Below are 55,258 nucleotides of genomic sequence, written 5' to 3'. Positions count from 1 at the left end.
AGAAGGAGAGGTACGGGCGGCTCTGGGAGCTGGTCGAGGCCCTCGACGCCCTCCCGCGCGGAGTCGCCATGCATCCGTGCGGAGTGCTCCTCTCCGACGCCTCCCTGCTCTCCCGCACGCCGGTCATGCCGACCAGCGGGGAGGGGTTTCCCATGGCCCAGTTCGACAAGGACGACGTCGAGGACCTCGGACTGCTCAAGCTGGACGTGCTGGGCGTGCGGATGCAGTCGGCGATGGCGCACGCGGTCGCCGAGGTGGCGCGGGCGACGGGCGAGCGGATCGACCTGGACACGCTGGAGGGCGGCGACCCGGCGACGTATCGGCTCATCCGGTCCACCGAGACGCTCGGGTGCTTCCAGATCGAGTCTCCGGGACAGCGGGACCTGGTGGGGCGGTTGCAGCCGGCCACCTTCCACGATCTCGTCGTCGACATCTCCCTCTTCCGGCCCGGTCCGGTCGCCGCCGACATGGTGCGGCCGTTCATCGAGGCGCGGCACGGGCGGGCGCCGATCCGGTATCCGCACCCGGACCTGGAGGAGTCGCTGCGGGACACCTACGGGGTCGTCGTCTTCCACGAACAGATCATCGACATCGTCGCCGTCATGACCGGCTGCGGGCGCGGTGAGGCGGACCGGATCCGGCGCGGGCTGTCGGACCCGGAGTCGCAGGGGCGGATCAAGGTGTGGTTCGCGCAGCACGCGGCGGCCGGCGGATATGACGCGGAAACGATTCAGCGGACCTGGGGGATCGTCGAGGCGTTCGGCTCGTACGGCTTCTGCAAGGCGCACGCGGTCGCCTTCGCCGTGCCGACCTACCAGTCCGCGTGGCTGAAGGCGCACCACCCGGCCGCCTTCTACGCGGGGCTGCTCACGCACGACCCCGGGATGTATCCGAAGCGGCTGCTGCTGGCGGACGCGCGGCGGCGGGGGGTGCCGGTGCTGCCGTTGGACGTGAACAGGTCGGCGGTCGCCCACCGTATCGAACTGGTGTCTGATTCAAGGGGATCCGCAGGGGAATCCGCAGAGGATCCGGCAGAGGACCCGGCAGGTGGTTCGAAGACCTGGGGACTGCGGCTCGCCCTGTCCGACGTGTACGGCATCACCGAGGCCGAGGCGGCACGGATCGCGGACGGGCAGCCGTACGCCTCGCTGCTCGACTTCTGGGAACGGGCCCGGCCGAGCCGTCCGCTCGCCGCACGGCTCGCGCAGGTCGGCGCGCTGGACGCGTTCGGCGCCAACCGGCGTGACCTGCAACTGCACCTGACCGAACTGCACCGGGGCGCCCGGGGTGCGGGCGGTGGCCAACTCCCCCTGGCGGGTGGCCGGAAGACCGACCCGGCCGGACTGCCGGACCTGTCCTCCGCCGAGAAGCTCAGCGCCGAACTGGGCGTGCTGTCCATGGACGCCTCACGCCATCTGATGGACGACCACCGCGGCTTCCTCGACGAACTGGGCGTGGTGTCGGCGCGCCGACTGCGCGAGACGCGGCACGGCGAGACGGTCCTCGTGGCGGGCGCCAAGGCGGCCACCCAGACCCCGCCGATCCGGTCCGGCAAACGGGTCGTCTTCACCACCCTGGACGACGGCACCGGCCTGGTCGACCTCGCCTTCTTCGAAGACTCCCACGACGCCTGCGCGCACACCGTCTTCCACTCCTGGCTGCTGCTGGTGCGCGGGGTGGTCCAGCGGCGCGGCCCGCGCAGCCTCAGCGTGGTGGGCGCCGCCGCCTGGAACCTGGCCGAACTGCTGGAGGTGCGCCGGGAGGAGGGGCTGGAAGGGGTCGCGGCCCGGCTGGCCGACCCCGGCGGAGCCCCCGACGCGGGCGCCGACGGCGACGGCCCGGCGCGCAGCCGGCTCGCCGGTTCGGACGGGCTGCCCGCACCGGCGGGCTCGGCCGCCCAGGACGCGAGGGAACGGCGTCGCATCCACCTGCCCACGGGGTACGAGATGCACCCCTGGGCCGATCTGCGCCCCGCGGGAGAAGGGCCCGCGGTGGGAAGGAAGTTGTGGCACCAGAGTCCGGGGAGTGCGGGATGACCATCCTCTGCGTACGTTTCCAGCTGCCTCCGACGCGCGAGGCCGCCCTGCCGGGGCTGCTCGGGCTGCTGGAGGAGTTCACACCGGTCGTCGAGGCGTTGCCGCCGGACGGGGCGCTGGCCGATCTGCGCGGCGCCGAACGGTACTTCGGGCGCAGCGCGGTCGAGCTGGCGTCGGTGATCAGAGTGCGCGCGCTCGCGCTGCACGGGGTCGACTGCGTGATCGGCGCCGGCCCCGGCCCGCTGTCGGCCCGCACGGCACTGCGGAACGCCCGGCCCGGCGTGACGTGCGCGGTCCCTGAGGGCGGGGTGCGGGAGTTCCTCGCCGACAAGCCCGTCGTCGCGCTGCCCGGTGTCGGTACGGCGACCGCCCGCACCCTGTGCGAGTACGGCCTCGACACCCTCGGCCGGGTCGCCGCCGCACCCCTGTCCACGCTGCAGCGCCTGGTCGGCGCGAAGGCGGGCCGGGAACTGCACGAGAAGGCGAACGGCGTCGACCGCGGCCGGGTCGTCCCGAACGCCGTATCCCTCCCCCACTCCCGGCTTCGCTCGAGCGGGGGGACCCCCATGCTGGCCACCGAGCGACCCTTCGAGCGGGACGAGCTGGACCCCGACCGGCACCGCCGGGCGCTCCTCTCGGCCGCCGGGGAACTGGGCGCCCGGCTGCGTGCCATGGAGAAGGTCTGCCGCACCCTGACCCTCACCGTGCGCTACGCCGACCTCCCCCGCTCTCGAGCGGGATCGGGCGGGGGGACCCCCGCCTCCACCACCCGCAGCCGCACCCTCGGGGAGCCGACCGCGCACTCGGCGGCCCTGACGAGAACGGCGTACGGGCTGTACGAGGCCCTCGGTCTGCAACGCGCCCGGGTCCGTGCGATCGCCCTGCGCGCCGAGGGGCTCCTTCCCGCCGAACAGGCCTCCCGCCAGCTCACCTTCGACCCCGTCGACGAGAAGCTCCGCCGGATCGAGGAGGTGGCCGACCGGGTGCGGGCGAAGTTCGGGCCGGGCGCGGTGAAACCCGGGACGCTGGCGGCGTGAGGGGCGGCGGCCGGACCGGGATCAGTTGGCCCACGGGGGAGTGATCCGGGTTCCGTCGGCCAGCTCCGCCTCCAGGCCGATGGAGGTGGTGACCCAGGACAGCGCGGTGTGATCGGTCGGGTTCTCGACGGCCAGGGTCGCCCCCGGGTTGACGATCACCGTGTCGCCGGCCCTGATCCGCTCGGCGCGGCCGTCGAGCGTGAGGATCAGCTCGCCGACGAGCAGATGGAAGATCTCCTCCCGGTTGACGGTGTGCGCGGGAGCCTTCGTCCCGGCGGGGATCTCGCCCCGCCAGGCGCACAGCTCCTTGCTGCCGGTGCGGGGAGTGGCGTACGAGACGAAGCGGGCGCCGTGGATCTCGTGGGTGACGGCGTCGGACGAACGGATGACGGGCACGGTGGCCTCCTGACGGCTTCTGCCGGACGGTGTGGAGAAATGAACCAAAGAATGGTCAACCTGCTTGACCATCTAGCTCTATGGTCAAGCTGCTTGACCAATCTGTCAAGAATGTTTCAATGCAGGCGTGCAGAACTCCGAGGCCCTCGCCCTGACCGCCGTCCTGCTCGCCGCCGCGGGCGAGCTCACCCAGCGCATCAACGACGGCGTCGTCGCCCGTGGATTCGAGGCGCGGCCCGCCTACGGCTTCGCCTTCACCCGGCTCGCCCCGGACGGCGCCACGGTCACCGAGCTGGGTGTCCACCTCGGAGTCACCAAGCAGGCCGCCAGTCAGCTCGTCGAGGAACTCGTGCGGAAGGGGTTCGTCGAGCGCCGGCCGCACCCCGAGGACGCGCGGGCCCGGCTGATCGTGCTCACCGAGCGCGGCTGGGAGTGCACCCGGGCGGCGGAGGAAGCGGCCGCCGAGGCGGTGCGGGCGTGGACCGACGTGCTCGGTGAGGGTGAAGTGGGGGCTTTGCGCGCCCAGTTGGCGCGCATTGCCCCCAATGGCCCCATCCGGCCCGCCTGGTGACGTCATATCAGTGGTCCCGGCCGTCCGTGACTACCACTGAAAGTTTTTACTGACGCGTAACTTCACAGTTCAGCTACTCGCCCGTAACTTGACAAGTGAACAGCATCCTCGTGATCCGGGTCACAGGGCGTAAGGCCATCGCACCTCCCCTTGAGCCGCAAGGAGATCACCCGATGCTGCCCTGGAAGCGCGTGCTCGGACCACTCGCCGCACTGCTGCTGGCCGCCACGGCCGCCACCGTCCCCGCCACCGCCGCCCACGCCGACTCCGCCGCCACCGCGACCGCCGCGACCGCCGCCGCCTCGGCGAGCGGCTGGAACGACTACGGCTGCAAGCCCTCCGCCGCCCACCCCCGCCCCGTCGTCCTCGTACACGGCACGTTCGGGAACTCGATCGACAACTGGCTGGCCCTCGCCCCCTACCTCACGGTCCGCGGATACTGCGTCTTCTCCGTCGACTACGGCCAACTGCCGGGCGTCCCGCTCTTCAACGGCCTCGGCCCCATCGACAAGTCGGCCGCGCAGCTCTCCGCCTTCGTCGACAAGGTGCTCGCCGCGACCGGCGCCGCCGAGGCCGACCTCGTCGGCCACTCGCAGGGCGGCATGATGCCGCGCTACTACCTGAAGTTCCTCGGCGGAGCCGCCAAGGTCAACGCGCTCGTCGGCATCGCCCCCGACAACCACGGCACCACACTGGGCGGACTCACCAACCTGCTGCCCTACTTCCCGGGCGCCGAGGACCTGCTCTCGGCCGCCACCCCCGGCCTCGCCGACCAGATCACCGGGTCGGCCTTCCTCGCCCAACTCAACGCGGGCGGCGACACCGTCGCCGGCGTCCGCTACACCGTCATCGCCACCAAGTACGACGAAGTGGCCACGCCGTGGCGCACTCAGTACCTCAGCGGATCAAACGTGCGCAACGTCCTGCTCCAGGACCTGTGTCCGCTGGACCTCTCCGAGCACGTGGCGATCGGTCTGTTCGACCGGATCGCCTTCCACGAGGTGGCCAACGCGCTCGACCCGGCCCACGCCACCGCCACCACCTGCGCGTCCGTCTTCAGCTGACGCGCAGGTGTTCCGCCGGGGCCTGTCCGACCTGAGCCGCCGGTCAGGCCCCGGAGTCCTGAGGGAACCGGCGGATCAGCGCCCGTGCCGCCCGCCGCCGCTCGTCGCCCGCCGGCGCACCGACCCGAACAGCAGCGCCGAACCCAACGCCAGGACGGCCGCGCCGCCCACCGCGAGATACGGGGCGCTGCCGTCGCCGCCGGTCTCCGCGAGGCTTTCGCCGGAATCCGAGCCGGCACCGGCCGCCCTCGGCTCGTTGGCGCCGGAGGGCGACTCGGCCGTGGCGGACGGCTCCGCCGCGGAGGACGGCCCGGTCGTGGACGACGGCTCGGTGGCCGGGTCCGTCGTCGTGGCGGCGTCGTCGTCCCCGTGACCGTGGTGCTCGATCGTCGACCTGTCGGCGCCGTCCTCGATCTGCTCCTCGGAGGGCGCGGAGGCGGACGGCGCGGAACCCGATCCCGTGCCTGTGCCCGTGCCACCGAACGTGACGTCCGAGCAGGAGTAGAACGCCTCCGGGCTGTCCGAGCGCTGCCAGATCGCGTACAACAGCTGCCGGCCCGAACGCTCGGGCAGGGAACCGGAGAAGGTGTAGAAACCGCCCGAGGCGACCGGGTCGGTGGCCGTCGCCACCGGGTGCTCCAGATCCAGGTCGGACCAGCCCAGCGGCTCGGCCGGGTCGTAACCGGCCTTGGTGGGATAGACCTTGAAGGTGCCCTTGTGCGGAGCGGTCACGCGGTACCTGAAGGTGTACGAGCCGCTGCGCACGCTCGTCGCCGGCCAGTCGGCGCGGGCCAGGTCCAGGCCCTTGAACTCCGCGTTGCCCGCGCTGCACAGGCGGCCGTCCGGGATCAGCTCCTGGTGGCGCCCGTTCGCGTCACCGATGCGGACGCCGTTCCAGTCGTACAGCGCCTGCGTCCCGCCCGCCGCGACCGCGGCCCTGCAGGCATCGGACTCCGGGCTCTCCGGACCTTCCGCGTAGCACTGCGCGACCCGGCTGACCGGATCACCCATCGACCCGTGCGCGGCCGCGGGCGCGGCGGACAGCACGGCCAGGGCCGGCGGGACCAGTCCGACGGCGGCGGCGACGGCGGCGGCCTTGCGGCGTGCGGGCATGGGGGAACTCCTCGGAACCGGAACAGGTGGTGGCCTGATGTGTGCCGGAACCAAGAAACCGCGAAATCACCTGCTGAGGACCATCCCAGCCGATCTTTAGGGTGGCCTTAAGGAAGCGCTGAGACTGCGATCAGGTAGGTAGCGTTCACGGCATGACGAGCGAGGAGATCCGGCCCGCCACGGCGGCCGACGTACCGGCCGTGAAGGCCGTGACGGACGCGGCGTACACGCGCTACATCGAGCGCATCGGGCGGGCGCCGCAGCCCATGGAGGCGGACCACGCGGCGAACGTGGCCGCGGGGAAGGTCTTCGTGACCGGCGACCCGGACGACGACACGGTGGTCGGCCTGGTGGTGATCGAGGCGTTCCCGGACCACCTGTACCTCGACAGCATCGCCGTCCACCCCGACGCCCACGGCAAGGGCGTCGGGCGGCGGCTGCTGCATTTCGTGGACGCACGCGCGCGTGCGCTGGGCCTGCCCGAAGTACGGCTCTGCACGAACGCGCTGATGTGGGAGAACCAGAAGATCTACCCGAAGTACGGCTACGAGTTCGTGGAGCGGCGCCTGGACGGACCGTACGACCGCATCCATTACCGCAAGCGGCTCGGCTGAGCGCGGCTCGACGGGTGGGAGGCGACGCAGGCGGCGGTCAGCCGTCCGGCCACCAGGTGCGGGCGATGTCCTTGCGCACCTCGGGGCGTCCGGCGGGCCGTTCGTCGGCCTCTTCGCGGATCCGGCGGGAGTCCGTCTTCTTCAGGGGCTTCTGCACGGTCGTACGGCGCATGGCTGCCTCCTCCAGGAACTACCGTGTTCCGCGATCTCACGGAGGTAGACCCTTTCGGGGAGACTTCCTCATCGGCGGCAGTTCTGTCAGTGGCGGCTGTCACGATTCGAGTGTCAGTGGTGGGTGTCACTCTTGGGCACATGAGTGAAAACAGTGACGAAACGACTGCGCCGCGTGTGGACTGGGACACGGCCGCGGCCGCCTTCGACGAGGAACCGGACCACGGTCTGCGCGACCCCGAGGTGCGCGCCGCCTGGGACCGGAGGCTGCGGGCCTGGCTGCCGGAGCGCGCCTGTGACGTTCTCGACCTGGGCTGCGGCACCGGCAGCCTGTCGCTCCTCGCGGCCGAGCAGGGACACCGGGTGACGGGAGTCGACCTGTCGCCGGCCATGATCGACCTGGCTCGTGCCAAACTCGCCGGGTGTGACGCCGTGTTCCTCGTCGGTGACGCGGCGGCGCCCCCGGTCGGGGAGCGGCGCTTCGACACCCTGCTCGTACGGCACCTGCTGTGGACCCTGCCCCACCCCGCGCGGGTCCTGCGGCACTGGCGCGGTCTGCTGCGCCCCGGAGGGCGGCTCGTGCTGGTCGAGGGCGTGTGGGGGACCGTCAGCCCGGTCGGCATACCGGCCGACCGGCTCACCGCCCTGCTGGCCCCGCTCACCGACGACACGCGCGTGGAGCGGCTGTCGCAGGACGCGCGGCTGTGGGGCGGGCCGGTGCCGGACGAGCGGTACGCGGTGGTGGCGACGGTGTGAACACCCGGCGACGCGGGCGCCGGCCACGTCGGCGCCCCGTCCCCTCACGTCAGCAGTGACTCCAGGCCGCCCTCGGTGGTGGCGAACACCTCCAGTTCGTCGAGGGCGGTCATGGCGGCTGTCGCGGCCGCCGGGTCCCGCCCGGCCAGCCCGCTCTCCTCGAACTCGTCCTCGTCCAGTCGTCGCACGTCCGTGCCGTCGGCGGAGCGCCACAGGTCCAGGTCCAGATCCTCGACGACCAGCTCGCCCCCGGACAGCGTGGCCGGGCGGGTGATGTCGCAGTACCAGCCCTTCAGCGCGCCCGTCGCGTCACGGACCTCCTTGACCGAGTACCAGCGGTCGCGCCAGTAGTACTCGGTGAAGACGTCACCCGCCTCGAACCGTACGAAGCCGAAGTCGCGTACGCCGGCACCGGCCCAGGGGGCGCGCACGGCGATGCGGGTGCCGTCGTCGGACAGCAGCTCGGCCGCGTAACGGATCTTCGTCCGGCCGCCCTTGACGAGGACGACGTCCACTGGGCGCGTCGACTCAGCCGAGTTCTCGGACATGCCGTACCTCCGTCGCGCGGATCTCGTACCCGAACCACTTGTTGATCGCGAGCATCGGCTCGTTGTCCGCGTCGTTGCCCGTGTACGCCTGCGTGTACCCCGCGGCGCGGGCCCGGTGCAGCGAGTCGTTCTTGACGAGCTTGGCCAGGCCCCGGCCCCGGTAGGCGCGGGCGGTGCCGGTCATGCCGGTGGTGTACCTGCCGGCGTCGTGGGTGTGGGCCACGCTGAACGCGACGGGGCGGCCGTCGGCCACGGCGACCGAGGTCAGCGCCGGATTCAGATGGGGATGCCTCCAGTGCTCGTCGACCCAGGCCCGGTAGTCGGTGAACTCGGTGGCGATGTCGCCCGGTTCGTCCGAACCCGCCTCCGCGTCCAGGGCGAACAGCGGGCGCGGGTCGTCGGCGAAGTCGGCGGCCGTGCGCAGTTCGACGCCGGGCGGGGGATCCTGGAGCGGCGGCAGCGCGGCGCGGGCCAGGTCCAGGCGGAGGAAGTGCGCGGAGCGGCTCGACCGGTAGCCGTGTCCTTCGGCGAAGGCGCGGCAGGCCGGTTCGTCCAGCACCCAGGCGAACAGCTTCACCGCGCCGTGCGCCGCCAGATGCTCCTCGGCGGTGCGGACCAGCAGGGTGCCCGCGCCGCGTCCGGTGCGCGCGGGATCCACGTACACGTTGAGGGACCCCTGGCCGGGCGCCGGGCTGTCATGGGCGAGGGCCACCTGGGCCGTGCCGATGATCTCGCCGTCCTCCACCGCGACCAGCTTGCGGGCGTGGGCGTCGGAGTGGGCCAGGGAGAGGCCGTGCAGCACGGAGGCCGGGCTGAAGAACACGTAGGGCAGGGCGAGATGCCGGACCCGGATGAAGCCCTCGATGTCGGCGGGCGTGGCGGGGTGCAGATCGCGCACGATGACGGTCATGTGAGTTCACGCTACGGTCGGGCGGCGCCCGGATGCCTCCCATTTTCGGCGCCCGTCCGCCCTCCCGTCCTCCGGCGGGTGCGGGACAATCGGGCCGTGACCTTGAAGATCCACATCGATGAGAGCGCCGCCCCCTACGAGCAGGTGCGGGCGCAGATCGCGGAGCAGGCGCGGTCGGGAGCGCTGCCGGTCGGTTACCGGCTGCCGACGGTGCGGGGGCTGGCCGAGTCGCTCGGCCTCGCCGCGAACACCGTCGCCAAGGCGTACCGGGCGCTGGAGGGGGACGGGGTGATCGAGACCCGGGGGCGCAACGGCACGTTCGTCGCCGCCTCCGGACCGGCGGCGGAGCGGGAGGCGGCCGGTGCCGCGCAGGCCTACGCCGAGCGGGTGCTGCGGCTGGGACTCACCGAGGAGCAGGCCTCGGCCGCCGTACGGGACGCCCTGCGGGCGGCCTACGAGCAGTGATCAGCGGTGCACTGCGGGCGGTGCACTGCGGCGGTGCTCAGCGAGGTGCGGCGAGCGCGCCCGGCGTGCGCGTCACCCGCAGCCCCGCCCGCTGCGCCGTCCGCCCGAACAGTGCCGCGTTCTCCACCGCCGCGCCGCCGGGATCGTTGTTGAAGTACGCGTACACGTCGGCGTCGCCCGGCCAGGTCGTCGCGATGCGGTCCAGCCAGGTCTCCAGGGCGCGGCGGCCGTAGTGCGGCCAGGGGTGGGCACGGCCCTGGTGGAAGCGGACGTACCCCCAGTCGGTGGTGCGCCACAGCGGGGTGACGGGGCGGGAGAGGACGTCGGCCCAGCACAGGGCCGCGCCCCGGGAGCGGAGGACCTTCCGCACCTCAGGGGTCCACCACGAGGGGTGCCGTGGCTCCACCGCGACGCGCGTACCCGGCGGGAAGCCGGACAGACAGGCGTCCAGCAGCCCGGCGTCGGCCCGCAGCGTCGGCGGCAGCTGGAGCAGCACCGGGCCGAGGCGGGCGCCGAGGCCGGCCGCGTGGCTCATCAGGCGCTGTACCGGCTCCTCCGGTTCCTTCAGCCGCTTGATGTGGGTCAGATAGCGGCTCGCCTTCACCGCGACCACGAAGTCCGGCGGGACGCGCTCGGCCCAGGACGCGAACGTCTCCCGCGACGGCAGTCGGTAGAAGGCGTTGTTGATCTCGACGGTGGCGAAGTGCCCGGTGTACTCCTCCAGCCACCGCCGCACGGGCACGTCGGCCGGGTACAGGATGCCCTTCCAGTCCTTGTACTGCCAGCCGGACGTGCCGACGTACAGCGTCATACCTCCATCAAAACACCTACAGGTACAGTCCCGCGTCCGACCGCCCCCGGGGCTCCGGCAGCGAGGCCGGGGACGTGCCCCGGCGCAGTGCGTACAGCTCCGCGAGCGTCGCGCCCTCGCGGTCGACGGCTTCCTCCTGGCCGACGGCCTCCCTGCCGAGCCAGTCCACGGCCTCCCGGTGGGTCAGCCGGCCGACCTCGATGCGGGCCAGACAGCGGCCGGGGCGCACGACGGCGGGGTGCAGGCGCTCCAGGTCCTCGTTGGTCGTGACCCCGACCAGGACGTTGCGGCCCTGGCCGAGGAGACCGTCGGTGAGGTTCAGCAGCCGGGACAGGGCCTGGCCCGCCGTGTGCTTGGCCTCACCGCGGATCAGCTCGTCGCAGTCCTCCAGGAGCAGCAGCCGCCAGCGGCCCTTGCCGGCGGCGTCCTCCTCGCCGATCGCGATGTCCATCAGATAGCCGACGTCGGAGAAGAGCCGCTCGGGGTCGAGGACGCAGTCCACCTGGCACCACTCCCGCCAGGACCGGGCCAGGGTGCGCAGCGCCGAGGTCTTGCCGGTGCCGGGCGGGCCGTGCAGCAGGAGCAGCCGGCCGGCGATGTCCTCCGGGGTCGTCCCCATCAGCTGGTCCATCGCCTCGGCGACGGGCGCCGTGTAGTTGGGGCGCACCTCGTCCCAGGTGCCGGCGGAGATCTGCCGGGTGGTGCGGTGCGGGCCGCGCCGCGGGGAGACGTACCAGAAGCCCATGGTGACGTTCTCCGGCTGCGGTTCGGGTTCGTCCGCCGCCCCGTCGGTGGCCTGGTCGAGCACCTGTGCGGCCAGTTCGGCGGTGGTCGCGGTGACGGTGACGTCCGCCCCGCGGTTCCAGCGGGAGATCAGCAGCGTCCAGCCGTCGCCCTCGGCCAGGGTGGCGCTGCGGTCGTCGTCGCGGGCGACGCGCAACACGCGGGCGTGCGGCGGCAGCAGGGTCGCGCCGGAGCGCACGCGGTCGATGTTCACCGCGTGCGAGTACGGCTGCTCGCCCGTCGCGAAGCGGCCGAGGAACAGCGCGTCGACGACATCGGACGGGGAGTCGGAGTCGTCCACGTTGAGCCGGATCGGCAGTGCGTCGTGCGGGGGTGCGGACATGCCGCCATGATCCGGCACAAGGGCGTCGTCCGCACCCGGTTTCCGCACTGCGCGAGGTACGCCCGGTGTGTCGGGTGTGCCGGACGCGTGGAACGGGTCCGGACCGTCGTGCGTGGTCCCGACCGGCTCGGCCGGGACCACCCCTCACACCGGTCGCCGCAGTCGCCGGGTCCGCCGCACCACCGCGTAGCCCTTGGTCAGCGCCCGGTCCCTCGCGAACGTCCGGCCGATCGCCCGGCCGTCGAGGAGCCGTGCGAACTCCTCGCCGTCCGTGGCACGCCGTACCGTCACCCGCCGCAGGGCGTACGGCCCCTGGGCGCGGTCGGCGAGGGAGTTGCCCACGGCGAGCGCCTGGGCGAACCCCTGTCCGCGCACCGCCGTGCGCACCCGGCGGCTGGAGTAGCCGTACGGGTAGGCGAACGACACCGGCGGCGCGCCCAGTTCGTCGGCGACGATGTCCCGGCAGCGCGTCAGTTCGGCGCGCAGCCGGGCGTCGTCGATCTGGTCGAGCTGCGGATGGGTGTGGCTGTGGCCGCCGATCTCGACGCCGGAGTCGGCCAGCCGGCGCACCTGTCGCCAGTCCAGCATGGTGTCCGGGCCGCCGCCCGTGTCGTAGGCGCCCCGGATCCAGCCGGTGGTGAGGAACAGGGTGGCCGGGAAGCCGTGCTCGGCCAGTGCAGGGAGGGCGTGCCGGTGCACGCCCTCGTAGCCGTCGTCGAAGGTGATCAGGACCGGACGTTCCGGCAGCGGCCGGCCGGTCCGCCAACGGGACGCCAGCCCGGCTGTGGTGAGCGGGGTCAGACCCCGGTCGGCGATCACCGCCATCTGCTCGGCGAACGCCTCGGGGCTGACCGAGAGGGTGCGGGTGGCGTCGTTCGGGTCGGCGGCGACCGCGTGGTACATGAGGATCGGCACGCGCGTGCGCGTCATGCGGCACGCTCCACCTGGTCCGCGGAGATCGGCACCACGGCGAACGTCGTCCCCGCCCGGCGCGCCCGCATGCTGCCGACCACGTAGCCGCCGGTCGCCGTCAGCACCCCGGCGACGATCGCGGCCGCCCGCCGGGCCCCGCCGGGCCGGGCCAGCAGTTGGTCGCGCAGTCCGCGCACCACACCGGCCGGCAACACCCGGGTGGCGTACCGGCGTTCGGACTCCAGCCCCTTGTCGGCGCCGACGCTGCGGGCGACGAGCGCCTTGGACAGGCCCTCGGCGTAGGTGCGCGTGCGGAAGTACCCGAAGTGCTCGCGTGCTTCGGGCACCTTGTGATGGATCACCGCGCGGTCGTCCATCAGCAGGATCGCGTCGGGTCTCGCGCGGCTGAGCCGGATGCACAGATCCGTCTCCTCGCCGCCCATCGGGCGTTTGTTGCCGTCGCGTCCGATGCCGGTGGCGAAGCCGCCCACGGAGTCGAACGCGGTACGCCGGAAGGAGGCGTTCCCGCCGAGGATGTTGCGCACCCGGACCCGGCCGGGCGGCAGTCCCCGGTAGGAGCAGCCCACCACCCAGTCGAACTCCTCCGGGAACCAGGCGGGCCGTCGGCCGGAGGACCAGACGGGCACCGCCCGGCCGCCCACGGCGAGGACCCGGGGATCCGAGTAGGGGTCGGCGAACCGGCGCAGCCAGTCCCGCTCGGCGACGGCGTCGTCGTCGAGGAAGGCGATGACCTCGCCCCGCGAGGCGGCGATGCCGGTGTTGCGGCCGGCCGACAGACCGCGCGGGCCCGCGTTGGGCAGTACCCGCACCTCGTCGGTCTCCTTGTACTCGCTCCCCAGCCGGTCCAGGAGCGTCGGGTTGTGGTCGACGACGAGCAGGGTCTCCAGGGCCGGGTGGGTCTGCGCCCGCACCGAGGCGACCGCCGCGAGGATGTCCTCCCAGCGGTCCTCGGTGTACACACAGATGACGACGGAGACCTCGATCGTGCTCAAGACACCTCTCCCCGGACCGAGTCGAGCATCGGCGAACGGCGGCCCAGGCGGCGCAGCGCACGCCGGTTGGACCGCTCCCGGAGGATCACCCGCAGCACGCGCAGCCCGTCGCGGACGGCGCGCAGGTTGCTGACGCCGTGGATGCGCAGGTACTCGTGGCTGGGGATCTCCTGCACCTTCAGGCCGGCCTTGACGACCCGGATGTTCATCAGGGTCTCGACCTCGAAGCCGGTGCAGTCCAGCTCGATCTTGTCCAGGCAGTGCCGCCAGAACGCGTTGTATCCGTAGCACAGGTCGGTGTAGCGGGCGCCGAACTTGCGGTTGACGACGGCGCACAGGGCCCGGTTGCCGAGCCGGCGGACGAGGGTCATGTCGTCGGTGCCGCCGCCGTTGGCGAAGCGGGAGCCCTTGGCGAAGTCCGCGCCCGAGACGAGGGCGGACACGTACGACACGATCTCGTTGCCGTCGGCCGAGCCGTCCGCGTCGACCATCACGATGATGTCGCCGCTGCACGCCTCGAAGCCGGTGATCAGGGCGTCGCCCTTGCCCCGGCCCTGCTGCCCCACGATCTTGACGCCGGGCCACAGCTCACGCGCGACCCGGACGGTGTCGTCGGTGGAGTTGCCGTCGACCAGGACCACCTCGTGGATCCAGTCCGGCAGGGTCTTGAACACGTACGGAAGGTTCTCGGCCTCGTTCATCGCTGGGATGACCACGCTCACGGGTGGCGTGATGGCCAGGTGAGAGGTGATGGGCCGGTACTTGCCGACGGTTGACGGGCCTTCGAGATCCTGGCCCGAGGTCGCCGGCTGCAGAACGGAACTCATGAGTCTGGTCCCTCTCGTCCGGTGGGCCGCCCGCCCCTGGGCGGCCCGGAATCCACGTCCGGTTCGAAAGGGGGGTTTCTCACCCATGGCGGAGTGATCTCCGCGCAGACACGGGTGAGCTGGCAGAACTGACCGGCCACCGGTCGAATGACGGCGGCCGACCGCGCGGCACGGCCCGGTCACCAGTGCGGTCACCGAGCACGGCACCCCCCTACCGCGCTCCCGCCCCGATACCGCCGCGGTCCCTGAGCCCTCCCCTGGAGCCGTAGCCGACGGTCCGACGCGAGTGAGATGTATGACGGTATTGATGATTAAGCCCGGATGGCAAGCCCTTGGCGGTCCACTTACCTTTTTGTTCGTTTGACCGTTACAGAATGATGTGTCCCATGGACAGGACGGGCACAGGAACGGACACAAGTGTTCCCCGGAGGCCACGGAAGCCTCCGGGGAACAGTGGTTCAGATCAGTGCCGCAGGGGTCACGGGACGATCTTGAGGAGCTTGTTCGGCGACCCGGAGCCCGGGCCGGTGACCGCGTTCGAGGTCGCGCCGTTCACCAGGGCCGTGGCCACCTGGGCCGGGGTGGCCGAGGTGTGGCCCGCCAGGTAGACCGCGGCGGCGCCCGCGACGTGCGGGGTCGCCATCGACGTGCCGGAGATGGTGTTGGTGGCGGTGTCGCTGGTGTACCAGCCCGCGGTGATCGAGGAGCCGGGGGCGAAGAGGTCCAGGACCGAGCCGTAGTTGGAGTAACTGGCCCTGGCGTCGGTGCTGGTGGTGGCGCCGACGGTGATGGCCTGGGTGACCCGGGCCGGGGAGTACGAGGAGGCGGTGGCACCGCTGTTGCCCGCCGCCACCGCGTAGGTGACACCGCCGGCGATGGAGTTGCGCACCGCCGTGTCCAGCGTGGTGGACGCGCCGCCGCCGAGCGAGAGGTTGGCGACCGAGGGGCCCGAGTGGTTGTTCGTGACCCAGTCGATGCCGGCGATGACGCCCGCGGTGGTGCCGGAACCGGCGTTGTCGAGCACCCGCACGGCCACGATCTTCGCCTTCTTGGCGACGCCGTAGGTCGAGCCCGCGATGGTCGTGGCCACGTGCGTGCCGTGACCGTTGCCGTCGGAGGCGGTGGTGTCGCCGTCGACCGCGTCGTAGCCGTAGGAGGCCCGGCCGCTGATCTGGGAGTGGGTGATCCGGACGCCGGTGTCGATGACGTACGCGGTGACGCCGCTGCCGGCGGTGTCGGGGTAGGTGTACGTGCCGGAGAGCGGGAGCGAGGTCTGGTCGACGCGGTCCAGACCCCAGGGGGCGCCCGACTGCGTCGTGTCGGTCACGTGGACGGTCTGGTCCTGCTCGACGGTGGCCACCGCCGGGTCCCCGGCCAGTCTCCTGGCCTCGGCGGCGGAGAGAGTGGCCGTGTAGCCGTTCAGCGCGGAGCCGAACGTCCTCTTGACGGTGCCGCCGTACCCCTTGACGAGGTTCTTGCCGGTGGCCGAGGAGGCCTTGAAGCCCGCCTGCGGCTTCAGGGTGACGATGTAGCTGTCCTTGACGGCGGTGGGGGAGCCGGCCGCGAGGACCTTGCCCTCGGCCGGTGCGGCCTGGGCGGGGAGCGCGGTGAGCCCGCCGAAGAGGGCGGCGGCCGCCACGGCGGTGGCCGCGGTGGTGCGGACCTTGGTGCTACGCAGGTGTGCCATTACGAGGGAGTCCTCCTCTAGGCAGCGTGCGCCCGGGTCGGCGCACGGCTGTGGGGGAGTGCGCGCGGTCGCGCACACGGCCTCGGACGTCGCGTTCCGTCCGCGGCTGCGGTGAAGCCTCAGCCATCCACCTGCGTGGAACAAGGAAGTTGAGGGACTGTCAACGAACTTGACATGGGCACGCAATATCCGTCATGGGCGCGCAACGTCGGGTCCACAAGGGGGCCCGTGAACAGCGCCGCCGGAGCCGGAAAGTCTTGGCATGGACACTTCCGATCAACGCGCGTAGTTGCTACGACAGTTATGGCAGAGATCCTGCTAAAGGAGGTTCCATGAGACGTTCCCGACTTGTCGTATTCGTGAGCTCACTCCTCCTCGCCCTCGGCACCGCCCTCACCGGGGCGGCTTCGGCCCAGGGCGCCCAACTCACCGCCGCAGATGGCTATGTGGCGCTGGGGGACTCCTACTCCTCCGGTGTCGGCGCGGGCAGCTACATCGGCTCCAGCGGTGGATGCAAGCGCAGCACCAAGGCGTATCCGTACCTCTGGAACGCCGCCCACGCCCCCTCGTCGTTCACCTTCGCGGCTTGCTCGGGCGCCCGAACGGATGAAGTTCTGGCGGGTCAGCTCGGCGGCCTGAACTCCTCGACCGGCCTGGTCTCCATCACCGCCGGCGGCAACGACGCGGGCTTCGCCGACGTCATGACGACCTGCGTCACCGGTTCCGACAGCACCTGCCTGTCCCGCATCAACACGGCCAGGGCCTACGTCGACTCGACGCTCCCCGGCAAACTCGACACCGTCTACTCCGCCATCCGCGCCAAGGCGCCCAACGCACACGTCGTCGTCATCGGCTACCCCCGCTTCTACAAGCTCGGCACGATCTGCCTGGGCCTGTCCGAGGCCAAGCGCTCCGCCATCAACAACGCGGCCGACTACCTCGACGCCGCGACCGCCAGGCGGGCCGCCGCCCACGGCTTCGCCTTCGGCGACGTCCGCACCCCGTTCGCCGGCCACGAGATCTGCTCCGGCGGCTCCTGGCTGCACAGCCTCAACTGGCTGAACATCGGCGAGTCCTACCACCCGACCGCGTCCGGCCAGTCGGGTGGCTATCTGCCGGTCCTGAACAGCGCCGCCTGATCCGTCACTCCGAGACGGAAGGTGAGGGGGAGGCCCCGTCCGTCGGGGTCTCCGTCTCGCAGGTGACCGAGAAGGGCACCGAGTCGGACGTCTTCTTCACCGGATCCCGCACCTCGACGGCGATCGAGTTCCGGTACGTCCCGCTCTCGGCGTACGTCGACACGATCACCTTGTCCTGCTTGGACTTCCCGCCGTCGGCCGAGAATTCGAGCGTCTTCCAGGTCTGCCCGGAGAGCTCGCCGTCCTTCGACACCCAGCGGTAGGACACCGTCTCGGGCAGTCGGCCGACCGTGATCGTCGCGGTGAAAGCGGGCGCCTCGGCGTCCGGCGGCGGACAGCTGCCGGAATAGTCCGTGTTCGTGCCGCTGACGGTGACCGAGACGGTCTGCCGCGGGGCCTCGGAGCTCGCGCTCTCGCTGGGACTCGCGCTCGGCGACTCGCTGCTGCTCTCCTCACTCGTCTCCGGCGTCGCCGGAGGCGAACTCAGGATCTCCGTGCCGCTGTTGGTGACCCCGCCGCTCGCGTCGCCGCCGTCGCCGTCGTCCCGGTTCAGCAGACCGTACGTCAGCCCGGCGACCGCCAGCGCCAGTGCCGCCACACCGGCGACGAGGACCACACCGGCGCGCCGGCCGCGGTCCGGCTGCCGCGAGGCGGTCGTCGCCGGGGTGGCCATCCAGGGCTGGGGCGGGGTCGCGGCCGGTTCCTGGCGGAACGGCTCGGCAGGGGTGGACGCCGTGGGCGGATACGGCGCGTACGGCGACGGCGGCGCCGAACGGAACGTGTCGCCCTGCGGCACCCCGCCCGCGGCCACGAGCCGCAGATCCTGCTCGGCCCGGTCGGCCGGCAGCCGCTCGGCCGGATCCTTGCGCAGCAGACCCTCGATCACGGGGGCGAGCGGCCCGGCGCGGCGCGGCGCGGGCAGCTCCTCGTCGACGATCGCGCGCAGGGTGCTCAGCGGAGTGTCGTAGCGGAAGGGCGAGTTGCCCTCGACCGCCGCGTACAGCAGTACGCCCAGCGACCACAGGTCCGACTCGGGCCCTGGCGTGCGCCCCAGCGCCCGCTCCGGCGCGAGGAACTCGGGGGATCCGATGACCTCGCCGGTCATGGTCAGCGCGGACGTGCCCTCGACGGTCGCGATACCGAAGTCGGTGAGCACCACCCGGCCGTCGTTCGACATCAGCACGTTCGCCGGCTTCACGTCCCGGTGCAGCACTCCGGCCTCGTGCGCGGCCCGCAGCGCCGACAGCACCTCGGCGCCGATGTGCGCGGCCCGCGCCGGGTCGAGCGGTCCCTCGGCGTCCAGCAGCTCGGCGAGGGAGATCCCGCGCACGATCTCCATGACGATCCACGGCCGCCCGTCCTGGGTGGCCACGTCGTACACCGTGACGACGTTCCGGTTCGCGACCCGGGCCGCGGCCCATGCCTCGCGCTCCAGCCGCGCGTACATCCGCTCGACGTCCGAGGCGGCCAGCCCGTGCGGGGCGCGCACCTCCTTGACCGCGACCTCACGGTGCAGCACCTCGTCACGGGCCCGCCACACCGTTCCCATGCCGCCCTCGCCCAGCGGGGTCAGCAGGCGGTAGCGGCCCGCGATCAGACGTTCACTGCCCGGTTCTTCGGACACCGCGCCCCCATTTCGCACTTCGTATCCGGGCGAAAACCTCCGCAACTCCACAAACGTAGCTCAGCCGAGTACGGATGCGGCCCCCTTGAGCACCAGTCCCGCGCCGAGAGCGACGACGAGGAACGCGGACCACAGGGGCAGGTTGCGACGGGCCAGCGTCACGACCGGGTGGGTCGTCCAGCGTGGCTGCCGGTCCAGGAGACGGGTCGCCCGAGCGCCGAGCCGGACGACGGCGAACCCGGCGGCGGTGAGGGTCAGCGCGAGCCCGATGCCGTACGCGACGACGAGCAGCAGCCCGAACCAGGCGTGTCCGAGCGCCGCCGCGCCGACCAGCACGACCACGGCCGACGGACTGGGGACCATGCCGCCGGCGAAGCCGAGGAGGAGCGTGCCGCGAAGGGTGGGGGCGACGGCGTGGGTGTGGGTGCGGCCACCGTGGCTGTGGGTGTGGGGCCGACTGCGATCGTGACTGTGGTCGCGCTCGTGGTCGTGCTCGTGATGGCGGTCGTGGTCGTGCGTGTGCCCGTGGTCGTGGTCGTGCCCGTGGTCCTGATGGGCATGGGTGTGCGGGGTGGGGGCGCCGACGAGGGCGAGTTGACGACGGTCGGGGGTTTTCGCGGGCTCGTGGGGGTGAGGGTGCCCGCCGTCGGGGTCGGACTCCGGGTGGGGGTGTGGGTGCGGGTGCGGGTGGGTGTGTCCGTGCGGGCCGCCGGGGTGCCGGCCGCGCCAGGCCCGGCGTGCGAGGGTCGCGCCCGCGAAGAGCACCAGCGCGCCGCTCGCCAGCCCCAGCCAGGCGATCACCGACGGCGCCGCGGCCGAACCGGCGGTGACGAGGAGTCCGAGGGCGACGACGCCCAGCGTGTGGGTGACGGTGACCGAGGCGGCGAGCGGGAGGACGTCCTTCATCCGGGCCTTGCCGCCCCGGGCGGCCGCCGTCGCCGCCATGATGGTCTTGCCGTGGCCGGGCGCGACCGCGTGCATCGCGCCGAGGCCGATGGCGATCACCAGAGCCAGCGCGGCGAAGCCGACGGTGAGGTCCTGCCGGGCGACCAGGTCGTCCAGGGCCCGCGTCCAGCGGTCGGCGCCGCGCGGCAGCACGGACGCGGCCGGCGCGTCGCGGTCCTCCTCGGCCAGGGCCGCGCCACCGGGCCGCACCCGCACCGACGCGGTCGAGGTGTCGGCGGGGGAGGAGAGCAACTCCTTGGGATAACTGGTGAGTTCCGACGAGACCGACTTCTTCGCCACGTCGGAGTCGGCGAGCGTCATGCGGTCGCCGCGCGCGGTGATCTCGCGCCAGCCGGGCCCGGAGGAGGCGCCCTCGCTGTGGAAGGTGAGGGAGAGGGTGTCCTCGCCGGACACGGCGGGCAGCGGAGCCGTCAGCCGGCACTGGACGCGCAGGGTGTCGAGTCCCGCCTGGCCGGGCCGTACGACCGCCTTGCCGGCGCCCGCCGTGAGCGTGACGGCGCGGCCGTCCACGGTGAGCCTGCTGCCGGTCGCGGCCGTGGCGCAGCGCTGCCGGGCCCACTCGGTCATCCCGAGCCGTTCGATGTCCGGCTTCGCCTGGGTCGCCGGGATCTCGGCGAGGTCCTCGACGTGGTCGACGCGGAGCTGTCCGGGGGCGGCGACGAGACCGTCGTAGCGGTTGACGGTGAAGTTGCCGAGGGGGTGCGCGCTCGCGTTGGCGGAAGGGACCAGCGCGAGCGCGCAGCCGGCCGTGAACACGGCCGCGCAGGAAGCCAGCAGACGACGGGAAATCACTTGCTCGCCTCCAGCGTCTTGAGTGCCGTACGGGCCTGGCGGGCGCCCAGCGGGGAGAAGCCGGGGTTCAGCTTCAGGGCGGCGGCCAGGTGGGTCCGGGCGTCGGCGGGGTGTCCTGTGGCCTTCTCGATCACGCCGCGGTGGTAGAGGAAGGCCGCGTTGCGGTAGCCGGTGGCCGTGGCCCGCCGGGCGTAGGGGAGGGCCTCGGCGTCCTTGCCGTTGACGTGCAGGGCCCAGGCGAGGGCGTCCGCCGTGTGCACGGTGTGCCGGCGGGACCAGTCGTCGCGGGCCGCGCGCAGGGCCGTCGCGCGGTCGCCGTGGTCGGCCGCGGCGAGCGCGGTGTCGAGGTCGGCGTTGACGCCGTTGGCGCGGGCGATGGCCGTCCACGCGTCGACGAGGAGGTACTGGTTCTCGGCCTTGGCCGCGTCGCCCTCGCCGCCCCTGCCCTCGTATAGTTCGCCGAGCTCCACCAGCGGTCCGGGGAGCGGGTAGCGGGCCACGATCAGTTCCAAATCCTTGATCGCCTCGGCCTGTTGGCCGCTCGCCGCCTGGGCGCGGGCCCGGCCCTCCAGCGCGGGGAGGTAGTTCTCGTCGGCGGCGAGGGCGCGGGCGTAGTGGGTGAGGGCCGTGGTGTAGTCGCCCTGGTTCCAAGCGAGTTGACCGAGCTGACTGGCGACGTAGGCGATGTCGCCGGGCGAGGTCGACGCGGCGAGCGCCCGGTCCAGGACCTGGCGTGCGGTGGTGACGTCGCCGCGCAGTTCGTGGACGTACGCGTAGCGGGTGAACACCGGTACGCCCGGGCGCCGTTCGTCGGCCGTCCGGGCGGCCTCCTCGGCGTCGTCGTAGCGGCCGAGCTCGACGAGGGCGTCGACACGGGAGCACAGGGCGCGTTCGCTGTAGGGGTTCTGCTCGAGCGCCTGGTCGGCGAAGCGCAGGGCGGTCGCGAAGTCGTGCCGGGCGGCTGCGAGGGCGGCCCGGCCGGCGAGCGCCTGGTCGTTGCCGGGGCGCAGTGAGAGGGAGCGCTTCAGGGCCTGCTCGGCCTGCGGGTAGCGGGAGGGGTCGCCCTTGGTACGGGCCTGCTCGACGTAGGCGAGCCCGAGGGTGGCCCAGCCGCCGAAGTCCCTGGGCTGGGTACGGAGATGGGCCTGGAGGGCGGTGATGCTCGAGTCGAGGTCGCCACTGGCGAGCAGCCCGGGGGAGACCGCCGCGGCGGTCGCCACGGGCACGTTCCGCCCGTCGCGGACCGCCCCGAGCGCGACCGCTCCCGCGGTGAGCGCCACGGCCAGCATCGCCGCGCAGGCGGTCAGTTGAGCGGCCCGCCAGCGACGGCCCGCGGCCCCCGCCCGCCGCACGGCGGCCACTCGGTCGTCGGCGCCGTCACCGTCGCCGGCTCCGCGTTCGGCGCCGTCACCCGCGCCGGCCACCCCGTGGGTGTCGGCGTCACGCGCAGTGCCCGCGTCGGTGGCGGAACCGCTTTCGGCGTCGGCGTCCGCGTCCCCGTCGGCGTGACCACCGGCCTCCGCCCCCGCCCCCGGCTCGGCGTCGACATCGGCATCCGCGTGGACGTGGGTCTCGGCGTCGGCGCCGCCACCCGCGTCTGCGTCGGCGACGGTAGCGGCCTCGGTGGCGACGGGGGTGGCGGTGGCGACCTGGGTGGCGGCTTCGGTGTCCCCGGGCTTCGCCCCGGTCACGTCATCCGTCCCGGCGGCTTCCTCGGGAGCCGGCCCGGTGGTCGGCACCGGACGGCCGGGGGCCCCGGCCTGTGTGCCGGAGTCCGGTTCGCCGGAAGCCGGCCTGCCGGTGGCCGGTACCGGTCGGGCGGAGGCCGGTCGGGTGGGCTCCGGTTCGCCGTCGTTCGTCCGCGGGGACATGCCCTCTCCTAGGTCGCCTGGGGTCGTTCAGCCTGCTCGCACAGGGGTGGCGCGGCCCGCGCCGTGGGGGATTGGTACGCGGGCCGCGCCAGTCGGTGGGGCAGGGCCGGGGAGTGCAGGATTCTCCCCGGCCCGCTCAAGGGGTGGGCCTAGTAGGCCCGCCGCCGCCCGCGCCACCACATCAGCCCGCCGCCGATGAGGAGGATGCCCGCCGCACCGGCGCCCGCGGAGGACGCGATCAGCGCGGTGTTGTCGTCGGAGCCCGTGAGGGCGTCACCGAGCTGGCTGCGGACGTCGGCGCCGCTCTTGGCGGTCGCGCCGCGCGAACCCTCGGTGGGCAGGGCGACGTAGGGGAAGGCCTTCTCGAAGTCCTTGTCGTTCTTGTCGACCGCGTCACCCAGATCGTTCTTGGAACCGACCAGCTCACCCTCGACGACCTGGAGCGAGGCGTCGATCACGTCGTCGGTGAGGCGACGGCCGTTCGGGAAGCCCGCGTTGTCACCGTCGAGCACGCCCAGCCGCTTCGGGTGCATGTTCGGCTTGATCGAGGTGTTGAGGCGCAGTTCCTCCGACGGCGTCACGTACGGGGGCTGGTTGAGGCCCTTGACGCCCTTGAGGAACACGTCGACGAGGTCGTTGCGCGGCTCGGCCGGCGCCTTGATCTTGTAGATCGCCTCGATGAGCTTGGGCAGCTCGGGGTTGGTGACGTTCTTCAGGAACTGGCCGTCGTCCTTCGGCTCGGACGCGTTGAACTTGTCCTTGTCCTTGATCGGGTTGACGACCTCGTTGACCAGCGGGTTGCCGAGACGCGACACCTGCGAGTAGTAGCCCTGGGCGTTCTTGCGCTGGGTGGTCGACCAGATACCGACGATCGGCTGGTCCTTCGACTCGGCGATCATGTCGCTCGGGACCTGCAGGGCTATCGAGTTGACGTTGTAGCCCTTGAGCGTGTCGTTGCCGACCTCGGAGAGGTCACCGCCGTACAGCAGGTCGAAGACGCGCAGGTCCAGGAAGAACGGGTCGTCGGCCTGGCCGGCGAAGGTCTTGGCGCCGTTGGGAAGCTTGTAGATCGCGTGGTCGCGCAGCTTCTTGTAGTCCGGCATCGACGCCTTGCCCACGTTCGACGGTGCCACCGGCACGTCGTCCGCGATCTTCGTCTCGTGCTCGACCTTCCCCTTCTTCGACTTGATGAGTTCGAGGTCGTACGTCTGCGTGACGTTCAGGTCGGCGTCGTCCAGGCTCTCGACAACGCCCGTGTTGTAGAGGAACGTCTTCTTGTTCTTCACATGCGTCTTGAACGTGTAGCGGAAGGTCAGATCCTCCTTCGCGTCGGCGTTGTTGTCGATGTGCAGGTCGTACTGGGCGTCCTCGGCGAACGGGAAGAAGTTGGGGCCGCCGGCCGGGTCCTCGAAGGGGATCCAGTTCGCCACGATCGTCGTCGTGTCCGCGTGGTCCGGGCTGACGAAGGCGTACACGTCGGTGTTGTCGTACTGCGGGGTGCCCGAGATGAGGGGGGCCTCGCGGTGGCTGGAGGCGTACGCCGCCCCCGGCACCAGCGTGGCCACGCCGGCGGCTGCGAGCCCCCCGGCGGCCAACGCACCGCAGACGAGGGTCGCGACGCTCCTGCGTCCGTTGCCGCTCCTGGAGAAAGCTGTCATGCCGTCCGTCCTCTGTGCCAAGTTGCCTGACGGACAGTGATACGGAGCGGAGGGTGGGTTCGGATTGGTCGAAACCAAAAAACTTTTTCTTTCCTGCTCACCCGCGTTTTCGGGGCTCCGCTACGTACCCCCTCACCGGAGGTGTGAGCGTTGCGAATGCCTGGTGTGACGGGGCGGGCCGGGTGCGGCGGCCGCAGAGAGGGGGACGGCATGGAGGCGGACGAGCTTCTGGTGCTGGTGGCGGGAGGTGACCAGCGGGCGTTCGAACGGCTCTACGGGCTGGTGTCCGGGCCGGTGTTCGGGCTCGTGCGCCGGGTCGTCAGGGATCCCGCACAGTCGGAGGAGGTCGCCCAGGAGGTGCTCCTGGAGGCCTGGCGCTCCGCCGGCCGCTTCGACCCGAGCCGCGGCAGCGCCCTCTCCTGGATCCTCACCCTCGCGCACCGCCGCGCCGTCGACCGGGTGCGCAGCGCCCGCGCGGCGGTGGACCGCGAGCAGCGCGAGGCCGGCCGCTACCACGACCCCGCCTTCGACCAGGTGGCCGAGGAGGTCGAGGCGGGTCTGGAACGCCAGTTGGTCCGCCGCTGCCTGGACCGGCTGACGGCGCTCCAGCGCCAGTCCGTCACCCTCGCCTACTACGACGGTTACACGTACCGTGAGGTGGCCGACCGGCTCTCGCTGCCGCTGGGCACGGTGAAGACCCGGATGCGTGACGGACTCACGCGGCTGCGCGACTGCCTGGGAGGTGCCGCATGAGTGTGCTCGGCCTGTTCCGCCGCGAGGACCTGCACTCGCTGGCCGCCCCCTACGCGCTCGACGCCCTCGAATCCGACGAACGCCGCCGCTTCGAGAAGCATCTGACGGGCTGCGACCGCTGCTCCGCCGAGGTGCGGACGCTGGCCGAGGACGCCGTCCGGCTCGCCTGGTCCCAGGCCGCGCCGCCACCGGCCCACATGCGCAGCCGGGTGCTGGCGGCCGTGCAGAGAACCCCGCAGGAGTCCTCCCGGACGCCGGCGCGGGAGCACGCGCCCCAACTTCCCCCGCACGTCTGGGGCGCGCAGCCGCCGCCCGGCCGCTCCGGGGGCACCGCCCACGCGTTCAGCCGTGGGGGAGCGCCCCGCGCGCGCCGTCCGCTGTTCGTGCCCTTCGCCACGGCCACCGCCGCCGCGGCCCTCGTCGTCGCCTCGCTCTTCGCCGTCCAGGCGGGCCGCTCGCAGGACGAACTGAACGCCGCGCGCGCCCAGGCACGTGAGATCGCCCACGTTCTCGCAGCTCCGGACGCGCGGGCGAGCACCGGGAAGGACGCGCAGGGCCGCAGTATCGGAGTGATCGCCTCCGCCGCGGAGGGACAGGCGGTCGTCACCCTCAGCGGATACGGCGAGCTGCCCACCGGACAGGTGCATCAGCTGTGGCTCATGCGCCCCGACGCGCAACCGCGCTCCCTCGGACTCTTCGACAGCGACACGCCCTTGGTGGCCACCGGTCTCGAGAAGGCAGCGACATCACTCGCTGTGACCGTCGAGCCCGACGGGGGATCACCACAGCCCACTACACAGCCGCTTGTCCAACTCACCCTGAAATCGGTTGGATTCGGAGAGTGATCGGGGAGGCGTTGTCAACCCCCTTACGGGGAAGGTGAATCCTGTGAGCTCGATACACGTGTGCCTCGACGGGGCGATAGGGTTACCCTGCCCGGGCCGGGTGGACTCGTACGGGTGGGGAGTGACATGGAACAGATAACGATGCACAGCAGGGCGCGCGTCCCTGCGATCACCTGCGGGAGCAGTGCGACCAGTTCGCGCCTCGACCGCCATCTCTCGGTGCTGGCGGGCCCCGCCATTCCGCAGCGCGAGACGCTCGAGGCGACCTCGCTCATGCGGGAGCTGACCGCGCGTGAGCCCGCGCGCGACCACGGTCCCAGGACGACGCGGGCACGGGTGAGCCGGGTCTCGCTCTTCGCACCCCTGCGCCGACTGCGCCGTTCACTCTTCGGCGGCAACAAGCACTGACCGGCCGGCGCGTCCTCACGTACTGAGTCCCGCGCTCAGGCGGCCACACCGTCCCGGCGCAGCGCTGCGATCTCCTCGTCCGTCATCCCCACGGCACGCAGCAACGCTTCGGTGTGCTCCCCGAGCGCGGGTACGTCTCCCATCCGTGCCTCCGTCCCGCCCGGCAGTGTGATCGGGGGCAGCAGCGCCCGCAGCGGCCCGACCGGCGTTCCCACCTCCCGCCACCGCTCGCGGGCCGCCAGCTGCGGATGCTCCGCCAGCTCGTGCAGATCTCTCAGACGTGCGCACGCGATGCCCGCGTCCTCCAGCCGCGCAAGCGCCTCCTCGGTGTCCAGGGCGCCCAGCGCCTCGGCCACCAGCGCGTCCGTACGATCCCGGTTCGTCACCCTGGCCGGGTTCGTCGCGTATGCCGGATCCGTTCCCAACTCGGGTCGGCCGACGACCTGTTCGGCCAGCCGTCGCCATTCCCGGTCGTTCTGCACGGACAGCAGCACGCGCCCGCCGTCGGCGGTGGGATAGGCGTCGTAGGGCGCGATCACCGCGTGCGCCAGGCCGGTGCGGGCCGGGGGGGTCCCGCCGTGCATCGCGTGGTGCAGCGGATGCCCCATCCACTCCGCCAATGAATCCAGCATCGAGACCTCCACGGGCCCGCCCCGCCCGGTCGTGCCCCGCCGCACCAGCGCCGCCAGCACGCCCGAGAAGGCGTACATCGCCGCCGCGATGTCCGCCGCCGGGATCCCCGCCTTCACCGGCTGCTCGGGCGTCCCGGTCACCGACACCAGCCCCGCCTCGCACTGCACGAGCATGTCGTAGGCCCGCTTGTCCGCGTACGGCCCGCTCGCCCCGTAGCCGGAGATGTCGACGGCGACCAGTCGCGGATGCGCCGCGCACAGGGTGGCCGCGTCCAGCCCCAGCCGGGCCGCCGCCCCCTGTGCGAGGTTCTGCACGAACACGTCCGCGTCGGCGATCAGCCGCCGTACGACGTCCAGGCCGCGCGGATCCTTGAGGTCGAGGGCGACGGACTCCTTGCCCCGGTTGCACCACACGAAGTGCGAGGCGAGGCCGCCGGCGGCCGTGTCGTAGCCGCGCGCGAAGTCACCGCCGTCGATCCGCTCGACCTTGATCACCCGGGCGCCGAGATCGGCGAGCTGCCTGGTGGCGAACGGGGCCGCGACGGCCTGTTCGACGGCGACGACGGTGAGGCCGTCCAGAGGCCGGGGCAGGGGCGGCGACAGCGGCGTGGGAAGCCGGTCCGTGAGGTCCGGGGCGTCCGTGGAGTCCATGGGGTGGATGCTAGATCAGGGCGAACTGGCCCTCCGGGCCCTCCTCGTGGTGATCGAGGACCGTCGCCGGGCGGCGTGCCGAGTCAGGGACCGGCAGGACGCCCGCCGCGCGCAGCTCCTTCGCCGTGACCGTGTCCCGCACCGTCAGCTCCTCCTGCTGTGCGCGCGCTTCCGCGAGCAGCGCCAACACCGTGATCAGCTCGAGGAGTTCGGACGTCCAGGCCTGTGGCCAGGCCGTCGGGCGGATCGCGGACAGGGTGCCCGGCTCGGGCTCCGCCGTCCGGGCCGCGAACCACTGCTCCAGGACGCGCACCCCGCCCGCCTCGAAGTCCCAGGCGGTCGGCGGGACCGGGGAGACACGGCCGCCGTCGAGGTGCAGGGTCTCCTCGTCGCGGTCGTAGTGGAGCGTCAGGGGCCGGGCGGGCAGCGGGGCGCGTACATAGGGGCGGCGGCCGCCGGGAAGCCTGGGGCGGTCCCCGTCGCGCCGGAGCAGCCACAGGGAGCGACGGCCCAGTTCCACGCCCCGGGCCCAGAGCTCCGGGTCGCGGGTCAGGGGGACCGTGAGGTCGGGGCGGACCGCGGTCAGGGTCCAGGCCAGGAAGTCCACCGGATCGGGGGAGTGGCCGAGGTGCGCCAGCAGACCCGGCGCCAGGTTGGGTTCCGCGCCGCCGGGGCGCCGGTACAGCGGGCGGACGCGGCCGGGGCGCGACAGCGGGATCAGGGAGGTCGCCAGCAGCGGCGGTCCCGGCGGGGAAGGCGTCTCCAGCACGAAGACCTGGCGCTCGTCCGCCACCCGCCACAACTCCGGCCGGGCCGCGTCGATCAGCCGGTGGTCGGGGATGAGCCAGTGTTCGTCGAAGGGCCCGGCCAGCACCCGCACGGGCTCCGGGCAGGGGCCCGAGGCGCGGACCAGCTTCTCCGTGCCGCCGGAGAGCCCGGGCAGCTGCCCGACCGCCGTGTGCAGGGTGCGCGAACGCGTCGGCCGGAACAGGGCCTCGCGGTCCGGGCCCTCGGCCTTCACCAGGGCGGCCCAGCGGGCTTTCAGGGAAGCCGGGTCCGGGTCCGTCGGCCACCCCCGGCCGAGCCGCGGCGGTGCGACGGACCACGGCATGAGGTCCGCCAGCGGCGGAGCGTCGTCGGGCGTCACGCTGGGCATCGTACGACGGGTCGTCCGCGGCCGGTCACGTCGCGTCGAGGGTGACCGTGAAGGAGAAACGGTCACCCCGGTAGTGGATGACGGCCGCGTCGAGAACCCGTCCGGCGGTGTCGTAGGTGACGCCCGTGTAGTGCAGGATCGGGCTGAGCAGCGGGACCCGGAGCAGCTGGGCGGTCTCCGGGTCCGCCAGCCGGGCCTCGACCGTGTCCGTGATCCGGCTGATGTCCGCGCCCACGAGGTCCCGGAGCACCTTCGTCATGGGCCGGCCGACCAGGTCGTCGGGGTCGATCCGGGCCGCGAGTTCGGGACGGACGTAGTTGCGGGCGTGGTTGGTGGGCTCGCCCGTCTTCGCGTCGCTGCGCAGGCGGTGGTACGTCGCCACCTCCGTCAGGTCGGGGAAGTGCTCGGCGACTTCGGCCGGGACGGCCGTACGGCCGTGGTCGAGAATCTCCGTCGTCATGCCGGACTGCTGGGCCACGATCGCGTCGACCGAGCCCAGCAGCCGGACCGGAGCGCCCCGCAGCGCGGTCGGCTCGATGAACGTGCCCCGTCGGCGGTGCCGGGTGATCAGCCCCTCGTCCTCCAGCTCCTTCAGCGCCTGCCGCATGGTCAGCACGCTCACCCCGTAGTGGCCCGCCAGCTGCTCCTCGGTGGGCAGCCGGAGCGGGTCCTGCGGCGAGCGGCCGAGTATGGAGGCGCGCAGCGACTGCGACACCTGGTACCAGAGCGGCAGTTTGCGGGTGAGGACGATCGAGTCCGGGGCGAAGGAGGTCACGGCTTATCCGTACCGGTCGGCAACGTTCAGTGCAATGTTCCGTCGGACGGACGGAAGTGGCGTTCGAGGCCTTGCCAGACGTCGTCGTAGCGCTGTTGCAGATGGTCGGCGCGGGCCGCGTGCGCGGTGAGGGTGAGCGGCCAGCGCGTCTCGAACATGAACGCCAGCCCGTCGTCGATCTTCTGCGGCTCCAGCTCGGCGGCGCTCGCCCGGTCGAACGTCTCCCGGTCCGGACCGTGCGCCGACATCATGTTGTGCAGCGAACCGCCGCCCGGCACGAACCCGCCCTTCCCGGCCGTCTTGGCGTCGTAGGCGCCCTCGATGAGGCCCATGTACTCGCTCATCACGTTCCGGTGGAAGTACGGCGGCCGGAAGGTGTCCTCGCCGACCAGCCAGCGCGGGGCGAAGACCACGAAGTCGATGCCGGCCAGACCGGGGGTGTCGGTCGGGGAGGTCAGCACCGTGAAGATCGACGGGTCGGGGTGGTCGTAGGAGATGGTCCCGATGACGTTGAAGCGGCGCAGGTCGTAGACGTACGGCAGATGGTTGCCGTGCCAGGCGACGACATCGAGCGGGGAGCGGTCGTACGTCGCGCTCCACAGGTGGCCGCAGTACTTGTTGACCACCTCCACCGGGCCCTCGACGTCCTCGTAGGCGGCCACGGGTGCGCGGAAGTCGCGGGGGTTGGCGAGGCCGTTGGCGCCGATCGGGCCGAGGTCGGGGAGGCGGAAGGGAGCGCCGTAGTTCTCGCAGACGTAGCCGCGGGCCGAGGCGTCCAGCAGGTCGGCCCGGAAGCGGACCCCGCGCGGGATCAACGCCACCTCGCCGGGCTCGGCGTGCAGCATCCCGAACTCCGTGCGCAGCAGCAGTCCGCCCCGCTCGGGGACGATCAGCAGCTCGCCGTCGGCATCGCCGAACACGCGTTCCATGGAGGTGTTCGCGTGGTAGAGGTGCACGGCCATACCGCTGCGCCGGGTGCTGTCGCCGTTGCCGCCGAGGGTCCACAGGCCGGAGAGCAGGTCCGTGCCGGCCGGCGGCTCGGGCAGCGGGTCCCAGCGCAGCCGGTTCGGGTCGGGCGCCGTCTCCGTGAAGGGGCCGGTGCGCAGCGCTCCGTCGTCGACGCGCGTGAACGCCGGGTGCGCGGCCGACGGGCGGATCCGGTAGAGCCACGAGCGGCGGTTGTGGGCGCGCGGCTCGGTGAACGCCGTACCGCTGAGCTGTTCCGCGTACAGGCCGAGGGGCGCGCGCTGGGGCGAATTGCGTCCGTCGGGCAGGGCGCCCGGAACGGCCTCGGAGGCGTGCTCGTTGCCGAACCCGGAGAGATAGGTCAGGCCCTCGGCCGTCTTGCGTGCGTCCCCGCTGCTCATGATCGCTCCCTCCGGCGCCCCGCGGGTGCGCCTGCTGATTCCTATGTATCACCGTAGGATTGCGTTTTCACCGGCGCAAGAGGTGTGCCGGGTCCTCCTCCCTGAGGACGATCAACTCGGCCGGAACCAGACCCCAGGGGGATTCCCGTGTCGGTCCGTTGTTCTACGCTCCTTCGCATGTCGTGGACACGCGGAAGCCTCGCCGTGGCCGCGGTCTGTGTCCTGCTGCTGACCGGATCCGCGGGCTGCGGCACCAGTGACGCCCATGAGCGGGGGGACGTGACGACCTCGGCGGCGGTCTCCTCCTCGCCGGTGGGCAAGGTCCTGGATGACACGGACGGCGAAGGGCGGCACTACCGCGAGGTGGAGAAGAAGGGGGCCCCCGAGGTCGGTGTCGAGGTGGAGCCCGACGCCGACGGCAGTTGGGACGTCCGCCTGAAGGTGGAGAACTTCCGGTTCACGCCCACCGCGGCGAAGGCGCGGGCGGTCCACGGGCACGGCGCCGCGCGGCTCTACGTGGACGATCAGCCGGTCGCCGACCTGCGCACCCCGTCCTACCGCATCCCGGCCGGCTACCTCCCGCACGGCACCCACCAGGTCACCGCCCGTCTGTACGCGGACGACGGCACGGTGTGGGCGGTGGACGGCAAGCCGGTGGAGAGCACGGCGTACATCACGGCGTCGGAGCCTTCGCCCTGAGCGCCGTACCTCGCCTTCGCCCCTGCTGCTGAGCGCCTCCTCCGGTGCCCCTCCCGTTGAGTGCATCAGGCACCTTTCTTCGTACCGAGGGGTGAGGTTCACCCGGCCGCGACGGAAAGGCATCATGAGGTCCGTGCCCCAAGCGACATCGCTCCGTCGTGCGCCCGTGCAGCGGCGCAGCGCCGAACGCCTGACCAGAATCCTGGACGCCTGCGCCGACCTGCTGGACGAGGTCGGCTACGACGGCCTGAGCACCCGGGCCGTCGCCGAACGCGCCGGGGTCCCCATCGGCTCCGTCTACCGCTTCTTCGGCAACAAGCGGCAGATGGCCGACGCGCTGGCGCAGCGCAACCTCGAGCGCTACTCCGAGCGCGTCACCGAGCGTCTGAAGGACGCGCGCCGGGGCGACTGGCGGGCCGCCATGGACGCCGTGCTCGACGAGTACCTGGCCATGAAGCACACCGCGCCCGGTTTCTCCCTCGTCGACTTCGGCAACCAGATCCCGGTCGGCGCCCGGCACGAGGAGCCCAACCACCGGGTCGCCGACCGGCTCACCGACCTGCTCTCCGACTACCTCGTCCGCGAGCCCGACGACGACCTGCGGCGCACTTTCCTCATCGCCGTGGAGACCGCGGACACCCTCGTGCAGCTGGCCTTCCGGGTGGATCCGGAGGGTGACCCGAAGGTGATCGACGAGACCCGCGAGCTGCTGCGCGCGTATCTGGCGCGGACGCTGGACTGACGGTCGCGGCCGACCCCTCCCAGGAGGGGTCGCGGCCGACCCCTCCCCAGGAGCCATACCGGTCGGTATGCTCGCTCGGAGAAGGCAATGCCGCCCCCAGGAGGACCCGTGTCCCGCACCGCCCTGCGAATCTGCCCACTGTGCGAGGCCACCTGCGGGCTGACGCTCACCATCGAGGGAACGAAGGTCACCGGTGCCCGCGGCGACCGGGAGGACGTCTTCAGCAAGGGCTTCATCTGCCCCAAGGGCGCTTCCTTCGGCGCCGTCGACGGCGACCCCGACCGGCTGCGGACCCCCCTCGTGCGCCGCGCCGGGGAACTGCGCGAGGCCACCTGGGAGGAGGCCTTCGACGCGGTGGCCGCCGGGATCCGGCCGGTCGTCGAGCGGTACGGGGCGAACTCCGTGGGCCTCGTCCTCGGCAACCCCAACGTCCACACCATGGCCGGCGCGCTCTATCCGCCGGTCCTGATCGCCGGTCTCGGCACCCGCAGCCTCTTCACCGCCTCCACGGTCGACCAGATGCCCAAGCACGTCTCCAGCGGACTGCTGTTCGGCGACGCCAACGCGATCCCCGTGCCGGACCTGGACCACACCGACCACCTTCTTCTCATCGGCGCCAACCCCCTGGAATCCAACGGCAGTCTGTGCACCGCCGCCGACTTCCCCGGCAAGCTCAAGGCGCTCAAGGCCCGCGGCGGCACCCTCACCGTCATCGACCCGCGCCGTACCCGCACCGCGAAGCTCGCCGACCGGCACATCGCGATCCGGCCGGGCACGGACGCGCTGCTGCTCGCGGCCATGGCGCAGGTGCTGTTCGAGGAACTCCTCGTCGACCTCGCAGAGTTGACCCCGCACGTCGAAGGTCTCGACGAACTCGCCGAAGCCGTCCGGGACTTCACCCCCGAAGCGGTCACCGCCGCCTGCGACGTCGACGCCTCGCTCATCCGCGCCCTGGCCCGCGAACTCGCCGCCGCCCCCACCGCCGCCGTCTACGGCCGCATCGGCAGCTGCACGGTCCCCCACGGCACCCTCGCCAGCTGGCTCGTCGACGTCCTCAACATCCTCACCGGCAACCTGGACCGGCCCGGCGGGGCGCTCTTCCCGCAGGCAGCCACCGACCGCACGCCCCGCCCGGCCGGTCCCGGCCACGGCTTCCAGCTCGCGCGCTGGCACTCCCGGGTGAGCCGGCACCCCGAGGCCAAGGGCGAACTGCCGCTGTCGGCGCTCGCCGAGGAGATCGACACCGCGACGGCGGAGGGCGAGCCGATCCGCGCGCTCGTCGCCGTGGCCGCCAACCCCGTCCTGTCCGCCCCGGACGGCGACCGGCTCGACAAGGCGCTCGGCTCCCTCGACTTCATGGTCAGCGTCGACCCCTACCTGAACGAGACATCCCGCCACGCCGACGTCGTCCTGCCCCCGCCGCCGCCCTCGCAGAGCCCGCACCACGACTTCGCCTTCAACACCCTCGCCGTCCGCAACCAGGTCCGCTACAGCCGCCCGGCCGTCCCGCTCGAGCCCGGCCGGATGGCCGAGACCGAGATCCTCGCCCGGCTGATCCTGGCCGCCACCGGGATGCACGGCGCCGACCCGTCCGCCGTGGACGACCTGGTCATCGGCCAGACCCTCGGCAAGGCGGTCGGGGAAGCGCACTCACCCGTCCACGGCCGCGACCCGCAGGAACTCGCGGCAGCGCTCACCGGCGAGAGCGGCCCCGAACGCCGGCTGGACCTGATGCTGCGCCTCGGCCCCTACGGCGACGGCTTCGGCGCCCGCCCGGACGGCCTGGGCCTGACCCGGCTGCTCGCCCACCCGCACGGCATCGACCTCGGGCCGCTGGGCCCGCGCCTGCCCCAGCCGCTGAAGACGCGCAGCGGGCTGATCGAACTGCTGCCCCAGCCGATCGTCGACGATCTCCCGCGGCTGCGGGAGAGCATGCGGCAGCGGGCGGACGGGCTCGTCCTGGTCGGCCGCCGCCATCTGCGGTCCAACAACAGCTGGATGCACAACGTCCCCGCCCTCACCGGCGGCACCAACCGCTGCACCCTGCACATCCACCCCGAGGACGCCGAACGGCTCGGTGTGCGCGACGGCGCGCCGGTACGGGTGAAGGGCGCCGGGGGAGAGGTGACCGCGCCGGCCGAGGTCACCGACGGCGTGCGCCGGGGCGTCGTCAGCCTGCCGCACGGCTGGGGCCACGACCGTCCCGGCACCCGCCTGAGCCATGCCGCCGCCGACCCCGGGGTCAACGTCAACCAGCTCCTCGACGGCAGCCTGCTGGACCCGCTGTCGGGCAACGCGGTGCTCAACGGAGTGCCGGTAGAACTTGCACCCATAGCGGCCCGCTGACCTGAGCAAAGCTGTGACCTGGAGTTTTGCGCTTATTGCTCGCACGTCAACGTCTTGTTAACACCGTTTGAACGGACCTAACGTCAACGCACCGCCGACCCCCAGGTGGGATGTTCAAGGGCGAACGTTAGGTATCCATTCATGTTGACCATCCTCGGCTTTGCCATGATCGCGACCTTCCTGGTCCTGATCATGCTGAAGAAGATGTCGCCGATCGCGGCGCTCGTGCTGATCCCGGCACTGTTCTGCGTGTTCGTCGGGAAGGGCGCCAAGCTCGGTGACTACGTCATCGACGGCGTAACCAGCCTCGCCCCCACGGCGGCGATGCTCATGTTCGCGATCGTCTACTTCGGTGTGATGATCGATGTCGGCCTCTTCGACCCGATCGTCCGGGGCATCCTGAAGTTCTGCAAGGCCGACCCGCTCCGCATCGTCATCGGTACGGCGCTGCTCGCCGCGATCGTCTCCCTGGACGGCGACGGCTCCACCACCTTCATGATCACCGTCTCGGCGATGTACCCGCTGTACAAGCGCCTGAAGATGAGCATGGTCGTGATGACCGGTGTCGCGGCCATGGCCAACGGCGTGATGAACACGCTGCCCTGGGGCGGCCCGACCGCCCGGGCCGCCACCGCGCTGAAGCTCGACGCCAGCGACATCTTCGTGCCGATGATCCCTGCCCTGGCCGTGGGCCTGCTCTTCGTCTTCGTCCTCTCCTACGTCCTCGGCCGCCGTGAGCGGGCCCGGCTCGGCGTGCTGACGCTGGACGAGGTGCTGGTCGAGGACGTCGAGGAGAAGGAGACCGAGACGGTCCTGGTGGGCGCCGGCGGCTCCGGCGACGGCAGGCCCCCTGTACGGACGGGCGGCGTCGGCGCCGGTGCCGACGCGCAGGACGACACGGCGGACGAGGGCGACGACGACGGCTTCCAGGGCCTCGACCCGCACCGGGCCACCCTGCGCCCCAGGCTGTACTGGTTCAACGCGCTGCTCACGGTCGCGCTGCTGACCGCCATGATCATGGAGTACCTGCCGATCCCGGTGCTGTTCCTGATCGGCGCCGCGCTCGCCCTCACCGTCAACTTCCCGCACATCCCGGACCAGAAGGCCCGGCTCGCCGCCCACGCCGACAACGTCCTCAACGTCTCCGGCATGGTCTTCGCCGCCGCCGTCTTCACCGGCGTCCTCCAGGGCACCGGCATGGTCGACCACATGGCCAGGTGGATGGTGGACGTCGTCCCCGAGGGCATGGGCCCGCACATGGCCCTGGTCACCGGCGTCCTGAGCCTCCCGCTCACCTACTTCATGTCGAACGACGGCTTCTACTTCGGCGTCCTGCCGGTTCTCGCCGAGGCCGGCGCGGCGCACGGCGTCTCGCCGCTGGAGATGGCCCGTGCCTCGCTCGTCGGCCAGCCCCTGCACATGTCGAGCCCGCTCGTCCCGGCCGTCTACGTCCTCGTCGGCATGGCGAAGGTCGAGTTCGGCGACCACACGAGGTTCGTGGTCAAGTGGGCCGCCCTGACCTGCCTGGCGATCCTCGGTGCGGGCATCCTGTTCGGGATCATCTGACCGTCCCGTGGAGGAACTTGTGAGGCCCGGCAGGAACCGCGGCTGGCTGCTCCGTCTCGTCATCGCCTTCGGCTTCGCGCAGGGGGCGGTGTCGATGGCCCGGCCCGCCGTGTCCTACCGGGCCCTCGCGCTGGGCGCGGACGAGCGGGCGATCGGCGTCATCGCGGGTGTGTACGCGCTGCTGCCGCTCTTCGCCGCCGTACCGCTCGGCCGCCGCACCGACCACGGCCGCTGCGCACCCCTGCTGCCCGTCGGCGTGGTCCTGATATCCGGCGGCTGTGTGCTGAGCGGTGTGGCCGGTTCCCTCTGGACGATGGCTCTGTGGAGCGGGGTGATGGGGCTCGGCCATCTCTGCTTCGTGATCGGCTCCCAGTCGCTGGTGGCCCGCCAGTCCGCGCCGCACGAACAGGACCGCAACTTCGGCCACTTCACCATCGGCGCCTCCCTCGGCCAACTGGTCGGCCCGATCGCGGCCGGAGCGCTGATCGGCGGTGACGACATGGCGGGCAGCAGTGCGCTCGCCCTGCTCGTCGCCGGCGCCGGCTGCGCGGTCGCGTTCACCTCGCTGTGGCGCATCGAACATCGCGACACCGCGGTCAAGTCCCGTACGGAGCGAGGCGAGCGCATCCCCGTCGGCCGCATCCTGCACGCCCGGGGCGTTCCCGCCGGCATCCTCGTCAGCCTCTCCGTGCTGTCCGCGACCGACATCCTCACCGCCTACCTGCCGGTGGTCGGCGAACACCGGGGCATCGCGCCTTCCGTCGTCGGCGTCCTGCTCAGCGTCCGCGCGGCGGCCTCCATAGCCTGCCGGCTCGTCCTGACCCCGCTGCTGCGGCTGTTCGGCCGGACGTCGCTGCTCACCGTGACCTGCCTGCTGGCGGCCCTGTTGTGCGCCGGGATCGCGCTGCCGGTGCCCGTCTGGGCGCTGGGCCTGGTCCTCGCGGCGCTCGGCTTCTGCCTGGGCGTCGGACAGCCGCTGTCGATGACGACGGTCGTCCAGGCCGCGCCCGACGGCGCCCGGTCCACCGCCCTCGCGCTGCGCCTCACCGGCAACCGGCTCGGTCAGGTCGCCGCGCCCGCCGCCGCGGGGCTGGTGGCCGGGGTCGCGGGCGTGGCCGCGCCGTTCGTGATGCTGGGGGCACTGCTGCTGGTGTCGTCGGGGGTGGCGCTGCGGTCGCCGGGGGATCCGCGTGAGGACGCGGGAGCGGGGGCGGCCGTGCCCCGGCGCCGGTCCAGGTCCGGGTTGCGCCGGTCGAGCGATGTCTGACGGCGCGTCGGGCGGCGCTCCCACCGTCGTGGGCGCCGATGTGAAAGAGAGTCAGGTGCAAGAGCGATTTGTATGAAAATCGTCCTGACTCGGAGGAATGCGCATGTCCAGCTCGACGCTCCCGTCCGCCCTCGGCTCCCGCCTCGGCGTCACGGCCCTCACGGTGCTCGCCGCGGCGGGTTTCACCACTCTCTCGGCACCGTCCGCCATGGCCGTGGGGGAGGCCGGTGACATCAGGATCCACCGCGAGCAGGTACCCCCGGGCGTCTCCAAGGACGACCCGGTGGCCTGCCGGTTCTACCTCGACGCCGCCAACTTCGGTGAGCTGCCGACCGTCGCCTACACCATCAAGGCCCGGCCCCCGGCCCCCGACACCGCCACCGTCACCGGCAACATCACCCTGACCCAGGGGGCCGGGCACACCGACACCCTGGGGCTGGCCGAGGGGTCGTACACGCTGGAGTGGACCATCGCCGCCGGCGGGGACGTCCCGGTCCCCTCGCCCAAGGTGAAGGTCTTCAAGATCAGCTGCCCCGAGGGCCAGCGCGGCGGTAACGAGGGCCCGAACCGGCCGATCACGGACGACGGCCGCGAAGCCGCCGTGCCGAACGGCCCGGGCGGTGGCGGTCAGCCAGGCGGCGGCCAGAACGGCACCACGCAGAACGGCACCACGCAGAACGGCACCACGCAGAACGGCAGCGCGCAGGGCGCCGGCGGGCGCGAGGGCGGCGCTCAGGGCGGCGGCGCCTGGAGCGGCGAGAAGGGCGGCTCGGAGGGCGGCGGCGCCTGGAGCGGCGAGAAGGGCGGCCCGGAGGGCGGCGTGCACGCGGGCGGCGGCGGCCTCGCCGACTCCTCGCAGGCCTTCACCCCGCTGGCCGGAGCGGCGGCCGTCGGACTGGTGGCCGTCGGCGGATTCGCCTACTTCCGACTGATCCGCCGGCGCACCCATGGTGCCGCGTAGGCGCGTACGCAGGCCCTGGCACCGGACCCGTGCCTACCGCCTCATCAGGACGGCCGTGCTCACGGTCGTCCTGGTGACGGTCGGAGTCCGGTGCGGGGGGCACGACGGCCCGGTCACGGCGGCCCGGGCCGGGGAGGCGCCGTCCGGCGGGGCGCAGGCCGGCCCCGCCCCCGGGGACGACGCCGGCCAGGAGGACCGGGCGGCGGGGAGGACGGCGTCCGCGAGCCCCGCACCCCCGCCCCGCCCACTGCCCCGGTCCCCCGCGACCACCCTGCGCGTGCCCTCGCTGGGCATCACCGCCGCGATCGTCCCGCTCCGGCTCGGCCCGGACCGGCACCTCGGGACACCCCCGCTCGAGCGGCCCAAGCTGGTCGGCTGGTACGGGGGCGGCCCCACACCGGGCGAGCGGGGCACGGCCGTCGCCGTCGGCCACCGCGACACCAAGACCGGCCCAGCGGTTTTCGCCGGCCTCGCGCGCGTGGCCCGGGGCGCCCGGATCGAGGCCCGGCGCGCCGACGGACGCACCGCCGTGTACACCGTGGACCGGGTGCGAGTCTTCGACAAGGCCACCTTCCCCGACAAGGAGGTGTACGGCCCGACCCGCCGACCCGAACTGCGCATTCTCACGTGCGGGGGCCTCTTCCGGCAGGCGACGGGATACACCAGCAACGTCGTCGTCTTCGCCCATCTGACGGCGACCCGCTGACCCGCCGCCGGGCCGAACCCGTCGCTCGCATCCCCGGGGCCGTCGCTCACTGAACCGGACAGTCCGGTTTCTCACCAGTCGGACGGGAGCGTCCGATCCGGGCGTGTCTCTTCCCCCGGGCGTGCACGGTCCGTTAACTTCCGTGACTCACAAGCCCCGTTCGACCGCACGGGGCAGGTCGGACAGCGAAGTACCGGCCGGGCCCGCCCGGCACACGAGTCCCCGGGGACACTTCTCATGACACGCGCCATCTCGTTGCACGACGTCAGCAAGGTCCACGACCGAGGTGTCCGGGCCGTGGACAGGCTGTCGCTGGACATCGCGCCCGGCGAGTTCCTGGTCCTGCTGGGCCCCTCGGGCTGCGGCAAGTCCACCGTGCTCCGCATGATCGCGGGCCTGGAGCAGATCACGGAGGGCGAGTTGCGGCTCGACGGCGACTACGCCAACGATCTGGCGCCCTCGGGGCGGGACATCGCGATGGTCTTCCAGAACTTCGCCCTGTACCCGAACATGACCGGCCGCGACAACATCGGCTTCCCGCTGCGCATCGAGGCCCCGGGCGCCGACCCGGGCCCCCGTGTGGACGCCACCGCCCGGATGCTCGGCATCGAGGACCTCCTCGACCGTTTCCCCGGCCAGCTCTCCGGCGGCGAACGCCAGCGCGTCGCCATGGGCCGGGCCATCGCCCGGCACCCGTCCGCCTTCCTGATGGACGAGCCGCTGTCCAACCTCGACGCCAAACTCCGCAACCACCTTCGGGCCGAGATATCCAAGCTGACCAGGGAGCTGGGCGTCACCACGGTCTACGTCACCCACGACCAGGCCGAGGCCATGTCGCTCGGCGACCGGGTCGCGGTACTGCGCGGCGGCGTCCTCCAGCAGGTGGGCACCCCGCGCTCGGTCTACGCCCTGCCGCGCAACGTCTTCGTCGCCGCCTTCATCGGCACCCCGCGCATCAACCTCCTGCGCGGCCTGGTCCGCGCCCCGCTCGACGGGGCCATGACGATCAGCCTCGGCAAACAGGCCCTGCGGCTGCCCGAACCCCACTCCCTGGACCACAAGCTGCTGCGCGTGCAGCAGGGCCGGGAGGTGATCGTCGGGCTGCGCTCGGAGGCGGTCCGGATCGCCACGCCGGCCGAAGCCAGGCCCGGCGAGACGCACATCACCGGCCTGGTGGAGCACGTGGAGTTCCAGGGCCACGAGGTGCTGGTCCACTTCAACACCGGCTCACGGCTCGCGGTCGTCCCGGAACTGGAGGCGCCCCGCCCGGTCCGGCGGCCGCCCCGGCGCCGCCGCCGGGAGAACAGCGTCCTGGGGCTGCTCCGCAAGGGTGCGGGCGGTCTGCGGTCCGGTCCGGTCGGCGTGCTGGACGAGCCGTCGGAGCGGGACCGGCCGCCCACGTCCACGGAGGGCCGCCCCCTCGGCGACCTCGTCGTGCGCACCACCCCCGACTTCGACCTCCGGCACGGCATGCAGGTCCCGCTGCTCGTCGACATCGCCCATCTCTTCGTCTTCGACCAGCACGGCGAGCGCATCAGCCCGGCCCCGGCCCGGCTGCCGGACCTGGACGAGTGAGGAGTCGTCGTACGGCCGCTGGAAGGCCGCGAGGCCGGCGGTGGCCACCCGCGGACGCACGCCGGTGTCTCCGTCGGCCGACCGCTGTGCCGGGGAACACCGTCTTCCGGTGCCGCTGCCCTTCGGCCGTTTCCTCTGGTGCCGGAAAACTATCAACGCTAGTTTAGGTTGCGGACGACGAGGCCCGCCCGAAGGGAACGCGATGAAGGCACACGACGGCATCTACCTCGACGGCGCCTGGCGCCCGGCAGCGGGACAGGAGGTGATCGAGGTCGTCAATCCGGTGGACGAGCAGGTGATCGGCCGGGTCCCGGCGGGCGACGCCGACGACGTCGACGCCGCCGTCCGGGCCGCCCGCGCCGCACTGCCCGCCTGGGCCGCGACCCCGCCCGCCGAACGCGCGGGCCGCCTGACCGCCCTGCGGGACGCCCTGGCGGCCCGCAAGGACGAGATCGCCGAGACGGTCACCGCCGAACTCGGCTCCCCGCTGCCCTTCTCCCAGGCCGTCCACGCGGCGCTGCCGATCGCGGTGGCGGGCTCCTACGCCGAGCTGGCGGCGACCCACTCCTTCGAGGAGAAGGTCGGCAACTCGATCGTCCACCACGAGCCGATCGGCGTGGTCGGCGCGATCACTCCCTGGAACTACCCGCTGCACCAGATCGTCGCCAAGGTCGCCCCGGCCCTCGCCGCGGGCTGCACGGTGGTCCTGAAGCCCGCCGAGGACACCCCGCTCACCGCCCAGCTCTTCGCCGAGGCGGTCCACGAGGCGGGCGTCCCGGCCGGGGTCTTCAACCTGGTCACCGGCCTCGGCCCGGTCGCCGGCCAGGCCCTGGCCGAACACCCCGGCGTCGACCTGGTGTCCTTCACCGGCTCCACGGCCGTGGGGCGGCGGATCGCGGCGACGGCGGGCGCGGCCGTCAAGAAGGTCGCCCTCGAACTCGGCGGCAAGTCCGCCAACGTCATCCTGCCCAGCGCCGACCTGGCCAAGGCGGTCAACGTCGGCGTCGCCAACGTGATGTCCAACTCCGGGCAGACATGCAGCGCCTGGACCCGGATGCTCGTCCACCGCGACCAGTACGAGGAGGCGATCGGACTCGCCGCCGCGGCGGCCGCCAAGTACGGCGACCGCATCGGCCCGGTCGTCAACGCCAAGCAGCGGGAGCGCGTGCGCGGGTACATCGAGAAGGGCGTCGCCGAGGGCGCGCGGCTGGTCGCGGGCGGGCCCGAATCCCCGCGCCGACAGGGCTACTTCGTCAGCCCCACGGTCTTCGGCGACGTCACCCCCGACATGACGATCGCCCAGGAGGAGATCTTCGGCCCGGTGCTGTCCGTGCTGCGCTACGAGGACGAGGAGGACGCCCTGCGGATCGCCAACGGCACGGTCTACGGGCTCGCGGGCGCCGTCTGGGCCGGCGACGAGGCGGAGGCGGTGGCCTTTGCCCGCCGCCTGGACACCGGCCAGGTCGACATCAACGGCGGCCGCTTCAACCCGCTGGCGCCCTTCGGCGGTTACAAGCAGTCGGGCGTCGGCCGCGAGCTCGGAACGCACGGCCTCGCCGAGTACCTCCAGACCAAGTCCCTCCAGTTCTAAGGGAGTCAACCGAACATGGCTGTCCGCGCCGCCGTACTCCCCGCCGTCGGAGCTCCGTTGGAGATCACCGAGATCGAACTCCCCGATCCGGGCCCCGGCCGGGTCCGGGTCCGGCTCGCCGCCGCCGGGGTCTGTCACTCCGACCTGTCCCTGTCCGACGGCACCATGCGCGTACCGGTACCCGCCGTCCTGGGCCACGAGGGCGCGGGCACGGTCGTCGCCGTCGGCGAGGGCGTCGAGCACCTGGCGCCCGGCGCCGACGTCATCCTCAACTGGGCGCCTTCCTGCGGAAGTTGTCACCCCTGCTCGCTCGGCGAGGTGTGGCTGTGCGTGAACGCCCTCAACGGAGCGGCGGAGGTGTACGCCCGTACCACGGACGGGACGGACCTCCACCCCGGGCTGAACGTGGCCGCCTTCGCCGAGGAGACGGTCGTCCCGGCCTCCTGCGTCCTCCCGCTGCCGGACGGCATCCCCCTCACCGACGCGGCCCTGCTCGGCTGCGCCGTGCTCACCGGGTACGGCGCCGTCCACCACTCCGCCCGGGTCCGCGCCGGCGAGACGGTCGCCGTCTTCGGCGTCGGCGGAGTCGGCCTGGCCACCCTCCAGGCGGCCCGGATCGCCGGCGCCTCGACGATCGTCGCCGTCGACGTCTCCCCCGAGAAGGAGGAGCTGGCACGGGCGGCGGGCGCCACGGAGTACGTGGTCGCCTCCGAGCGGACCGCCCGCGACATCCGCGCCCTCACCGGCAAGCAGGGGGTCGACGTGGCCGTGGAATGCGTGGGCCGCGCGGTCACCATCCGGACGGCCTGGGAGTCGACCCGGCGCGGTGGCCGCACCACGGTCGTCGGCATCGGCGGCAAGGACCAGCAGGTCACGTTCAACGCCCTGGAACTCTTCCACTGGGGCCGCACCCTCTCGGGCTGCGTCTACGGAAACTCCGACCCGGCGAAGGACCTCCCGGTCCTGGCCGACCACGTCCGGGCGGGCCGTCTGGACCTGAGCGCCCTGGTGACGGAACGCATCACCCTGGAGGACATCCCGGGAGCCTTCGACAACATGCTGGCAGGCAAGGGCGGACGGGCGCTGGTGGTGTTCTGAGGACGAGCCCACCGGGGCGGTCCGGGCCGCCCGGGGCCGACAACATGCAGCCGGGCAGCCGGTGCCCCGTCCCGGAAACCCCCGCTTCTCCGGCCCCGCCGCTCCGGCTCCGGCGGCTGCCGCTCCGGCCGCTCCCGCTCCGGCAGCTGCCGCTCCGGCCGCTTGCGGCTCCCGTTCGCGCGGCGTACGCGGCTTCGACGCGGGCGGGCAGCCGGGTAGCCGGGTAGCGGGGCAGCGCGGGCGTTCGGGGAGCGCGGGCGGCCGAGAGTTCGGGCAGCGCGGGCCGCCGAGCGCCCGTGGCGTTCCGACGGGGCCTCACCCGGGCGGTCTCAGCGTGCCCGGGGGCTGACCTCCCGGTCGGGCCCCGTCTCGGGAAGCCCCGCTTCTGCCGCCCCCGCTTCTCCCGCTCCGGCCCCCGCCGCTCCGGCCGCTTGCGGCTCCCGCTCGCGCGGCGTACGCGGCCTCGACCGCGACACCGCCACACCTGCCAGGCACAGCACTCCACCGGCGAGCGTGAGCATCCCCGGGACCTCGCCCAGCGCCAGCCACGACATCAGGACGACCAGCGCGGGCACCGCGTACGTGGTCGCCCCCATGCGGCTCGCGGTCGTCCGGGCCAGGGCGTACGCCCAGGTGGTGAAGGCGAGTGCGGTCGGGAAGACGCCCAGGTAGACCATGTTGAGCGTCGCGGAGACCGGCGCGTCGGCCGCCTCGTGGACCAGCTGACCCGCGAACGGCAGACACACCACCGCACCGATGACACACCCGAACGTCGTCACCTGCAGGGCGCTCGCCCGGCCCAGGGCCGGCTTCTGCGCGACGACCCCGCCCGCGTAACCGAAGGCCGCGAGCAGACACAGCACCACTCCGAGCACCGACGATCCGCCCTCGCCCGACATGGACAGTCCCACCGCGACCGCGCCCGCGAACGACACCGCCATCCCGGCCAGCAGCCGTGGCGGCATCACGTCCCCGAGCAGGCGCGCGCCGAGCAGGGCGATGAGGATCGGCCCGATGTTCACCACCAGCGCCGCCGTCCCCGCGTCCACCTGCTGCTCGCCCCAGTTGAGGACGACCATGTAGAAGCCGAACCACAGCACGCCCGACACGGCGATCCCGCGCCAGGCGGACCTCGGCGGCCACCCCGCACGTCGTACGGCGCAGATGACGCCCAGCACCAGGGCCCCGGAGGCCAGCCGCCCTAGGGCCAGCGCCCCCGGCGAGTACGCGTCGCCCGCACTGCGGATCGACACGAAGGCGGAGGCCCACAGGACGACGGTCACGGCTGCCGCACCGGCGGCGAGCAACTCGGTACGACGTTCGGTTCGCCGGGGGCTGTTCATCATGCTCCTCAGGCTAGGAGGGTGAGGGGATCGTAGGCTCGCGGTTTTCGGACGAGGGGCCGGGGCGTGCCACACGGAGGGGCCGCGCCGGGGGCTTGATCGGGCCCGGCGTGCGAGCCGGCCCCGGCAGCGGCCCCGGCAACGCCGAGGGTCCTGCTGTGCGCCCCCGCCGAGGGTCGGTGTGAGCCCCCGGCCGGGAGGTCGACGCGGGCTTCGTCCAGGGTCGGCGTGAGTCCCCGCCCAGGCTCGGCGTGAGCCCTCGCCGGGAGGTGCACGGGCCCCAACCGAGGCCTCGCGGTGGCGTCGTGCGGGTCAGCGCAGCGCTGCCGCCTCGATGTCCAGCAGTTCGGCCAGCGCCCGCTCGCCCGCCGCCGTCACCCTCACGGCACGCTCCGAGCCGATGCGCACGCACCACCCCGCGTCGAGGGCGTGCCGGCACAGGGCCGCGCCGGCCGCACCCGCCAGGTGGGGGCGGCGCTCGGTCCAGTCGAGGCAGGCACGGGCGAGCGGCCGGCGGGTCGCGAGGTCGAGCGCGATCCCACTGTCCTCGAACCACCGTAGCCCCGCCCCGGTCAGCGCGAACCCGGTCGCCCGCTCCTCGGCTGCCGGTGCCGTGCGTCCGCCCATGCCGAGCCTCTCCGACCGCGCCCGGAGCGCCTCCGCCCCCGCGCCGTCCGGCCGGGCCACACGTGCCCTCGCCCCCGCGTCTTCCGGACACGCCGGACGCGCTCCCGCCCCGGCTCCCGCGTCTTCCGTACGTGCGCTCGCTGCCGCTGCCGCTGCCGCTGCTGCTGCTGCCGCCGCCGTGCCGTCAGGCCGTACCGCGGGCGTCTCCGCGCGCTCTCCGGCGGTCCGTTCCTCCGGGCCGTTCGCCGGGCTCAGCAGCCCGCGGGCGGTGAGCGCGTCCGTGACGGTGATGCCGAGGCGGCCGGCGAGGTGGTCGTAGCAGGTGCGGCCCCGGGCCATCGCCGAGCCGGCGCTCGCGGCACGCAACGTGCGCGGCCGGCCGGCGGGATCCGGGGCGACCTGAGCGGCCAGGTCCTCCACGAGCTGGGCGATCCGGGTGCCGGCGAGCCGTACGTACCGGTGCCGCCCCTGTCGTTCCTCGGCGAGCAGACCGCCCGCCACCAGCTTGCCCAGATGCTCGCTCAGCGTCGACGCGGCCACGCCCGCGTGCCGGGCCAGCTCGCCTGCGGTCCACGCCCGCCCGTCGAGCAGCGCCAGCAGGCAGGCGGCCCGCGTCTCGTCGGCGACCAGCCCGGCGAGAGCGGCCAGCCCCGGCGCCCGTGCGTCCCTGTCGTTCCCGGTGTCCGTGATGCTCACGTGGTCCAGCATGCGCGACGGACGCTTCGGTGACCGCCGAACCGTGCTAGGGCAACTGCGCGAACTGCTGGGAGAGCCCGTCCAGCAAGGCCGTCAGACCGGTCTCGAACGCCCGCTCGTCGATCTTCTCCTGCTGCTCGGCGAGGAGGTGGGCCTGTCCGAGGTGCGGGTAGTCGGCGGGGTCGTAGGCGCTCACGTCGTCGACGAAGCCGCCGGCGAACGAGCCGAGCGCGGAGCCCATGACGAAGTACCGCATGAGCGCGCCGATGGAGGTGGCCTGCGCGGGCGGCCACCCGGCGCGGACCATCGCGCCGTACACCGCGTCGGCCAGCCGCAGCCCGGCCGGCCGACGTCCGGGTCCCTGGGCCAGCACCGGGACGATGTTCGGGTGGTCGCGCAGGGCGGCGCGGTACGAGACGGCCCAGTCGCGCAGCGCGGTCCGCCACTCCCGGCCGTCCTCGAACATCGACAGGTCGACCTGCGCGCTCACCGAGTCCGCGACGGCCTCCAGGATCTCGTCCTTCGTGCGGAAGTGGTTGTACAGCGAGGGCCCGCTGACCCCCAGTTCGGCGGCGAGCCGTCGGGTGGAGACGGCCGGCAGGCCCTCCGCGTCCACGAGCGTCCGTGCGGTCTCGACGATCCGGTCGGTGCTGAGGAGGGGCTTGCGCGGTCGGGCCATGGCGCACATAGTAGGGCTGCGCAGTGAAAACTAGCAGTGCTAATTTAATTGGCAATCGTGAAGCGGTCCTGAAGACCTTCCCCTGTGAGGTGATCTCGTGGTGAATCTGGCGCTCAGCGAGGAGCAGGAGGCCGTCCGGCGGCTCGCCAGGGACTTCGTGAACCGCGAGGTCGCCCCGCACGTCGTCGCCTGGGACCGTGCCGAGGACATCGACCGCTCCCTCGTGAAGAAGCTCGGCGAGGTCGGCTTCCTCGGCCTGACGATCGACGAGGAGTACGGCGGATCGGGCGGCGACCACCTCGCGTACTGCCTGGTCACCGAGGAGCTGGGCCGCGGGGACTCGTCCGTGCGCGGCATCGTGTCCGTCTCTCTCGGGCTGGTCGCGAAGACCGTCGCGGCCTGGGGGAGCGAGGAACAGAAGCGGCGCTGGCTGCCGGGGCTGACGTCCGGCGAGTACGTCGGCTGCTTCGGGCTCACCGAACCCGGCACCGGCTCGGACGCCGGCAACCTCGAGACCCGCGCGGTCCGCGACGGCGACTCCTACGTCATCAGCGGCACGAAGATGTTCATCACCAACGGGACCTGGGCCGACGTGGTCCTGCTCTTCGCCCGCTCGACGGACGCGCCGGGCCACAGGGGCGTCTCCGCGTTCCTCGTCCCCACCGACACCCCCGGCCTGAGCCGCCGAGCGATCCACGGCAAGCTCGGCCTGCGCGGCCAGGCGACCGCCGAACTGGTCCTGGACGACGTCCGGGTCCCCGCCTCCGCGATGCTGGCGCCCGAGGGCAAGGGCTTCTCCGTCGCGATGTCGGCGCTCGCCAAGGGCCGCATGTCGGTCGCGGCCGGCTGCGTCGGCATAGCGCAGGCCGCGCTGGACGCGGCGGTGCGGTACGCGGGCGAGCGCGAGCAGTTCGGCAGGAGCATCGCCCACCACCAACTCGTCCAGGAACTGATCAGCGACATCGCGGTCGACGTCGACGCGGCGCGGCTGCTGACCTGGCGGGTCGCCGACCTGATCGACCGGGGCCTGCCCTTCGCCACCGAGTCCTCCAAGGCCAAGCTCTTCGCCTCGGAGGCCGCCGTCCGCGCCGCCAACAACGCCCTCCAGGTCTTCGGCGGCTACGGCTACATCGACGAGTACCCGGCGGGCAAGCTCCTGCGCGACGCCCGCGTGATGACCCTCTACGAGGGCACCAGCCAGATCCAGAAGCTGCTCATCGGGCGGGCGCTGACGGGGGTCTCGGCGTTCTGAGAGGCAGCACCTGAGTACGCGTCTGAGTACGTGCGCGGATGTGGCGCGGACCACCTCCGCCGAAGCTTGTCCCCATGAGTGACACACCGGTCAAACAGCAGAGCACGGCGGCGTTCTACGGACAGGCCGTCGCCTCCTTCGGTATCGCCATCGCGGCCACCGCCATCGGCATCTACAACCTCCACACCGACGCCTGGGTGCGCGGCTTCCTGGCGATCGCCGTCCTGTATCTGGTGACCTCCGCCTTCACGCTGGCGAAGGTGATCCGCGACCGTCAGGAGGCCGGGCAGATAGTGAGCCGGGTGGACCAGGCCCGCCTGGAGAAGCTCCTCGCCGACCACGACCCCTTCGAGAAGATCTGAGCAGGCACTCTAAGCGGCCGCTCACCTTCGGCGGTATGGTGTAGCTCCTGTACCGAGAGGGGCGAACGAGCGATGAGTACGGCGGAGGAGACGGCCGGCGGCGAGATCGAGCCGTGGGAAGAGGTCACCCCTGACGCGGCCCGGCGACTGCTGGTCGCGGCCGTGGAGGCCTTCGCCGAGCGCGGCTACCACGCGACGACGACCCGTGACATCGCGGGCCGCGCGGGTATGAGCCCGGCCGCCCTCTACATCCACTACAAGACCAAGGAAGAGCTGCTGCACCGCATCAGCCGGATCGGCCACGACCGGGCGCTGGGCATCCTGCGCCAGGCGGCCGCCGGCGAGGGTGACGCCACCGGTCGCCTCGCGGACGCGGTGAGCTCCTTCGTCCGCTGGCACGCCGGACGGCGCACCACGGCCCGGGTCGTCCAGTACGAACTGGACGCGCTCGGCCCCGACGCCCGCGCCGAGATCCTCGATCTGCGCCGGCAGGTGGACGCCGAGGTCCGGGGGATCATCGAGGACGGCGTCGCGAGCGGCGAGTTCACCGTGCTGGACGTGCACGGCACGACGCTCGCCGTGCTGTCCCTCTGCATCGACGTGGCCCGCTGGTTCAACGTCGACGGCCCCCGCACACCCGAAGAGGTCGGCGCGCTGTACGCCGACCTCGTGCTGCGGATGGTGGGCGCGGCGAAGTAGCGCCCGAGGGTGACAGCGCCTGCGGGGAGCAGGGCTCACGGGCGGCAGCACCTGCGGAGAACAGGGCGCACGGGTGGCAGCGCCTGCGGAGACCAGGGCACACGGGTCGCGGCGCCTGCCGGCGGGCCCTGCTGCCGGTGACAGGGCTCTGCCGGCGGCTGGGGCTACAGGTAGTACCGGGACACCGACTCCGCCACGCATACGGGCTTGTCCCCGCCGTCGCGCTCCACGGTGAAGGCGACGGCGACCTGGACGCCGCCGGTGACGTCCTCGACGCCGGTGATCGTGGCGGTGGCGCGCAGCCGCGAGCCGACGGGCACCGGGGCGGGGAAACGGACCTTGTTCGTGCCGTAGTTGACGCCCATCTTCACGTTCTCGACCTTGATCAGCTGCGGCCCGAAGAGGGGCAGCAGGGAGAGCGTGAGGTAGCCGTGCGCGATGGTGGTGCCGAAGGGGCCGGCGGCGGCCTTCTCCGGGTCGACGTGGATCCACTGGTGGTCCCCGGTGGCCTCCGCGAAGAGGTCGATCCGCTTCTGGTCGACCTCCAGCCAGTCGGTGTACCCCAGCTGCTCGCCCACCGCCGCCTTCAGTTCGTCGGCGGACGTGAAGATCCTCGGCTCTGCCATGTCTGCGGCCCTCTCGCGTCACTCGCTGCCCATGTCACCATGCCATAGGTCTAAGCAACTGCTTAGCATGCTCGGACCGGGGGTCGATGTCAACGGATCCGGGGGTGAGGCGATGGGTAGGCTTCGAGGGGTGCCCCAGATTCCCGAGAAGATCCACGAGCTCACGGTCGGCCAGCTCGCCGCGCGCAGCGGCGCCGCCGTCTCCGCCCTGCACTTCTATGAGTCGAAGGGGCTGATCAGCAGCCGCCGCACGGCGGGCAATCAGCGCCGCTACCACCGTGACGCGCTGCGTCGCGTCGCCTTCGTCCGCGCGGCGCAACGCGTCGGCATCCCGTTGGCCACGATCCGGGATGCCCTCGCCGAACTCCCCGAGGAGCGCACCCCGACCCGGGAGGACTGGGCTCGTCTGTCGCAGGCATGGCGCACGGAGCTGGACGAACGCATCAAGCAGCTCAACCGTCTTCGCGACCACCTCACCGACTGCATCGGCTGTGGCTGCCTGTCCCTCGCCACCTGCGTCCTGTCCAACCCGGACGACGCGTTCGGCGAACGGGGCTCCGGCTCAAGGCTGTTGGTGGAGAGGCGGACACGGCAGAAGGCCGAGGCGGGACGGACCGCCGCGGTGGGAAGGGCCGCGGCGGGGCCGGCGGGGCGGGCGGGTGCGGACCTGAGCGCGCCCCGCGCGAGCGAGGCGGGCACGAGCGCGGGGGAACCTGCACCCGGCTGCTGCTGAGCGCCCCGGCCCCGATCCCACGCCGGACCAGGCCCCCGGGCCCCGGCCGCCAGGCGAGGCCGCGTACACCGCCCGCCGGGGCCCTTACCGCGACCTGTCCGTCATTCGTAGGGAGTTCCAGCGCGCCCCGACCGAGCCCCCGCCCACCGGAAGCTGGGCGGCCGCCCCGGTAGCCCGCCACGAGCGCGATGCCGCAGCCGATCAGCGAGTCCACCAGGCGGAGCGGCAGGAGCGCCGTGCCCTGGTGGGCGGGCGGCCCTCGGGTATCCCTGGTCTCACGGCCTTCCGAGCCCTCGGCCCCCGTCTCCGGGTTCCCGGGCCCCCGGGCTCCGAAGTCAGGCCCCTCGCGTACCCCGGTCACCCCGGTCCACCCGGGCGCCTGGTTCACCCGGCGCGTTCCCGCCCCCGTCCCCGGGTGGTCCCGCGCTCACTCGTACTCGGTTCCGCCCTTGCGGGTCAGGTATGCGCCGCTGACCGCCTTCGCGATCGCCCTGCCTCCCGTGACGGGGCTGTGCCGCTCGACGGCCGGCCGGATCACCACTCCCTCGCGCAGGTGCAGTCCGCGTCCGGACACCGTCTCGCGGCCGGTCGCGATCTCCAGGACCCGCTCGCTGTCGTACGGGCCTTCGAACAGGCGTGGAACAAGGGGCAGTTCGCCGTCCAGCAGATCCGCCGCGTCCAGCCAGCGCACCGTGCCGTCGATCTCGGCGGACACGTCGAACACCGCGTATCCGAGGGTCTCGCGTCGGCCGTCCGCGCCGTAGGTCAGATCCTGCACGCCCGCCCCGAACACCTCGCCGAAGACGCCTATCCGGCGCGCTCCCAGCCGCTCGGCGAGACGGGCCGCGGCCTCGGGTACGCCATGGCCGCGTACGGCTCGCCAGTACAGGTTGCCCGGATCCTCCTTCAGGGCGAGGGACTTGGCACCGAAGCCCTTGGAGGAGACGTACACCCGCTCCTCGTCCGCGACATACGTCAGCAGGCACGCCGAGCCGTGCAGTTTCTCGGTCAGGACCACCGGCTCGCCGGGTGCGAAGAGGTCGGGGTAGCGCTGGATGTTCTCGATGTCGACCCACGGCAGCAGATCCGGCGCAGCTTCGACGTCGCCGTTCATGGTCGGCGGGATCGGCGGCACCCACTTGACGATGCCCAGCCGCTCCGCGAAGTCGGTGCCCTCCGCCGCGGCCAGCGCCAGGTCGACGTCCGCCAGCGCCTTCGGCCGGCACACGATCCCCTGTGACAGCTCGCCCCGCAGCCGTACCGCCTTCACCCGGTCCGACCCGCTGCCCGCCAGCCGCCCGGTCAGCCCCAGTTCCTCGATCAGCCCGGTGGGAAGCACGGACTGCTCGGGGATGTACAGGGCGGCCTCGCCGGTGCGGTAGGCGCCCTTGGCGACGACGGCCCGGTACAGGCCGACCTGCGCCAGTTCGAGGGCGTCGGCGTCGGGGTGTTCGTGGACGGTCAGCACTTCGGCGGTGACGCGCAGCGTCGACATCAGGGGCTCCTTCAAGTCCTGGGCCGCATACCTCAGTTGGATTTCATCGCCCCCAACTCTCCCCGCTCGGAAAGGGGTGGAGCGAACCGAATAGCGGTTGGTAACGTCGTTCTCTTCGGCCGACGGTGACGCCGCCGCGCACGGAGTCCGGACGGGACCGACTCCCTTGTTCTCAACCGCCCTTGCCGCTGCCCTCGCCGACATCGACACGGTCTTCGACGGCTTCGCCGGCCCGGACGAGACGGGCTGCGGCTTCTGCCACGCGCCCGAGGAGGCCGCCTATGTGCGTACGCCGGACGTCCCGGTGCCCGTGGACGTGGTGCGGTACTACCTCTTCGAGGTGAGCGACCACTTCACCGACCACCCCGCCGCGATGCGGCGCCTGCTGCCGCAGGCCGCACGGGCGATGGCCGACGGCAGCCTGGGCGCGATCGGCCATTCGGCCATCGGGTGGAGCCGCGTGGACCGGCGCTCGTGGCCGGCCGGGCAGTCCGCCGCGTCGAGGCCTTCCTGATCGCCTGGTGGCAGGACGCCCTCACCACCCCCGAGCCGCCGTACGGCATCGACGACATCTTCGACACCTGCGTCACGGCAGCCAGAACCGTGACCCCGTTCCTGGACGGGTGGGTCCCGGGCCCGGTCGCCGACGCGCGGCCGGCCCACTGCGCCGACGTCTGGCTCTACGACCTGCTGTCCGACTCCTCCCCGTTCCCCTGGGGGTATGGACAGCGAGGACGCCGGCGTCGCGGAGCTGCGCACCTGGCCGGCGGGGCCCGGAGCCGTCCGGCTGCGCCATGGGGGAGCCCGGCCTGGCCGTCCGCTCGGAACTCCTCGCGCTGCCGGAGGACGAGCGCTGGGCTCACCCGTACTGGGCCGGAGCCGAGGCCGCCGACCGAGCGTTGGGCGAAGCCCGTTACGCGTCCCGGCAGGGTCGGCGTGTGCGCGACGGACGCGGAGATCCCCGGGCGAAGGAAACCGAGACCGGCGGAGGGCGGCTGGAATCACGCCGGACCGGCAGAATCGGGGGTGCGGCATCCCCGGCGCACCCCCGCCGTGTTCACAGGCCGGCCACGGGCCGGCCTTGGGCAGAGCTCAGGCCGGTGTCAGGCCGACACCAGCAGTCGTCCGCCCCTGGCGTACGCCAGGACCTCGGGAGTGAGTACGGGGCGCGGTACGAGAATTCCGCAGTCCGCACAGACCGGACCCGCCGACGGTTCGTGATCCAGGTCGTACCTCCAGGGCAGCCGCTCGCCGCCGCACACCGGGCAGCCGGAGCCCGGCGCGCGCTCCAGCGCGGCGATCAACCTGCGCAGGACCTCCGCCAGCGGCTCACGGGGGTGCAGCCGCGGGTCGTCGCACCAGGCGACGCCGAAACCGCCCCAGGTCAGCCGGTGCCAGTCGTCCACGGTGCCGGGCCTGCGCAGCCCGTCGTGCTTCTCCTTCTTGCGACGCTCGGCGAACTCGACCTCATAGGCCAGCCACACCGCCCGCGCCTCCTCCAGCTCGTCCAACGCGGCCACGAGCCGCGCCGGATCGGGGGAGCGGTCCTCCGGGCCGAACCCGGCCCGGGAGGAAAGATGGTCCCAGGTCGCCCTGTGGCCGTAGGGAGCGAACCGCTCAAGGCACTTGCGCAGCGAGTACCGCCGCAGCGCCAGATCGCAACGCGGGTCTCGCACCTGTCTCGCCAGACTCCGGAAACCGGCCATCGCCTTGCACCTCCGTCACATCTGTACCTGTACTTCGGTCACTTCGGCGTCGTCGTACGGACGTCGTCGAATAGACGTATCGACATGCGATTCGGCTCCATCCGATCTCCGATGACCTCCACCTGCCGAAAACTTGACGCATGTTCATCTTCAATCCCGGGGATACCGGCGGTAACCTTCCGGCCACCCCCGTCGCTAGGAGCAGCCGATGCCTCGGCGAACCCCACGCAGCACTCTCGACAGACTGAGAACTCCCGGCAGATTCCCCGGGTTCCTGAAGACCGCCTCCGTATGCGCCCTGATCGCCGGTCTTTTGTCGCCGATTACCCAAGTGGCGGCAGCCGCCGAGGTCACGGCCGCGAACGACTACTGCGGCGGCCAGTGCTCCGACATCCTGCCGCCCGGCGAGAACGGCAACGCCACCCTGGCGCAGATCCTCCTCAACCAGGCCTTCGGCACCCAGCCCGAGCACGCCGAGGACCAGCTCGGTCCCTACGCCAACCTGGCCAAGGGCTACCCCACGCTCACCAACGCCACGATCAACACGTTCTTCAACGACGCGTCGTTCGGTGTCGCCTCCGATCAAGTCGCCTCCACCCTGAGCCCCGCGGGCCGCAGCGACGTGACGATCGTCCGCGACAAGAAGACGGGCGTGCCGCACATCACCGGTACCACCAGATACGGCACCGAGTTCGGCGCCGGGTACGCGGCGGCCCAGGACCGGCTGTGGCTCATGGACGTCTTCCGGCACGTCGGCCGCGGCCAGCTCACCGCCTTCGCGGGCGGCGACCCCTCCAACCAGGGTCTCGAGCAGCAGTTCTGGCGCAACGCTCCGTACACCGAGGCAGACCTCCAGGCCCAGATCGACAACGCCGTCGCCACGAACGGCACCCGCGGCCAGCAGGCGCTCGCCGACGCCAACGCCTACCTCGCCGGCATCAACGCCTACATCGACGCCTCCGACAGCGGCCGCTACTTCCCCGGTGAATACGTGCTGACCGGCCACAAGGACTCAGTCACCAACGCCGGCACCATCGACCGCTTCAAGATCACCGACCTGGTGGCGCTGGCCTCGGTCATCGGCGCGCTCTTCGGCTCGGGCGGTGGCGGCGAGGTCAACAACGCGGTGTCGCTGCTCGCCGCGCAGGAGAAGTACGGCGTGCAGCAGGGCACTCAGGTCTGGGAGGCGTTCCGCGAGCGCAACGACCCCGAGGCCGTCCTCACCGTCCACAACGGCCAGAGCTTCCCCTACGCCGCCAAGCCGGCGACCCCGCAGGGCGAGGCGCTGCCCGACACCGGCTCGGTGACCGCGCAGCCGCTGGTCTACGACGCCACGGGCACCGGGGGTGACGCCACGGCCTCCGCCACCTCCGCGACGGCGACCGCGACCGCCCTCAGCTCGGCCAGGCGAGGCATGTCCAACGCCCTCGTCGTCAGCGGCCAGGCCACCGCGAGCGGACACCCGATCGCCGTCTTCGGCCCGCAGACCGGCTACTTCGCCCCGCAGTTGCTCATGCTCCAGGAGATCCAGGGCCCGGGCATCAGCGCCCGCGGCGCCTCCTTCGCGGGCCTGAGCATGTACGTCGAACTCGGCCGCGGCCAGGACTACGCGTGGAGCGCCACGACCTCCGGCCAGGACATCATCGACAGCTACGCGGTCGAACTCTGCCAGGACGACTACCACTACCTGTACCACGGCACCTGCACGGCCATGGACGTGGTGGAGCAGAAGAACGCCTGGAAGCCGACCACCGCCGACGGGACGGCCGCCGGTTCGTACACCATGCGCGTGTAC

The 55,258-nt window shown here is 72.4% G+C and carries 52 protein-coding genes (2 of these 52 running past the window's edge); 27 read left to right on the top strand and 25 right to left on the bottom strand.

Annotated elements, in window-relative coordinates; all coding sequences use genetic code 11:
• A protein-coding gene (locus ACIPFH_RS31660; protein WP_401831803.1) for a DNA polymerase III subunit alpha crosses the window boundary here: on the top strand, window positions 1-2,036 show its 3' portion. 1,531 nt of this gene lie to the left of the window's left edge; the window shows 2,036 of its 3,567 coding nt (coding positions 1,532-3,567); the start codon falls outside the window, past its left edge; its stop codon occupies window positions 2,034-2,036.
• A complete protein-coding gene (locus ACIPFH_RS31655) occupies window positions 2,033-3,073 on the top strand; it encodes a DNA polymerase thumb domain-containing protein (protein ID WP_401831801.1) in 1,041 nt (346 codons plus the stop codon). The genes ACIPFH_RS31660 and ACIPFH_RS31655 overlap by 4 nt, the downstream gene beginning before the upstream one ends.
• 21 nt (window positions 3,074-3,094) lie before the next feature.
• Here ACIPFH_RS31655 and ACIPFH_RS31650 read toward each other — a convergent pair whose 3' ends face one another.
• On the bottom strand, window positions 3,095-3,469 hold the full coding sequence (locus ACIPFH_RS31650; protein WP_057602157.1) for a cupin domain-containing protein: 375 nt from the start codon (window positions 3,467-3,469) through the stop codon (window positions 3,095-3,097).
• Between the two features lie 127 nt (window positions 3,470-3,596).
• On the opposite strand from ACIPFH_RS31650, the gene ACIPFH_RS31645 reads away from it, so the two are divergent.
• Window positions 3,597-4,040 carry a MarR family winged helix-turn-helix transcriptional regulator gene (locus tag ACIPFH_RS31645; RefSeq protein ID WP_401831799.1) on the top strand — a complete coding sequence of 148 codons (444 nt, stop codon included), beginning with the start codon at window positions 3,597-3,599 and terminating at the stop codon, window positions 4,038-4,040.
• 173 nt (window positions 4,041-4,213) lie between these two features.
• Window positions 4,214-5,104 carry an esterase/lipase family protein gene (locus ACIPFH_RS31640; protein ID WP_401831797.1) on the top strand — a complete coding sequence of 297 codons (891 nt, stop codon included), beginning with the start codon at window positions 4,214-4,216 and terminating at the stop codon, window positions 5,102-5,104.
• A gap of 75 nt (window positions 5,105-5,179) precedes the next feature.
• On the opposite strand, the gene ACIPFH_RS31635 is transcribed toward ACIPFH_RS31640, so the two are convergent.
• Entirely contained in the window at window positions 5,180-6,217 is a 1,038-nt protein-coding gene (locus ACIPFH_RS31635) for a lytic polysaccharide monooxygenase (RefSeq protein WP_401831795.1), read from the bottom strand.
• Between the two features lie 152 nt (window positions 6,218-6,369).
• Here ACIPFH_RS31635 and ACIPFH_RS31630 point away from each other — a divergent pair, with 152 nt between their 5' ends.
• On the top strand, window positions 6,370-6,831 hold the full coding sequence (locus tag ACIPFH_RS31630; RefSeq protein WP_401831792.1) for a GNAT family N-acetyltransferase: 462 nt from the start codon (window positions 6,370-6,372) through the stop codon (window positions 6,829-6,831).
• Between the two features lie 37 nt (window positions 6,832-6,868).
• Here ACIPFH_RS31630 and ACIPFH_RS31625 read toward each other — a convergent pair whose 3' ends face one another.
• Window positions 6,869-7,003, bottom strand: coding sequence for a hypothetical protein (locus ACIPFH_RS31625; RefSeq protein ID WP_133913577.1), 135 nt, complete (start codon window positions 7,001-7,003; stop codon window positions 6,869-6,871).
• Between the two features lie 140 nt (window positions 7,004-7,143).
• On the opposite strand from ACIPFH_RS31625, the gene ACIPFH_RS31620 reads away from it, so the two are divergent.
• Window positions 7,144-7,758 carry a class I SAM-dependent methyltransferase gene (locus ACIPFH_RS31620; protein WP_401831791.1) on the top strand — a complete coding sequence of 205 codons (615 nt, stop codon included), beginning with the start codon at window positions 7,144-7,146 and terminating at the stop codon, window positions 7,756-7,758.
• Between the two features lie 44 nt (window positions 7,759-7,802).
• Here ACIPFH_RS31620 and ACIPFH_RS31615 read toward each other — a convergent pair whose 3' ends face one another.
• Both ACIPFH_RS31615 and ACIPFH_RS31610 read right to left on the bottom strand, forming a co-directional pair.
• The gene (locus ACIPFH_RS31615) at window positions 7,803-8,306 is read right to left on the bottom strand and encodes a DUF402 domain-containing protein (protein ID WP_401831788.1); all 504 of its coding nucleotides are present in this window, start codon (window positions 8,304-8,306) and stop codon (window positions 7,803-7,805) included.
• Window positions 8,287-9,216 (bottom strand): GNAT family N-acetyltransferase, encoded by a 930-nt coding sequence (locus tag ACIPFH_RS31610; protein WP_401831787.1) that lies wholly within the window; start codon window positions 9,214-9,216, stop codon window positions 8,287-8,289. Before ACIPFH_RS31610 ends, ACIPFH_RS31615 begins: the two co-directional genes overlap by 20 nt.
• 96 nt (window positions 9,217-9,312) lie before the next feature.
• Between ACIPFH_RS31610 and ACIPFH_RS31605 the strand changes: the two genes are divergently transcribed.
• Window positions 9,313-9,681, top strand: coding sequence for a GntR family transcriptional regulator (locus ACIPFH_RS31605; RefSeq protein WP_356256506.1), 369 nt, complete (start codon window positions 9,313-9,315; stop codon window positions 9,679-9,681).
• A 37-nt stretch (window positions 9,682-9,718) separates the two neighbouring features.
• Here the strand turns inward: ACIPFH_RS31605 and ACIPFH_RS31600 are convergent, their stop codons facing one another.
• From ACIPFH_RS31600 to ACIPFH_RS31575, 6 genes are all read right to left on the bottom strand, one after another.
• A complete protein-coding gene (locus tag ACIPFH_RS31600) occupies window positions 9,719-10,492 on the bottom strand; it encodes a DUF72 domain-containing protein (protein ID WP_401831784.1) in 774 nt (257 codons plus the stop codon).
• A gap of 16 nt (window positions 10,493-10,508) precedes the next feature.
• Window positions 10,509-11,618 (bottom strand): DUF5925 domain-containing protein, encoded by a 1,110-nt coding sequence (locus ACIPFH_RS31595; RefSeq protein ID WP_401831781.1) that lies wholly within the window; start codon window positions 11,616-11,618, stop codon window positions 10,509-10,511.
• A gap of 144 nt (window positions 11,619-11,762) precedes the next feature.
• Window positions 11,763-12,548, bottom strand: a complete 786-nt coding sequence (locus ACIPFH_RS31590) for a polysaccharide deacetylase family protein (protein ID WP_401831778.1) — start codon at window positions 12,546-12,548, stop codon at window positions 11,763-11,765.
• A complete protein-coding gene (locus ACIPFH_RS31585) occupies window positions 12,545-13,543 on the bottom strand; it encodes a glycosyltransferase family 2 protein (protein WP_401831777.1) in 999 nt (332 codons plus the stop codon). The genes ACIPFH_RS31590 and ACIPFH_RS31585 overlap by 4 nt, the downstream gene beginning before the upstream one ends.
• On the bottom strand, window positions 13,540-14,370 hold the full coding sequence (locus tag ACIPFH_RS31580) for a glycosyltransferase family 2 protein (protein WP_401831775.1): 831 nt from the start codon (window positions 14,368-14,370) through the stop codon (window positions 13,540-13,542). The genes ACIPFH_RS31585 and ACIPFH_RS31580 overlap by 4 nt, the downstream gene beginning before the upstream one ends.
• Before the next feature lie 478 nt (window positions 14,371-14,848).
• The gene (locus tag ACIPFH_RS31575) at window positions 14,849-16,057 is read right to left on the bottom strand and encodes a S8 family peptidase (protein WP_401831772.1); all 1,209 of its coding nucleotides are present in this window, start codon (window positions 16,055-16,057) and stop codon (window positions 14,849-14,851) included.
• A gap of 332 nt (window positions 16,058-16,389) precedes the next feature.
• Here ACIPFH_RS31575 and ACIPFH_RS31570 point away from each other — a divergent pair, with 332 nt between their 5' ends.
• The gene (locus tag ACIPFH_RS31570) at window positions 16,390-17,196 is read left to right on the top strand and encodes an SGNH/GDSL hydrolase family protein (protein WP_401831770.1); all 807 of its coding nucleotides are present in this window, start codon (window positions 16,390-16,392) and stop codon (window positions 17,194-17,196) included.
• Between the two features lie 4 nt (window positions 17,197-17,200).
• On the opposite strand, the gene ACIPFH_RS31565 is transcribed toward ACIPFH_RS31570, so the two are convergent.
• The 4 genes from ACIPFH_RS31565 to ACIPFH_RS31550 all read right to left on the bottom strand — a co-directional run bounded on the left by ACIPFH_RS31565 (window position 17,201) and on the right by ACIPFH_RS31550 (window position 24,107).
• On the bottom strand, window positions 17,201-18,820 hold the full coding sequence (locus ACIPFH_RS31565; RefSeq protein WP_401831767.1) for a serine/threonine-protein kinase: 1,620 nt from the start codon (window positions 18,818-18,820) through the stop codon (window positions 17,201-17,203).
• Between the two features lie 60 nt (window positions 18,821-18,880).
• Window positions 18,881-20,578, bottom strand: a complete 1,698-nt coding sequence (locus tag ACIPFH_RS31560) for a sulfite exporter TauE/SafE family protein (protein ID WP_401831764.1) — start codon at window positions 20,576-20,578, stop codon at window positions 18,881-18,883.
• Complete coding sequence (locus ACIPFH_RS31555; RefSeq protein WP_401831762.1) at window positions 20,575-22,449, bottom strand: tetratricopeptide repeat protein; 1,875 nt, start codon at window positions 22,447-22,449, stop codon at window positions 20,575-20,577. Before ACIPFH_RS31555 ends, ACIPFH_RS31560 begins: the two co-directional genes overlap by 4 nt.
• 149 nt (window positions 22,450-22,598) lie before the next feature.
• The gene (locus ACIPFH_RS31550; protein WP_401831759.1) at window positions 22,599-24,107 is read right to left on the bottom strand and encodes a DUF4331 domain-containing protein; all 1,509 of its coding nucleotides are present in this window, start codon (window positions 24,105-24,107) and stop codon (window positions 22,599-22,601) included.
• A 210-nt stretch (window positions 24,108-24,317) separates the two neighbouring features.
• On the opposite strand from ACIPFH_RS31550, the gene ACIPFH_RS31545 reads away from it, so the two are divergent.
• The 3 genes from ACIPFH_RS31545 (at window position 24,318) to ACIPFH_RS31535 (ending at window position 26,113) form a co-directional block, all read left to right on the top strand.
• Window positions 24,318-24,860, top strand: coding sequence for a sigma-70 family RNA polymerase sigma factor (locus ACIPFH_RS31545; protein ID WP_356264954.1), 543 nt, complete (start codon window positions 24,318-24,320; stop codon window positions 24,858-24,860).
• Window positions 24,857-25,705, top strand: a complete 849-nt coding sequence (locus ACIPFH_RS31540; RefSeq protein WP_401831756.1) for an anti-sigma factor domain-containing protein — start codon at window positions 24,857-24,859, stop codon at window positions 25,703-25,705. Before ACIPFH_RS31545 ends, ACIPFH_RS31540 begins: the two co-directional genes overlap by 4 nt.
• Before the next feature lie 126 nt (window positions 25,706-25,831).
• Window positions 25,832-26,113: a hypothetical protein gene (locus ACIPFH_RS31535; RefSeq protein WP_356264960.1), complete on the top strand. Its 282-nt coding sequence runs from the start codon at window positions 25,832-25,834 to the stop codon at window positions 26,111-26,113.
• Window positions 26,114-26,148: 35 nt separating this feature from the next.
• Here the strand turns inward: ACIPFH_RS31535 and ACIPFH_RS31530 are convergent, their stop codons facing one another.
• From ACIPFH_RS31530 to hmgA, 4 genes are read right to left on the bottom strand one after another with little or no spacing between them, the layout of a single operon-like run.
• Complete coding sequence (locus ACIPFH_RS31530; protein WP_401831754.1) at window positions 26,149-27,396, bottom strand: CaiB/BaiF CoA transferase family protein; 1,248 nt, start codon at window positions 27,394-27,396, stop codon at window positions 26,149-26,151.
• Window positions 27,397-27,406: 10 nt separating this feature from the next.
• A complete protein-coding gene (locus ACIPFH_RS31525) occupies window positions 27,407-28,552 on the bottom strand; it encodes a type ISP restriction/modification enzyme (protein ID WP_401831752.1) in 1,146 nt (381 codons plus the stop codon).
• 25 nt (window positions 28,553-28,577) lie between these two features.
• Window positions 28,578-29,327, bottom strand: a complete 750-nt coding sequence (locus ACIPFH_RS31520) for a GntR family transcriptional regulator (protein ID WP_401831749.1) — start codon at window positions 29,325-29,327, stop codon at window positions 28,578-28,580.
• Between the two features lie 26 nt (window positions 29,328-29,353).
• Window positions 29,354-30,694: a homogentisate 1,2-dioxygenase gene (gene hmgA / locus ACIPFH_RS31515; RefSeq protein ID WP_401831747.1), complete on the bottom strand. Its 1,341-nt coding sequence runs from the start codon at window positions 30,692-30,694 to the stop codon at window positions 29,354-29,356.
• A gap of 177 nt (window positions 30,695-30,871) precedes the next feature.
• Between hmgA and ACIPFH_RS31510 the strand changes: the two genes are divergently transcribed.
• From ACIPFH_RS31510 to ACIPFH_RS31465, 10 genes are all read left to right on the top strand, one after another.
• Window positions 30,872-31,393 (top strand): hypothetical protein, encoded by a 522-nt coding sequence (locus ACIPFH_RS31510; RefSeq protein WP_401831744.1) that lies wholly within the window; start codon window positions 30,872-30,874, stop codon window positions 31,391-31,393.
• A 124-nt stretch (window positions 31,394-31,517) separates the two neighbouring features.
• Window positions 31,518-32,135, top strand: a complete 618-nt coding sequence (locus tag ACIPFH_RS31505) for a TetR/AcrR family transcriptional regulator (RefSeq protein WP_356254584.1) — start codon at window positions 31,518-31,520, stop codon at window positions 32,133-32,135.
• Window positions 32,136-32,243: 108 nt separating this feature from the next.
• Window positions 32,244-34,481 carry a molybdopterin oxidoreductase family protein gene (locus ACIPFH_RS31500; protein ID WP_401831742.1) on the top strand — a complete coding sequence of 746 codons (2,238 nt, stop codon included), beginning with the start codon at window positions 32,244-32,246 and terminating at the stop codon, window positions 34,479-34,481.
• 141 nt (window positions 34,482-34,622) lie between these two features.
• Complete coding sequence (locus ACIPFH_RS31495; protein WP_401831739.1) at window positions 34,623-36,047, top strand: CitMHS family transporter; 1,425 nt, start codon at window positions 34,623-34,625, stop codon at window positions 36,045-36,047.
• Window positions 36,048-36,066: 19 nt separating this feature from the next.
• A complete protein-coding gene (locus tag ACIPFH_RS31490) occupies window positions 36,067-37,314 on the top strand; it encodes an MFS transporter (RefSeq protein WP_356254576.1) in 1,248 nt (415 codons plus the stop codon).
• Between the two features lie 103 nt (window positions 37,315-37,417).
• Window positions 37,418-38,275: a hypothetical protein gene (locus tag ACIPFH_RS31485; RefSeq protein WP_401831738.1), complete on the top strand. Its 858-nt coding sequence runs from the start codon at window positions 37,418-37,420 to the stop codon at window positions 38,273-38,275.
• On the top strand, window positions 38,262-38,981 hold the full coding sequence (locus tag ACIPFH_RS31480) for a class F sortase (protein ID WP_401831735.1): 720 nt from the start codon (window positions 38,262-38,264) through the stop codon (window positions 38,979-38,981). The genes ACIPFH_RS31485 and ACIPFH_RS31480 overlap by 14 nt, the downstream gene beginning before the upstream one ends.
• A 237-nt stretch (window positions 38,982-39,218) precedes the next feature.
• Window positions 39,219-40,556 (top strand): ABC transporter ATP-binding protein, encoded by a 1,338-nt coding sequence (locus tag ACIPFH_RS31475; RefSeq protein WP_401831732.1) that lies wholly within the window; start codon window positions 39,219-39,221, stop codon window positions 40,554-40,556.
• 202 nt (window positions 40,557-40,758) lie between these two features.
• Entirely contained in the window at window positions 40,759-42,147 is a 1,389-nt protein-coding gene (locus ACIPFH_RS31470) for an aldehyde dehydrogenase family protein (protein ID WP_401831729.1), read from the top strand.
• Window positions 42,148-42,162: 15 nt separating this feature from the next.
• Window positions 42,163-43,245, top strand: a complete 1,083-nt coding sequence (locus tag ACIPFH_RS31465; protein WP_401831727.1) for a Zn-dependent alcohol dehydrogenase — start codon at window positions 42,163-42,165, stop codon at window positions 43,243-43,245.
• A gap of 329 nt (window positions 43,246-43,574) precedes the next feature.
• On the opposite strand, the gene ACIPFH_RS31460 is transcribed toward ACIPFH_RS31465, so the two are convergent.
• The 3 genes from ACIPFH_RS31460 to ACIPFH_RS31450 form a co-directional block, all read right to left on the bottom strand.
• Window positions 43,575-44,591, bottom strand: coding sequence for a DMT family transporter (locus ACIPFH_RS31460; protein ID WP_401831724.1), 1,017 nt, complete (start codon window positions 44,589-44,591; stop codon window positions 43,575-43,577).
• 309 nt (window positions 44,592-44,900) lie between these two features.
• The gene (locus ACIPFH_RS31455; RefSeq protein WP_401831722.1) at window positions 44,901-45,911 is read right to left on the bottom strand and encodes an ArsR/SmtB family transcription factor; all 1,011 of its coding nucleotides are present in this window, start codon (window positions 45,909-45,911) and stop codon (window positions 44,901-44,903) included.
• 46 nt (window positions 45,912-45,957) lie between these two features.
• Window positions 45,958-46,590, bottom strand: a complete 633-nt coding sequence (locus ACIPFH_RS31450) for a TetR/AcrR family transcriptional regulator (RefSeq protein WP_401831720.1) — start codon at window positions 46,588-46,590, stop codon at window positions 45,958-45,960.
• A 100-nt stretch (window positions 46,591-46,690) separates the two neighbouring features.
• Between ACIPFH_RS31450 and ACIPFH_RS31445 the strand changes: the two genes are divergently transcribed.
• The 3 genes from ACIPFH_RS31445 (at window position 46,691) to ACIPFH_RS31435 (ending at window position 48,903) form a co-directional block, all read left to right on the top strand.
• Window positions 46,691-47,842: an acyl-CoA dehydrogenase family protein gene (locus tag ACIPFH_RS31445; RefSeq protein WP_401831920.1), complete on the top strand. Its 1,152-nt coding sequence runs from the start codon at window positions 46,691-46,693 to the stop codon at window positions 47,840-47,842.
• A gap of 74 nt (window positions 47,843-47,916) precedes the next feature.
• Window positions 47,917-48,204, top strand: coding sequence for a YiaA/YiaB family inner membrane protein (locus ACIPFH_RS31440; protein ID WP_020128241.1), 288 nt, complete (start codon window positions 47,917-47,919; stop codon window positions 48,202-48,204).
• Window positions 48,205-48,276: 72 nt separating this feature from the next.
• Window positions 48,277-48,903: a TetR/AcrR family transcriptional regulator gene (locus ACIPFH_RS31435; protein WP_356254556.1), complete on the top strand. Its 627-nt coding sequence runs from the start codon at window positions 48,277-48,279 to the stop codon at window positions 48,901-48,903.
• Between the two features lie 164 nt (window positions 48,904-49,067).
• Here the strand turns inward: ACIPFH_RS31435 and ACIPFH_RS31430 are convergent, their stop codons facing one another.
• Entirely contained in the window at window positions 49,068-49,529 is a 462-nt protein-coding gene (locus ACIPFH_RS31430; RefSeq protein WP_401831719.1) for a MaoC family dehydratase, read from the bottom strand.
• A 130-nt stretch (window positions 49,530-49,659) separates the two neighbouring features.
• Between ACIPFH_RS31430 and soxR the strand changes: the two genes are divergently transcribed.
• On the top strand, window positions 49,660-50,262 hold the full coding sequence (gene soxR, locus ACIPFH_RS31425; RefSeq protein WP_401831717.1) for a redox-sensitive transcriptional activator SoxR: 603 nt from the start codon (window positions 49,660-49,662) through the stop codon (window positions 50,260-50,262).
• A 427-nt stretch (window positions 50,263-50,689) separates the two neighbouring features.
• Here the strand turns inward: soxR and ACIPFH_RS31420 are convergent, their stop codons facing one another.
• Window positions 50,690-51,757, bottom strand: a complete 1,068-nt coding sequence (locus ACIPFH_RS31420) for an RNA ligase (ATP) (RefSeq protein ID WP_401831715.1) — start codon at window positions 51,755-51,757, stop codon at window positions 50,690-50,692.
• Window positions 51,758-51,923: 166 nt separating this feature from the next.
• Between ACIPFH_RS31420 and ACIPFH_RS31415 the strand changes: the two genes are divergently transcribed.
• Window positions 51,924-52,271 carry a hypothetical protein gene (locus tag ACIPFH_RS31415; protein ID WP_401831714.1) on the top strand — a complete coding sequence of 116 codons (348 nt, stop codon included), beginning with the start codon at window positions 51,924-51,926 and terminating at the stop codon, window positions 52,269-52,271.
• A gap of 589 nt (window positions 52,272-52,860) precedes the next feature.
• On the opposite strand, the gene ACIPFH_RS31410 is transcribed toward ACIPFH_RS31415, so the two are convergent.
• A complete protein-coding gene (locus ACIPFH_RS31410) occupies window positions 52,861-53,463 on the bottom strand; it encodes a hypothetical protein (RefSeq protein WP_401831711.1) in 603 nt (200 codons plus the stop codon).
• 208 nt (window positions 53,464-53,671) lie between these two features.
• Here ACIPFH_RS31410 and ACIPFH_RS31405 point away from each other — a divergent pair, with 208 nt between their 5' ends.
• A protein-coding gene (locus ACIPFH_RS31405) for a penicillin acylase family protein (protein WP_401831709.1) crosses the window boundary here: on the top strand, window positions 53,672-55,258 show its 5' portion. It continues 1,200 nt past the right edge of the window; only the first 1,587 of its 2,787 coding nucleotides appear in the window; its start codon is at window positions 53,672-53,674; its stop codon lies beyond the right edge, outside the window.

The organism is Streptomyces sp. NPDC088157 (assembly GCF_044741545.1).
GTDB lineage: Bacteria > Actinomycetota > Actinomycetes > Streptomycetales > Streptomycetaceae > Streptomyces.
Note: the sequence above shows the minus strand (reverse complement) of the source record. Positions and strands in the feature narration are given on the sequence as shown.

What these genes read in the sequence shown, in the direction of transcription:
- ACIPFH_RS31610 (WP_401831787.1), bottom strand. Translation starts at nt 9,216, where the DNA reads ATGACCGTCATCGTGCGCGATCTGCACCCCGCCACGCCCGCCGACATC.
- ACIPFH_RS31485 (WP_401831738.1), top strand. Translation starts at nt 37,418, where the DNA reads ATGTCCAGCTCGACGCTCCCGTCCGCCCTCGGCTCCCGCCTCGGCGTC.
- ACIPFH_RS31545 (WP_356264954.1), top strand. Translation starts at nt 24,318, where the DNA reads ATGGAGGCGGACGAGCTTCTGGTGCTGGTGGCGGGAGGTGACCAGCGG.
- ACIPFH_RS31630 (WP_401831792.1), top strand. Translation starts at nt 6,370, where the DNA reads ATGACGAGCGAGGAGATCCGGCCCGCCACGGCGGCCGACGTACCGGCC.
- ACIPFH_RS31480 (WP_401831735.1), top strand. Translation starts at nt 38,262, where the DNA reads ATGGTGCCGCGTAGGCGCGTACGCAGGCCCTGGCACCGGACCCGTGCC.
- ACIPFH_RS31475 (WP_401831732.1), top strand. Translation starts at nt 39,219, where the DNA reads ATGACACGCGCCATCTCGTTGCACGACGTCAGCAAGGTCCACGACCGA.
- ACIPFH_RS31460 (WP_401831724.1), bottom strand. Translation starts at nt 44,591, where the DNA reads ATGATGAACAGCCCCCGGCGAACCGAACGTCGTACCGAGTTGCTCGCC.
- ACIPFH_RS31420 (WP_401831715.1), bottom strand. Translation starts at nt 51,757, where the DNA reads ATGTCGACGCTGCGCGTCACCGCCGAAGTGCTGACCGTCCACGAACAC.
- ACIPFH_RS31580 (WP_401831775.1), bottom strand. Translation starts at nt 14,370, where the DNA reads ATGAGTTCCGTTCTGCAGCCGGCGACCTCGGGCCAGGATCTCGAAGGC.
- ACIPFH_RS31535 (WP_356264960.1), top strand. Translation starts at nt 25,832, where the DNA reads ATGGAACAGATAACGATGCACAGCAGGGCGCGCGTCCCTGCGATCACC.
- ACIPFH_RS31625 (WP_133913577.1), bottom strand. Translation starts at nt 7,003, where the DNA reads ATGCGCCGTACGACCGTGCAGAAGCCCCTGAAGAAGACGGACTCCCGC.
- ACIPFH_RS31530 (WP_401831754.1), bottom strand. Translation starts at nt 27,396, where the DNA reads ATGGACTCCACGGACGCCCCGGACCTCACGGACCGGCTTCCCACGCCG.
- ACIPFH_RS31440 (WP_020128241.1), top strand. Translation starts at nt 47,917, where the DNA reads ATGAGTGACACACCGGTCAAACAGCAGAGCACGGCGGCGTTCTACGGA.
- ACIPFH_RS31550 (WP_401831759.1), bottom strand. Translation starts at nt 24,107, where the DNA reads ATGACAGCTTTCTCCAGGAGCGGCAACGGACGCAGGAGCGTCGCGACC.
- ACIPFH_RS31435 (WP_356254556.1), top strand. Translation starts at nt 48,277, where the DNA reads ATGAGTACGGCGGAGGAGACGGCCGGCGGCGAGATCGAGCCGTGGGAA.
- ACIPFH_RS31635 (WP_401831795.1), bottom strand. Translation starts at nt 6,217, where the DNA reads ATGCCCGCACGCCGCAAGGCCGCCGCCGTCGCCGCCGCCGTCGGACTG.
- ACIPFH_RS31570 (WP_401831770.1), top strand. Translation starts at nt 16,390, where the DNA reads ATGAGACGTTCCCGACTTGTCGTATTCGTGAGCTCACTCCTCCTCGCC.
- ACIPFH_RS31590 (WP_401831778.1), bottom strand. Translation starts at nt 12,548, where the DNA reads ATGACGCGCACGCGCGTGCCGATCCTCATGTACCACGCGGTCGCCGCC.
- ACIPFH_RS31540 (WP_401831756.1), top strand. Translation starts at nt 24,857, where the DNA reads ATGAGTGTGCTCGGCCTGTTCCGCCGCGAGGACCTGCACTCGCTGGCC.
- ACIPFH_RS31555 (WP_401831762.1), bottom strand. Translation starts at nt 22,449, where the DNA reads ATGTCCCCGCGGACGAACGACGGCGAACCGGAGCCCACCCGACCGGCC.
- ACIPFH_RS31465 (WP_401831727.1), top strand. Translation starts at nt 42,163, where the DNA reads ATGGCTGTCCGCGCCGCCGTACTCCCCGCCGTCGGAGCTCCGTTGGAG.
- ACIPFH_RS31615 (WP_401831788.1), bottom strand. Translation starts at nt 8,306, where the DNA reads ATGTCCGAGAACTCGGCTGAGTCGACGCGCCCAGTGGACGTCGTCCTC.
- ACIPFH_RS31595 (WP_401831781.1), bottom strand. Translation starts at nt 11,618, where the DNA reads ATGTCCGCACCCCCGCACGACGCACTGCCGATCCGGCTCAACGTGGAC.
- ACIPFH_RS31575 (WP_401831772.1), bottom strand. Translation starts at nt 16,057, where the DNA reads ATGGCACACCTGCGTAGCACCAAGGTCCGCACCACCGCGGCCACCGCC.
- ACIPFH_RS31410 (WP_401831711.1), bottom strand. Translation starts at nt 53,463, where the DNA reads ATGGCCGGTTTCCGGAGTCTGGCGAGACAGGTGCGAGACCCGCGTTGC.
- hmgA (WP_401831747.1), bottom strand. Translation starts at nt 30,694, where the DNA reads ATGAGCAGCGGGGACGCACGCAAGACGGCCGAGGGCCTGACCTATCTC.
- ACIPFH_RS31510 (WP_401831744.1), top strand. Translation starts at nt 30,872, where the DNA reads ATGTCGTGGACACGCGGAAGCCTCGCCGTGGCCGCGGTCTGTGTCCTG.
- ACIPFH_RS31600 (WP_401831784.1), bottom strand. Translation starts at nt 10,492, where the DNA reads ATGACGCTGTACGTCGGCACGTCCGGCTGGCAGTACAAGGACTGGAAG.
- ACIPFH_RS31505 (WP_356254584.1), top strand. Translation starts at nt 31,518, where the DNA reads ATGAGGTCCGTGCCCCAAGCGACATCGCTCCGTCGTGCGCCCGTGCAG.
- ACIPFH_RS31525 (WP_401831752.1), bottom strand. Translation starts at nt 28,552, where the DNA reads ATGCCCAGCGTGACGCCCGACGACGCTCCGCCGCTGGCGGACCTCATG.
- ACIPFH_RS31470 (WP_401831729.1), top strand. Translation starts at nt 40,759, where the DNA reads ATGAAGGCACACGACGGCATCTACCTCGACGGCGCCTGGCGCCCGGCA.
- ACIPFH_RS31640 (WP_401831797.1), top strand. Translation starts at nt 4,214, where the DNA reads ATGCTGCCCTGGAAGCGCGTGCTCGGACCACTCGCCGCACTGCTGCTG.
- ACIPFH_RS31495 (WP_401831739.1), top strand. Translation starts at nt 34,623, where the DNA reads ATGTTGACCATCCTCGGCTTTGCCATGATCGCGACCTTCCTGGTCCTG.
- ACIPFH_RS31620 (WP_401831791.1), top strand. Translation starts at nt 7,144, where the DNA reads ATGAGTGAAAACAGTGACGAAACGACTGCGCCGCGTGTGGACTGGGAC.
- ACIPFH_RS31450 (WP_401831720.1), bottom strand. Translation starts at nt 46,590, where the DNA reads ATGGCCCGACCGCGCAAGCCCCTCCTCAGCACCGACCGGATCGTCGAG.
- ACIPFH_RS31430 (WP_401831719.1), bottom strand. Translation starts at nt 49,529, where the DNA reads ATGGCAGAGCCGAGGATCTTCACGTCCGCCGACGAACTGAAGGCGGCG.
- ACIPFH_RS31655 (WP_401831801.1), top strand. Translation starts at nt 2,033, where the DNA reads ATGACCATCCTCTGCGTACGTTTCCAGCTGCCTCCGACGCGCGAGGCC.